56 protein-coding genes, 6 tRNA genes and 1 pseudogene (2 of these 63 only partly in view) are annotated in these 54,818 nt (G+C 63.4%); 49 read left to right on the forward strand and 14 right to left on the reverse strand.

Annotated features, from left to right (window positions below):
• On the forward strand, positions 1–810 hold the 3' end of the coding sequence (locus KCG88_RS28435) for a methyl-accepting chemotaxis protein (RefSeq protein ID WP_210713603.1). 1,161 nt of this gene lie to the left of the window's left edge; the window shows 810 of its 1,971 coding nt (coding positions 1,162–1,971); its start codon lies beyond the left edge, outside the window; its stop codon occupies positions 808–810.
• Positions 811–873: 63 nt separating this feature from the next.
• Here KCG88_RS28435 and KCG88_RS28440 read toward each other — a convergent pair whose 3' ends face one another.
• Positions 874–1,632, reverse strand: a complete 759-nt coding sequence (locus tag KCG88_RS28440; RefSeq protein WP_047284672.1) for a hypothetical protein — start codon at positions 1,630–1,632, stop codon at positions 874–876.
• 379 nt (positions 1,633–2,011) lie between these two features.
• Here KCG88_RS28440 and KCG88_RS28445 point away from each other — a divergent pair.
• The 6 genes from KCG88_RS28445 (at position 2,012) to KCG88_RS28470 (ending at position 2,684) form a co-directional block, all read left to right on the forward strand.
• Positions 2,012–2,087 (forward strand) — tRNA-Glu (locus KCG88_RS28445).
• Positions 2,088–2,089: 2 nt separating this feature from the next.
• Positions 2,090–2,165 (forward strand) — tRNA-Gly (locus KCG88_RS28450).
• A 105-nt stretch (positions 2,166–2,270) separates the two neighbouring features.
• A tRNA-Glu gene (locus KCG88_RS28455) sits at positions 2,271–2,346 on the forward strand.
• A gap of 3 nt (positions 2,347–2,349) precedes the next feature.
• Positions 2,350–2,425: transfer RNA gene (locus KCG88_RS28460), tRNA-Gly, on the forward strand.
• Positions 2,426–2,529: 104 nt separating this feature from the next.
• Positions 2,530–2,605 (forward strand) — tRNA-Glu (locus tag KCG88_RS28465).
• Between the two features lie 3 nt (positions 2,606–2,608).
• Positions 2,609–2,684, forward strand: a tRNA-Gly gene (locus KCG88_RS28470).
• 121 nt (positions 2,685–2,805) lie between these two features.
• Here the strand turns inward: KCG88_RS28470 and KCG88_RS28475 are convergent.
• A complete protein-coding gene (locus tag KCG88_RS28475) occupies positions 2,806–3,438 on the reverse strand; it encodes a LysE family transporter (RefSeq protein ID WP_047284684.1) in 633 nt (210 codons plus the stop codon).
• Positions 3,439–3,479: 41 nt separating this feature from the next.
• Positions 3,480–4,106, reverse strand: a complete 627-nt coding sequence (locus KCG88_RS28480) for an alanyl-tRNA editing protein (RefSeq protein WP_210713604.1) — start codon at positions 4,104–4,106, stop codon at positions 3,480–3,482.
• 88 nt (positions 4,107–4,194) lie between these two features.
• Between KCG88_RS28480 and KCG88_RS28485 the strand changes: the two genes are divergently transcribed.
• Positions 4,195–5,148, forward strand: coding sequence for a LysR family transcriptional regulator (locus KCG88_RS28485; RefSeq protein WP_210713605.1), 954 nt, complete (start codon positions 4,195–4,197; stop codon positions 5,146–5,148).
• 106 nt (positions 5,149–5,254) lie between these two features.
• On the opposite strand, the gene KCG88_RS28490 is transcribed toward KCG88_RS28485, so the two are convergent.
• Positions 5,255–5,662 (reverse strand): PA2817 family protein, encoded by a 408-nt coding sequence (locus KCG88_RS28490; RefSeq protein ID WP_011060092.1) that lies wholly within the window; start codon positions 5,660–5,662, stop codon positions 5,255–5,257.
• Between the two features lie 86 nt (positions 5,663–5,748).
• On the reverse strand, positions 5,749–8,196 hold the full coding sequence (locus KCG88_RS28495; protein ID WP_210713606.1) for an acyl-CoA dehydrogenase: 2,448 nt from the start codon (positions 8,194–8,196) through the stop codon (positions 5,749–5,751).
• A gap of 214 nt (positions 8,197–8,410) precedes the next feature.
• Between KCG88_RS28495 and KCG88_RS28500 the strand changes: the two genes are divergently transcribed.
• The 4 genes from KCG88_RS28500 (at position 8,411) to KCG88_RS28515 (ending at position 11,577) form a co-directional block, all read left to right on the forward strand.
• Positions 8,411–9,070 carry a transglutaminase family protein gene (locus tag KCG88_RS28500; protein WP_047284693.1) on the forward strand — a complete coding sequence of 220 codons (660 nt, stop codon included), beginning with the start codon at positions 8,411–8,413 and terminating at the stop codon, positions 9,068–9,070.
• A gap of 42 nt (positions 9,071–9,112) precedes the next feature.
• Positions 9,113–9,736 carry a glutathione S-transferase gene (locus KCG88_RS28505; RefSeq protein ID WP_011060095.1) on the forward strand — a complete coding sequence of 208 codons (624 nt, stop codon included), beginning with the start codon at positions 9,113–9,115 and terminating at the stop codon, positions 9,734–9,736.
• A 132-nt stretch (positions 9,737–9,868) separates the two neighbouring features.
• Positions 9,869–10,801 carry an ABC transporter ATP-binding protein gene (locus tag KCG88_RS28510; RefSeq protein ID WP_011060096.1) on the forward strand — a complete coding sequence of 311 codons (933 nt, stop codon included), beginning with the start codon at positions 9,869–9,871 and terminating at the stop codon, positions 10,799–10,801.
• Positions 10,798–11,577, forward strand: a complete 780-nt coding sequence (locus KCG88_RS28515) for an ABC transporter permease (protein WP_011060097.1) — start codon at positions 10,798–10,800, stop codon at positions 11,575–11,577. The genes KCG88_RS28510 and KCG88_RS28515 overlap by 4 nt, the downstream gene beginning before the upstream one ends.
• Positions 11,578–11,630: 53 nt before the next feature.
• On the opposite strand, the gene KCG88_RS28520 is transcribed toward KCG88_RS28515, so the two are convergent.
• Complete coding sequence (locus KCG88_RS28520) at positions 11,631–12,146, reverse strand: DUF2062 domain-containing protein (protein ID WP_015634695.1); 516 nt, start codon at positions 12,144–12,146, stop codon at positions 11,631–11,633.
• 139 nt (positions 12,147–12,285) lie between these two features.
• On the opposite strand from KCG88_RS28520, the gene KCG88_RS28525 reads away from it, so the two are divergent.
• The 10 genes from KCG88_RS28525 to KCG88_RS28570 all read left to right on the forward strand — a co-directional run bounded on the left by KCG88_RS28525 (position 12,286) and on the right by KCG88_RS28570 (position 22,166).
• Complete coding sequence (locus tag KCG88_RS28525) at positions 12,286–14,517, forward strand: DNA internalization-related competence protein ComEC/Rec2 (protein WP_210713607.1); 2,232 nt, start codon at positions 12,286–12,288, stop codon at positions 14,515–14,517.
• A gap of 102 nt (positions 14,518–14,619) precedes the next feature.
• Complete coding sequence (locus KCG88_RS28530) at positions 14,620–15,255, forward strand: MotA/TolQ/ExbB proton channel family protein (RefSeq protein WP_011060100.1); 636 nt, start codon at positions 14,620–14,622, stop codon at positions 15,253–15,255.
• Positions 15,252–15,680, forward strand: coding sequence for a biopolymer transporter ExbD (locus KCG88_RS28535; RefSeq protein ID WP_210713608.1), 429 nt, complete (start codon positions 15,252–15,254; stop codon positions 15,678–15,680). The genes KCG88_RS28530 and KCG88_RS28535 overlap by 4 nt, the downstream gene beginning before the upstream one ends.
• Positions 15,680–16,690, forward strand: coding sequence for a tetraacyldisaccharide 4'-kinase (gene lpxK / locus KCG88_RS28540; protein WP_210713609.1), 1,011 nt, complete (start codon positions 15,680–15,682; stop codon positions 16,688–16,690). Before KCG88_RS28535 ends, lpxK begins: the two co-directional genes overlap by 1 nt.
• Before the next feature lie 24 nt (positions 16,691–16,714).
• Positions 16,715–16,900: a Trm112 family protein gene (locus KCG88_RS28545; protein ID WP_011060103.1), complete on the forward strand. Its 186-nt coding sequence runs from the start codon at positions 16,715–16,717 to the stop codon at positions 16,898–16,900.
• Positions 16,897–17,661, forward strand: coding sequence for a 3-deoxy-manno-octulosonate cytidylyltransferase (kdsB, locus tag KCG88_RS28550; RefSeq protein ID WP_011060104.1), 765 nt, complete (start codon positions 16,897–16,899; stop codon positions 17,659–17,661). Before KCG88_RS28545 ends, kdsB begins: the two co-directional genes overlap by 4 nt.
• The gene (locus tag KCG88_RS28555) at positions 17,661–18,125 is read left to right on the forward strand and encodes a low molecular weight protein-tyrosine-phosphatase (protein ID WP_047284707.1); all 465 of its coding nucleotides are present in this window, start codon (positions 17,661–17,663) and stop codon (positions 18,123–18,125) included. The genes kdsB and KCG88_RS28555 overlap by 1 nt, the downstream gene beginning before the upstream one ends.
• The gene (gene murB, locus KCG88_RS28560; protein WP_210713610.1) at positions 18,122–19,141 is read left to right on the forward strand and encodes a UDP-N-acetylmuramate dehydrogenase; all 1,020 of its coding nucleotides are present in this window, start codon (positions 18,122–18,124) and stop codon (positions 19,139–19,141) included. The genes KCG88_RS28555 and murB overlap by 4 nt, the downstream gene beginning before the upstream one ends.
• A 242-nt stretch (positions 19,142–19,383) precedes the next feature.
• Positions 19,384–19,854: a (2Fe-2S)-binding protein gene (locus tag KCG88_RS28565; protein ID WP_011060107.1), complete on the forward strand. Its 471-nt coding sequence runs from the start codon at positions 19,384–19,386 to the stop codon at positions 19,852–19,854.
• Positions 19,851–22,166, forward strand: a complete 2,316-nt coding sequence (locus KCG88_RS28570) for a xanthine dehydrogenase family protein molybdopterin-binding subunit (RefSeq protein WP_210713611.1) — start codon at positions 19,851–19,853, stop codon at positions 22,164–22,166. The genes KCG88_RS28565 and KCG88_RS28570 overlap by 4 nt, the downstream gene beginning before the upstream one ends.
• A 92-nt stretch (positions 22,167–22,258) precedes the next feature.
• On the opposite strand, the pseudogene KCG88_RS31215 reads toward KCG88_RS28570, so the two are convergent.
• Positions 22,259–22,477 (reverse strand): annotated as a pseudogene (locus KCG88_RS31215) (XdhC family protein); the annotation flags it as partial.
• A gap of 102 nt (positions 22,478–22,579) precedes the next feature.
• Here KCG88_RS31215 and KCG88_RS31220 point away from each other — a divergent pair.
• Together KCG88_RS31220 and KCG88_RS28585 are read left to right on the forward strand one after the other, a co-directional pair.
• Entirely contained in the window at positions 22,580–23,161 is a 582-nt protein-coding gene (locus KCG88_RS31220; protein WP_348984542.1) for an XdhC family protein, read from the forward strand.
• Positions 23,158–23,769 (forward strand): nucleotidyltransferase family protein, encoded by a 612-nt coding sequence (locus tag KCG88_RS28585; RefSeq protein WP_210713613.1) that lies wholly within the window; start codon positions 23,158–23,160, stop codon positions 23,767–23,769. Before KCG88_RS31220 ends, KCG88_RS28585 begins: the two co-directional genes overlap by 4 nt.
• A 50-nt stretch (positions 23,770–23,819) precedes the next feature.
• Here KCG88_RS28585 and rne read toward each other — a convergent pair whose 3' ends face one another.
• Positions 23,820–27,038, reverse strand: coding sequence for a ribonuclease E (gene rne / locus KCG88_RS28590; RefSeq protein ID WP_210713614.1), 3,219 nt, complete (start codon positions 27,036–27,038; stop codon positions 23,820–23,822).
• 714 nt (positions 27,039–27,752) lie between these two features.
• On the opposite strand from rne, the gene rluC reads away from it, so the two are divergent.
• From rluC to sppA, 3 genes are read left to right on the forward strand one after another with little or no spacing between them, the layout of a single operon-like run.
• Entirely contained in the window at positions 27,753–28,709 is a 957-nt protein-coding gene (gene rluC / locus KCG88_RS28595) for a 23S rRNA pseudouridine(955/2504/2580) synthase RluC (protein ID WP_210713615.1), read from the forward strand.
• Complete coding sequence (locus KCG88_RS28600) at positions 28,699–29,361, forward strand: HAD-IA family hydrolase (RefSeq protein WP_210713616.1); 663 nt, start codon at positions 28,699–28,701, stop codon at positions 29,359–29,361. Before rluC ends, KCG88_RS28600 begins: the two co-directional genes overlap by 11 nt.
• Positions 29,362–29,382: 21 nt before the next feature.
• Entirely contained in the window at positions 29,383–30,372 is a 990-nt protein-coding gene (gene sppA / locus KCG88_RS28605) for a signal peptide peptidase SppA (RefSeq protein WP_011060113.1), read from the forward strand.
• Between the two features lie 53 nt (positions 30,373–30,425).
• Here the strand turns inward: sppA and KCG88_RS28610 are convergent, their stop codons facing one another.
• Positions 30,426–31,004 (reverse strand): nucleoside triphosphate pyrophosphatase, encoded by a 579-nt coding sequence (locus KCG88_RS28610; protein ID WP_210713617.1) that lies wholly within the window; start codon positions 31,002–31,004, stop codon positions 30,426–30,428.
• A 105-nt stretch (positions 31,005–31,109) separates the two neighbouring features.
• Between KCG88_RS28610 and KCG88_RS28615 the strand changes: the two genes are divergently transcribed.
• From KCG88_RS28615 to KCG88_RS28710, 20 genes are all read left to right on the forward strand, one after another.
• The gene (locus KCG88_RS28615; protein WP_011060115.1) at positions 31,110–31,637 is read left to right on the forward strand and encodes a YceD family protein; all 528 of its coding nucleotides are present in this window, start codon (positions 31,110–31,112) and stop codon (positions 31,635–31,637) included.
• 13 nt (positions 31,638–31,650) lie between these two features.
• Complete coding sequence (rpmF, locus tag KCG88_RS28620) at positions 31,651–31,833, forward strand: 50S ribosomal protein L32 (protein ID WP_003179396.1); 183 nt, start codon at positions 31,651–31,653, stop codon at positions 31,831–31,833.
• Between the two features lie 24 nt (positions 31,834–31,857).
• Positions 31,858–32,847, forward strand: coding sequence for a phosphate acyltransferase PlsX (gene plsX, locus KCG88_RS28625; protein WP_348984543.1), 990 nt, complete (start codon positions 31,858–31,860; stop codon positions 32,845–32,847).
• Between the two features lie 126 nt (positions 32,848–32,973).
• On the forward strand, positions 32,974–33,912 hold the full coding sequence (gene fabD, locus KCG88_RS28630) for an ACP S-malonyltransferase (RefSeq protein WP_210713619.1): 939 nt from the start codon (positions 32,974–32,976) through the stop codon (positions 33,910–33,912).
• A gap of 16 nt (positions 33,913–33,928) precedes the next feature.
• A complete protein-coding gene (gene fabG, locus KCG88_RS28635; RefSeq protein ID WP_047284730.1) occupies positions 33,929–34,669 on the forward strand; it encodes a 3-oxoacyl-ACP reductase FabG in 741 nt (246 codons plus the stop codon).
• A gap of 196 nt (positions 34,670–34,865) precedes the next feature.
• Positions 34,866–35,102, forward strand: a complete 237-nt coding sequence (gene acpP / locus KCG88_RS28640; protein WP_003175607.1) for an acyl carrier protein — start codon at positions 34,866–34,868, stop codon at positions 35,100–35,102.
• Between the two features lie 110 nt (positions 35,103–35,212).
• Positions 35,213–36,457, forward strand: coding sequence for a beta-ketoacyl-ACP synthase II (gene fabF / locus KCG88_RS28645; protein WP_011060119.1), 1,245 nt, complete (start codon positions 35,213–35,215; stop codon positions 36,455–36,457).
• Positions 36,457–37,272 (forward strand): aminodeoxychorismate lyase, encoded by an 816-nt coding sequence (gene pabC / locus KCG88_RS28650; RefSeq protein WP_210713620.1) that lies wholly within the window; start codon positions 36,457–36,459, stop codon positions 37,270–37,272. Before fabF ends, pabC begins: the two co-directional genes overlap by 1 nt.
• 3 nt (positions 37,273–37,275) lie before the next feature.
• Positions 37,276–38,475, forward strand: coding sequence for an endolytic transglycosylase MltG (gene mltG, locus KCG88_RS28655; protein WP_047284751.1), 1,200 nt, complete (start codon positions 37,276–37,278; stop codon positions 38,473–38,475).
• Positions 38,476–38,494: 19 nt separating this feature from the next.
• Positions 38,495–39,127: a dTMP kinase gene (gene tmk, locus KCG88_RS28660; RefSeq protein ID WP_011060122.1), complete on the forward strand. Its 633-nt coding sequence runs from the start codon at positions 38,495–38,497 to the stop codon at positions 39,125–39,127.
• Positions 39,120–40,106, forward strand: a complete 987-nt coding sequence (locus KCG88_RS28665; protein ID WP_047284752.1) for a DNA polymerase III subunit delta' — start codon at positions 39,120–39,122, stop codon at positions 40,104–40,106. Before tmk ends, KCG88_RS28665 begins: the two co-directional genes overlap by 8 nt.
• 84 nt (positions 40,107–40,190) lie before the next feature.
• Positions 40,191–40,976 carry a TatD family hydrolase gene (locus KCG88_RS28670; RefSeq protein ID WP_210713621.1) on the forward strand — a complete coding sequence of 262 codons (786 nt, stop codon included), beginning with the start codon at positions 40,191–40,193 and terminating at the stop codon, positions 40,974–40,976.
• 809 nt (positions 40,977–41,785) lie between these two features.
• Positions 41,786–42,424 (forward strand): TetR/AcrR family transcriptional regulator, encoded by a 639-nt coding sequence (locus KCG88_RS28675; protein WP_011060125.1) that lies wholly within the window; start codon positions 41,786–41,788, stop codon positions 42,422–42,424.
• A 139-nt stretch (positions 42,425–42,563) separates the two neighbouring features.
• Positions 42,564–43,532 carry a radical SAM protein gene (locus tag KCG88_RS28680; protein WP_210713622.1) on the forward strand — a complete coding sequence of 323 codons (969 nt, stop codon included), beginning with the start codon at positions 42,564–42,566 and terminating at the stop codon, positions 43,530–43,532.
• A gap of 100 nt (positions 43,533–43,632) precedes the next feature.
• Positions 43,633–44,235 carry a DUF4823 domain-containing protein gene (locus tag KCG88_RS28685; RefSeq protein ID WP_047284756.1) on the forward strand — a complete coding sequence of 201 codons (603 nt, stop codon included), beginning with the start codon at positions 43,633–43,635 and terminating at the stop codon, positions 44,233–44,235.
• A 22-nt stretch (positions 44,236–44,257) separates the two neighbouring features.
• Entirely contained in the window at positions 44,258–44,821 is a 564-nt protein-coding gene (locus KCG88_RS28690) for a DUF1285 domain-containing protein (RefSeq protein ID WP_047284758.1), read from the forward strand.
• A 70-nt stretch (positions 44,822–44,891) separates the two neighbouring features.
• On the forward strand, positions 44,892–45,605 hold the full coding sequence (locus KCG88_RS28695) for a GntR family transcriptional regulator (protein ID WP_011060129.1): 714 nt from the start codon (positions 44,892–44,894) through the stop codon (positions 45,603–45,605).
• Entirely contained in the window at positions 45,602–46,600 is a 999-nt protein-coding gene (locus tag KCG88_RS28700) for an ADP-ribosylglycohydrolase family protein (RefSeq protein ID WP_210713623.1), read from the forward strand. Before KCG88_RS28695 ends, KCG88_RS28700 begins: the two co-directional genes overlap by 4 nt.
• Before the next feature lie 139 nt (positions 46,601–46,739).
• Positions 46,740–48,206 carry a cytosine permease gene (locus tag KCG88_RS28705; protein WP_047336105.1) on the forward strand — a complete coding sequence of 489 codons (1,467 nt, stop codon included), beginning with the start codon at positions 46,740–46,742 and terminating at the stop codon, positions 48,204–48,206.
• On the forward strand, positions 48,199–49,119 hold the full coding sequence (locus tag KCG88_RS28710; RefSeq protein ID WP_047284764.1) for a PfkB family carbohydrate kinase: 921 nt from the start codon (positions 48,199–48,201) through the stop codon (positions 49,117–49,119). Before KCG88_RS28705 ends, KCG88_RS28710 begins: the two co-directional genes overlap by 8 nt.
• Positions 49,120–49,145: 26 nt before the next feature.
• Here the strand turns inward: KCG88_RS28710 and KCG88_RS28715 are convergent, their stop codons facing one another.
• The 3 genes from KCG88_RS28715 to KCG88_RS28725 form a co-directional block, all read right to left on the reverse strand.
• Positions 49,146–49,526, reverse strand: coding sequence for a Rho termination factor N-terminal domain-containing protein (locus KCG88_RS28715; protein WP_047284766.1), 381 nt, complete (start codon positions 49,524–49,526; stop codon positions 49,146–49,148).
• A gap of 53 nt (positions 49,527–49,579) precedes the next feature.
• Positions 49,580–49,906: a hypothetical protein gene (locus KCG88_RS28720; RefSeq protein WP_011060134.1), complete on the reverse strand. Its 327-nt coding sequence runs from the start codon at positions 49,904–49,906 to the stop codon at positions 49,580–49,582.
• An 84-nt stretch (positions 49,907–49,990) separates the two neighbouring features.
• The gene (locus KCG88_RS28725; RefSeq protein ID WP_210713624.1) at positions 49,991–51,208 is read right to left on the reverse strand and encodes an MFS transporter; all 1,218 of its coding nucleotides are present in this window, start codon (positions 51,206–51,208) and stop codon (positions 49,991–49,993) included.
• 212 nt (positions 51,209–51,420) lie between these two features.
• Between KCG88_RS28725 and KCG88_RS28730 the strand changes: the two genes are divergently transcribed.
• Positions 51,421–51,900 (forward strand): GNAT family N-acetyltransferase, encoded by a 480-nt coding sequence (locus KCG88_RS28730; protein ID WP_011060136.1) that lies wholly within the window; start codon positions 51,421–51,423, stop codon positions 51,898–51,900.
• A gap of 92 nt (positions 51,901–51,992) precedes the next feature.
• On the opposite strand, the gene KCG88_RS28735 is transcribed toward KCG88_RS28730, so the two are convergent.
• A complete protein-coding gene (locus KCG88_RS28735; RefSeq protein WP_047284771.1) occupies positions 51,993–53,045 on the reverse strand; it encodes an NAD(P)-dependent alcohol dehydrogenase in 1,053 nt (350 codons plus the stop codon).
• 180 nt (positions 53,046–53,225) lie between these two features.
• Between KCG88_RS28735 and KCG88_RS28740 the strand changes: the two genes are divergently transcribed.
• The gene (locus tag KCG88_RS28740) at positions 53,226–54,116 is read left to right on the forward strand and encodes an AraC family transcriptional regulator (protein ID WP_210713625.1); all 891 of its coding nucleotides are present in this window, start codon (positions 53,226–53,228) and stop codon (positions 54,114–54,116) included.
• Positions 54,117–54,285: 169 nt separating this feature from the next.
• On the opposite strand, the gene KCG88_RS28745 is transcribed toward KCG88_RS28740, so the two are convergent.
• Positions 54,286–54,818, reverse strand: partial view of an electron transfer flavoprotein-ubiquinone oxidoreductase gene (locus KCG88_RS28745; protein WP_210713626.1) — the final stretch only. It continues 1,132 nt past the right edge of the window; the window shows 533 of its 1,665 coding nt (coding positions 1,133–1,665); its start codon lies beyond the right edge, outside the window — the gene reads right to left on this strand; the stop codon is at positions 54,286–54,288.

Here is a 54,818-nt window from a genome sequence, read left to right on the forward strand (position 1 = left end):
CTGGCCAGTTCGGCTCAGTCGCTGTCCACGGTGACCGAGCAGACCAACCTGGAAGTCAGCACCCAGAAGGAAGAAACCGAGCAAGTGGCCACGGCCATGAATCAGATGACCGCCACGGTGCACGATGTGGCGCGCAATGCCGAGGAGGCCGCCCAAGCCGCCCAGGCGGCGGACGACAAGGTCGAAAGTGGCCAGCAAGTGGTGCGCCAGAGCATGCAGCGCATCGAGCAACTGGCGGATTCCGCCAGCCGTGCCAGCAGTGGTATCGAGAGCCTGAGTGCGGAAATCGACAACATCGGTAGCGTGCTGGATGTGATCAAGAGCGTGGCCGAGCAGACCAACCTGCTGGCCCTCAACGCCGCCATCGAAGCCGCCAGGGCCGGGGAGCAGGGCCGGGGGTTTGCGGTGGTGGCCGATGAAGTGCGGGCCCTGGCGAAACGCACGCAGCAGTCCACCGAAGAGATCGCCCGGTTGGTGACGGCTCTGCACGCAGCGGCCGACTCCTCGGTGCAGCAGATCCAGAGCAGTGGCGAGCTGGTGAAGCTGGCGGTCAGCGATGCCCTGCAGACCGAAAGCGCCCTGGGCAGCATTGCCGCGGCGGTGTCATTGATCCAGCAGATGAACCAGCAGATCGCCGCTGCGGCCGAGCAGCAGAGTTCGGTGGCCGAAGAAATCAACCGCAGTGTCACCAGCATTCGCGCCAGTGCCGACCAGTCCTCCCTGGCGATGCAGGGCAACGCCGCGTCGAGCATCGAGCTGGCGCAGTTGGGCGTGGAACTGAAGGGGATGGTGGGGCATTTCCGCTTGTAGCGGCGGGGAGGGCGCAGCGCTTTAAAACCCTTGCCCGGGTGTTCCGGGCAAGGGTTTTTTCTGTCAGTCGTAGATGGCTTTCTTTTTCCAGTCGGCGTCTGCTTCCACGGTCTTGAGGCCCTGGGTCAGCTGGTTGTCTTCGTCCGGGGCAGGTTCCAGGGTCGACAGCACCAGGGCATTGGCCCGGGCCAGGAGTTTGTCCAGGTATTCCAGCTGCTCCTTGTAGACCGCCGGGTCCGGCTGCTTGCGCAGGTACTGCACGCCACGCTCGAAGGCCAGTCGGGCCTGGCCCGGCTGGTTCTGCTGCAGGGCGTACTGGCCCAGGTTGTTGAAGAACTCGATATGCAGCAGCACCAGGATGTGGCGGATCTCCTTGATCCAGCGCTTGGCTTCGTTGGGCTGCAGGAAACCGTCGTGGGCGGCGCGAGTGACCTGGCCGTGCATGGCCTCCAGCAGGAAGCGCACGTCCTTGGCCTTGGCTTCGGTCTGGATCGGTGCCGGCGGGTTGTTCACCGGGATCGACTCGCCCTGGCCTACCAGGGTATTGAGCTCAGCCAGGCGTGCCTTGAGGGCGCTGTCGGTCTTATCGAGGTTGAGCATGCGCTGAACGACGTTCAGCTCCAGTCGCGTCAGCAGCAGCTTGAGGGCTGGTGACATGAACTGGCCGGGGAAGGTTTCGGTGATCTCGCCGCAACGACGCAGGCGATCATTGAGTTCGACCTTGGTGCGGGCTTTTTCCAGTTTGTTGTTTTCCACCACATGGTTCATGTAGCCAATGGCGATCAATAGTGCGATCCCGGCTATTACCAGCAGGGTGATCATGAGTGGTGTCACCGTTAAAACCTCGTTATGGGATTCGCGTGCGAGTGTAGTGGCTTGGCATTTAGACGCATAGCGCCGCTCGACGAGCCGGGCATGGATTGTGCTGCTTATAGAGGGGGCATTTGCCTTGGGGGATCCCAGGGTTCAAATTGCCATCACCGGCTGTGGAGGACTATAACGCCTTGTCGAGTGCCAGAATATAGGCGTCAAAGCGCGGACGGCAGAAAACCCTGGAGCGGGCCTAAAACAGCTCCGAAGTCATTGATTTAAATAAAATTATATATGGGGGTTGACGGCCTCCAAAAGCATCCATAGAATGCGCGCCACTTTCAACGGAAAGCAAATAGCAAAACGTTGAAGGAAGTGAATGCTGTAGCGTGTCCCCTTCGTCTAGTGGCCTAGGACACCGCCCTTTCACGGCGGTAACAGGGGTTCGAGTCCCCTAGGGGACGCCATTGCGGGAATAGCTCAGTTGGTAGAGCACGACCTTGCCAAGGTCGGGGTCGCGAGTTCGAGTCTCGTTTCCCGCTCCAATTTTAAACAGTCTGGCTTTCGGGCGAGGCTGAGTGAAACCAGAAACCGAATCTTCGGATGCGGTTCTGGACACCGAAACACACACCATGTGTTCCGGGTAGCGTGTCCCCTTCGTCTAGTGGCCTAGGACACCGCCCTTTCACGGCGGTAACAGGGGTTCGAGTCCCCTAGGGGACGCCATTTGCGGGAATAGCTCAGTTGGTAGAGCACGACCTTGCCAAGGTCGGGGTCGCGAGTTCGAGTCTCGTTTCCCGCTCCAATTTAAGCAGCACTGCCTTCGGGCGGGGCTGAGTGAAACCAGAACCCAAGTCTTCGGATGCGGCTCTGGGCGCCGAAACACACACCATGTGTTGCGGTTAGCGTGTCCCCTTCGTCTAGTGGCCTAGGACACCGCCCTTTCACGGCGGTAACAGGGGTTCGAGTCCCCTAGGGGACGCCATTTGCGGGAATAGCTCAGTTGGTAGAGCACGACCTTGCCAAGGTCGGGGTCGCGAGTTCGAGTCTCGTTTCCCGCTCCAAATTCACAAGAACGCCGCTCATTGAGCGGCGTTTTTGTTTGCCTGCGATTCAACACTGCAGCCAGTGCCCAGAAAAAAGGCCCGCCAGTACACCTGCGCGGGCCTTTGTCGTTTGCCTTGCCTACAGCGACAGCAGCAACCGCCCGGCGAACAGCAGCAGGATCAGCCCCATGCAGCGCTCGAACCAGTGCCCCAGGCGCATGAACAGCAAGCGCACCCGAGAGCTGGAGAAGAACAGCGCGACGATCACGAACCACAGCGCATTCACCAGGCACATCCAGGCGCCATATAGTGCCTGGATGCTCAGTGGAGTGGTGGCGCTGACCAGGGTGGTGAAGATCGCCAGGAAAAACAGAGTCGCCTTGGGGTTGGTGGCATTGGTCAGAAACCCCGTGGTAAAGGCTCGCAGCAAGGTCTGTTGGGGCTCATCGGCGGGTGCCTCGCCGGGAAGGCTGGTCTTGGCCTTGCTGCGCAGCAGGCTGATTCCCAAGTACAGAATGTAGGCGCCGCCCAGCAGTTTGGCCGCACTCAGCAGCCAGGGCGTGGTGTGCATCAGGGCGCCCACCCCCAGCAGGGTGTAGAGCACGTGCACCGAGATGCCGGCGCCGATGCCCAGGGCGGTACAGACCCCGGTCATGCGGCCAAAGCGCACGCTCTGGCGGATGGTCACGGCAAAATCCGGCCCGGGAGCGACCACTGCGAGAAAGTGAACCAGGGCCAGGGCGAGGAACTCGCCAAGATAGTTGGACAGCATGCGGACTCCGCAAAGCAGGGTGATTGAGTGGCAGGCGGTTTTCAGTCGAGGCTGTAGCTGACCGAAAGGGTGCCTTTCTTGAGTGAGACCGCGGTGATGAGCACCGTGCCCAACTGCTGCAGGTGGCTGACGTGGGTGCCGCCGCAACCATAGGCCGGCAGTTGGCCAAAGCTGATCTGGCGCGAACCGTCCGCCGTTGTGCTGTGTCGTTCCAGGTCGGCCTCTATCCACTGCGCAATCGCGTCCTGCACGCTGGCGCTGTCGATCTCCCGGGGCTGCTCTGCCGGTTTGAACGACACCCGGCCTTCACCTGGCCAGTGATGGGCCTTGATCGGTATCCAGCCCTGGCTTTGCACGAAGTGGCCGATCAGGTGCCCGGCGGAGTGCATGCGGCTGTTGAACTGGCGCACGGCCTCATCGACCCGGGCCTCGAAAATGCCCGGCTCCAGCGGCTGGTCCAGGTAATGCACGATCTGCTCGCCTTCCTGGGCCACCCGCAGAACGGTGGCCTGGCCGATCCAGCCGGTATCGCTGGGCTGGCCGCCACCCTGGGGGTGGAAGGGCGTGGCGTTGAGGGTGACCGCGAATTGCTGTTCGTGGGGGATGCAGCTCAGGACCTCGACGGAGGTCAGTAACTGGTCATTGTCGTAATACAGGCGCCGCGTCATTTCTCTAACCCTGGAATTCAGTGTTTTTTATTATGCGGCCTGGGCAATTGCGTGATAATCCGTTCGAAACTCAATGGACTATTGCGTCATGAGCATAAATCTACCCCTGCCTTTGCTGGCAGAAATGGCCATTTTCGTCAGGGTCGTGGAGACCGGCAGCTTCTCCGAAGCGGCACGCCAGCTGGGCTCCTCGCCTTCGGCGGTCAGCCGCAGCATCTCGCGCCTGGAAAAGGCCCTGGCCACCCGGTTGTTGCAGCGCACCACACGCAAGTTGCGCTTGAGCGACGGTGGCGAAGAGGTGTTCAAGCGTTGCAGTGAAATGGTCAGTGCGGCCCGTTCGGTGATGGAAGTCAGCGGCCAGTTCACCCACGAAGCCGAGGGTGTGGTGCGGGTCAGCGTGCCCAAGGCGGTGGGGCGTTTCGTGGTGCACCCGCACATGCCGGAGTTTCTGCGGCGCTATCCCCAGGTCGATGTGGAACTGCTGCATGAGGACCGCGATGTCGACCTGATCGACGACAACGTCGACCTGGCGATCCGCATCACCGACCGCCCGCCGCCCGGGTTGATCGGCCGCCAGCTGTTGCGCATCGATCACCTGCTCTGCGCCACCCCGCAGTACCTGGCCGAGCACGGCACGCCGGCCCATCCTCAGGACCTGCGCCAGCACAGCTGTATCTACCTGGGCGAGACCCCCAGCGATGCGCGCTGGAAATTTACCCAGGGCAGCAAGGCGGTCACGGTGGGGGTGCGCGGGCGCTATGCGGCCAACCACACCGGGGTGCGCCTGGATGCGCTGCTGCAACACCTGGGGATCGGCAGCCTGCCGTACTTCACCGCGCGCCATGCCCTGGAGCAGGGGCAGATCGTCCAGGTGTTGCCGGAGTGGACCTTCCTGGCCTCCTACCACGGCGGTGCCTGGCTGCTGCATTCACCGACCCGTTACCTGCCGCCCAAGTTGCGGGTTTTCATCGATTACCTGGTGGAATGCCTGGCCAAGGAGCCGACCCTCCACCGCCCGGGCAAAGCGGAACGCCTGCTGTAAGCGCTGGCTTGCCAGCGAATTCTCTGACAAGCCGTCGCTAAAAGGCACCCATGAAAAAGGCCCGCCGGGCGAACCGTGCGGGCCTTGGCTGCGCCGGGCGCAGTGATCAGTGCTTGCTGTCCTGGGCAGAAAGCGCCAGCAGCTGCTTTTCCTGGTTCCAGTCGAAGGGCTCGTCGTTCTGCTCGGCTTCGAAACGGCGCTCTTCCAGGGCCTGGTACAGGTCGATTTCTTCATCGGGCATGTAGTGCAGGCAGTCACCGGCGAAGAACCACAGCAGGTCACGAGGCACCAGGTGGGCGATCTGCGGGTAGCGCTGCATGATCTGGCACAGCAGGTCCTGGCCCAGGTACTGGCTTTCGATCGGGTCGATCGGCAGCGAGGCGCGCAGTTCGTCGAAGCGCTCCAGGAACAGCGCGTGGCTTTCCTCGGGCACCTGTTCGGCTTCACCTACGGCGACCAGGATGCTGCGCAGGTGGTCCAGCAGGACGAGATGATCGGCGACGATGTTGGACATGACAGGGTCCTCAAGAGCAAAACGGGCGCGGGAGTATATAGCTCCCGCGCCCGGTTTCATAATCGACCTGCCCCGAGGGCGGTCGTCTAGCGGGTCTTGCCTTCGCTCAGGGTCAGCTCCTCCTTGGCAAAGTCATCCACATCGATGACCTTGCGCCGCGCCGCTTCGGCCTCGCGCAGGCTCTGGGCCTCGGCGGCCTGCAGCACGCCGGCTTCCAGCGCCGCGTCGATGGCCGATTCGCCGGCAGCCGGTTTGACCTGGCCGCTTTTCAGCGCTTCGTGGAGCTTCTTGTGCAACGGGTGCGCAGCGCTCAGCAGGTTGCTGGCATGTTGCAGGGCGCCCACCGGGTCGTCCTTGGATTGCGGGCGGTAGCAACCGGCGAGCACCGCTTCCAGGGCCGGATCGCCCTGGGCGCGACCGATGATCGCCGCCACTTCGGCATCCAACTGGTCCGATGGCCCGGTATGGCGACGGCCGAAGGGGAACACCAGCACCCGCAGCAGGCAACCGAACACCCGGTTGGGGAAGTTGCTGAGCAACTCGTCCAGGGCCCGCTCGGAATGCCCGAGGCTTTCTTCCATGGCCCAGGCCAGCAGGGGGCGCAGGTATTCCGGGGAGTCCAGGTCGTGGTAGCGCTTGAGCGCTGCCGACGCCAGGTACAGGTGGCTGAGCACATCCCCCAGGCGGGCGGAAAGGCGCTCGCGGCGTTTGAGTTCGCCCCCCAGCAGCATCATCGAGAAGTCCGCCAGCAGAGCGAAGGCCGCGGCCTGGCGGTTCAGGGCACGGAAATAGCCCTGGCTGACCTTGTCTCCCGGAACGTGTTCGAAGTGGCCCAGGCCGAGGTTCAGCACCAGGGTGCTGGCGGCGTTGCTCACGGCGAAACCTATGTGCTTGAGCAGCAGGGCGTCGAACTCCTGCAGCGCCTGGTCGTGGTCTTCGCGACCGGCCAGGGCCATTTCCTTGAGCACGAACGGATGGCAGCGGATTGCCCCCTGGCCGAAGATCATCAGGTTGCGCGACAGGATGTTGGCGCCTTCCACGGTGATGAAGATCGGCGCTCCTTGCCAGCTGCGGCCCAGGTAGTTGTTGGGGCCCATGATGATGCCCTTGCCGCCGTGCACGTCCATGGCGTGGCTGATGCACTCGCGGCCGCGCTCGGTGAGGTGGTACTTGAGGATCGCCGACAGCACCGAGGGTTTTTCCCCCAGGTCCACGGCGTTGGCAGTGAGCATGCGCGCACTGTCCATCAGCCAGGCATTGCCGCCGAGACGGGCCAGAGCCTCCTGGATGCCTTCGAAGGCGGCCAGGGGCACGTTGAACTGCTCCCGCACCTGGGCGTACTGGCCGGTCACCAGGCTGGTGAATTTGGCGGCGCCGGTGCCCACCGCGGGCAGGGAGATCGAACGGCCCACGGACAGGCAGTTCATCAGCATCATCCAGCCCTTGCCGAGCATTTCCTGGCCGCCGATGAGGAAGTCCAGGGGGATGAACACGTCCTTGCCGGAGTTCGGGCCGTTCATGAAGGCCGCGCCCAGGGGCAGGTGGCGGCGGCCGATGTCCACCCCGGGGGTGTCGGTGGGGATCAGCGCCAGGCTGATGCCCAGGTCTTCCTGGTCGCCCAGCAGGTGGTCCGGGTCATGGGCCTTGAAGGCCAGGCCGAGCAGGGTGGCCACCGGGCCCAGGGTGATGTAGCGCTTTTCCCAGTTCAGGCGCAGGCCCAGGGTTTCTTCACCTTGCCATTGGCCTTTGCAGATGATCCCGGTGTCGGGCATGGACCCGGCATCGGAGCCGGCCAGGGGGCCGGTGAGGGCGAAGCAGGGAATGTCGTCGCCCCGGGCCAGCCGCGGCAGGTAGTGATTGCGCTGTTCGTCGGTGCCGTAGTGCAGCAGCAGTTCGGCCGGGCCCAGGGAGTTGGGCACCATCACGGTGGAGGCCAGGTCGCCGCTGCGGGTGGCCAGCTTCATGGCCACCTGGGAGTGGGCGTAGGCCGAGAAGCCCTTGCCGCCGAACTCCTTGGGAATGATCAGGGCAAAGAAACCGTGCTCCTTGATGTGGGCCCAGGCTTCGGGCGGCAGGTCCATGTGCTGGCCGATCTGCCAGTCGCTGACCATGGCGCACAGCTCCTCGGTCGGGCCGTCGATGAACGCCTGCTCTTCTTCGGTCAGCTGGGCCTTGGGGTAGGCCAGCAAGGTATTCCAGTCGGGGCGGCCACTGAACAGCTCGCCGTCCCACCAGACGGTGCCGGCATCGATGGCATCGCGCTCGGTCTGGGACATCGGCGGCAGGACTCTCTGGAACCAACTGAACAGCGGCGCACTGAAATACTTGCGCCGCAGATCGGGCAGCAGCAGAGGGGCGGCGACCGCTGCCAGCAGCACCCAGAAAATCAGCAGCAGCCAGCCGGGGGCACGGCTAAAGGCGCCCATGGCCAAGAGGTAGACGGCGACCACGCCCAGGGCGGGCAGGGGGGCGGTACGGCGGTGGGCCAGGTAGGCCACTGCGAGCACCAGAACCAGTATCCACAACAACAGCATATTCAATCCTCCGTGAAACCAGGGGTGAAATCACCCTCAGAGCGTAGTCGGCCTTCGACAGCGCGGGTGAGCAGGGCAGTGCGGGTGCAGCGCAAGTCTGTATCTTGCGGGCCAGGCCCGGTTGTTCGTGGGGGCCATGATCTTTGGCCGATACGTCGTTATCACTGGGGCGGACGCCTCGATAGACTCAGGCTTCCTCTCGGAGGTCATGCCCATGCACGAGTACCTGCGTCCCAGCCGCTTCATCGATAGTGACCACCCGGCGGTGGTGGAGTTCGCCGAAACTCATCGCGGTGCCAGCCGCGATCCCCGACAGCAAGCCGTCAGCCTCTATTACGCGGTGCGCGAGGCCGTACGCTATAACTTCTACAGTTTCAGTCGTGATCCCCAGACTTTGCGCGGCAGCCATGCCCTGGCCACCGGCGAGAGCTATTGCGTGCCCAAGGCCACCTTGCTCGCCGGTTGTGCCCGGCATTGCGGGATACCGGCGCGCATCGGCCTGGCCGATGTGCGCAATCACCTGTCCACACCCAAGCTGCTGGAGCTGCTGCGCAGCGACGTGTTCGCCATGCACGGCTACACCGAGTTCTATCTGCAGGGCCGCTGGGTCAAGGCCACGCCGGCGTTCAACCGGCAATTGTGTGAGATGTTCGATGTGGCGCCGCTGGACTTCGACGGCCTGGAGGACAGCGTTTTCCAGCCTTTCAATCGCCAGGGCGAACAGTCGATGGAGTACCTGGTGGACCACGGGCAGTTTGCCGACGTGCCGCAGGAGCTGTTTTTCGGCCACCTGGAAAAATGCTACCCGCACCTGTTCGACGCGCAGCAGCCGCAAGTGCTGGCAGACCTGCGCGGCGATTTGAGTCGCGGCTGATCAGGCGTAGACTGCCCCGGCATTCATTACTGAGGGATGGTCATGCTGAAGATCTGGGGTCGCAAGAACTCGTCGAATGTCAGGAAGGCACTCTGGTGCGCGCAGGAACTGGGGCTCGCCTATGAGTCCCTGGACGCCGGCGGCGCCTTTGGGGTGGTGGACACCCCGGCGTACCGGGCGCTGAACCCCAATGGCCGGATTCCACTGATTGAAGACGGCGACTTCGTGCTCTGGGAGTCCAATACCATCGTGCGCTACCTGGCTGCGCGCTACGCCGCCGATAGCCACTGGTACCCGGCCGACGTGCAACTGCGGGCCAGCGCCGAGAAGTGGATGGACTGGACCACCTCGACCTTCGCCGAACCCTTCCGGCATCTGTTCTGGGGCGTATTGCGCACCCCGGCCGAGCAGCAGGACTGGGCGCAGATCAACGCCGCCAAGGCCACGTGTGCCGAGCTGCTGGCGCGGGTCGATCAGGCCCTGGGCGAGCAGCCTTACCTGTCCGGGCAGGAGATCGGCGTGGGCGACATTCCCCTCGGCAGTTTCATCTACGCTTGGTTCGAGATGCCCATCGAGCGTCCTTCCATGCCCCATCTGCAAGCCTGGTATGAGCGCTTGAAACAGCGCCCGGCCTATCGCCAGGCCGTGATGACCGCGTTGACTTAATACCCACTATCGATACGGGTGACTGTACTTGCACGACGCAGGCACGCAACATGGCGGGCGTCCGGCGTCGTTGCAATCGGCTCGGGCCGCCCTTACTTATAAAATTCCCCCTTCTTGGTGCATGAATCCGATATGAGTTCCGCTCTGTCCATCCGGCAGCTAACCAAAACCTACGGCAACGGTTTCCAGGCCCTGAGTGGTATCGATCTGGATGTCGCCGAAGGTGACTTTTTCGCCCTGCTCGGCCCTAACGGGGCCGGCAAATCCACCACCATCGGCATTCTCTCGACCCTGGTGAACAAGACCAGCGGTACGGTGAGCGTCTTCGGCCACGACCTGGATCGTGAGCCGGCGGCGCTCAAGCGTTGCATCGGCGTGGTGCCGCAGGAATTCAACTTCAACCAGTTCGAGAAAACCTTCGACATCGTCGTGACCCAGGCCGGCTACTACGGCATTCCGGCGAAGATCGCCAAGCAGCGCGCCGAGCAGTACCTAACCCAGCTCGGCCTGTGGGACAAGCGCGATGTGCCTTCGCGTTCCCTGTCCGGTGGCATGAAGCGGCGCCTGATGATCGCCCGCGCGCTGGTGCATGAACCGCGCCTGTTGATCCTTGACGAACCTACCGCCGGGGTCGATATCGAGCTGCGCCGTTCCATGTGGAGCTTTCTTACCGAGCTCAACCAGAAAGGCATCACCATCATCCTCACCACCCACTACCTGGAAGAGGCTGAGCAGCTGTGCCGCAACATCGGCATCATCGACCACGGCACCATCGTCGAGAACACCAGCATGCGCCAGTTGCTCAGCCAGCTGCATGTGGAGACTTTCCTCCTCGACCTGAAGAACGACCTGAGCGTGGCGCCGCAACTGGCCGGCTATCCGACCCGGCTGGTGGACAGCCATACCCTGGAGGTCCAGGTGGACAAGGCCGTGGGCATCACCGCGCTGTTCGGCCAACTGGCCCTGCAGAACATCGAGGTGCTGAGTCTGCGTAACAAAACCAACCGTCTTGAGGAGTTGTTCGTGTCCCTGGTGGAGAAGAATCTGTCGAAGGTGGCGGTATGAGTTCGGAGTTCAAACCCAACCTGGTGGCGCTCAACACCATTGTCTATCGCGAAGTCCGGCGCTTCACCCGGATCTGGCCGCAGACCCTGCTGCCCCCGGCCATCACCATGGTCCTGTACTTCGTCATCTTCGGTAACCTGATCGGCCGGCAGATCGGCGACATGGGTGGTTTCACCTACATGGAGTACATCGTCCCGGGGCTGATCATGATGTCGGTGATCACCAACTCCTACGGCAACGTGGTATCGAGCTTCTTCGGCAGCAAGTTCCAGCGCTCCATCGAGGAGTTGATGGTCTCGCCGTTGTCGCCCCATACCATTCTCATCGGCTACACCTTGGGCGGGGTGCTGCGGGGGCTGATGGTGGGGGTCATCGTGACGCTGCTGTCGCTGTTCTTCACCACGCTGCAGGTGCACCACCTGGGCATCACGGTGCTGGTGGTAGTGCTGACCGCGACCATCTTCTCGCTGCTGGGCTTCATCAACGCAGTCTTTGCACGCAACTTCGACGATATCTCGATCATCCCGACCTTCGTGCTGACGCCCCTGACCTACCTGGGCGGGGTGTTCTACTCGATCAACCTGCTGCCGCCGTTCTGGCAGACGGTGTCCCTGGCCAACCCGGTGCTGCACATGGTCAACGCCTTCCGTTTCGGCATCCTCGGGGTGTCGGACATCAAGATCAGCATCGCCATTACCTTCATGCTGGTGGCCACCCTGGTGCTGTATATCGGTTGCGCACGGCTGCTGGTGAGCGGGCGCGGCATGCGTCAGTAAATGCCTTTAGTGCGTCATGCAAACGGCCTCCCTCGGGAGGCCGTTTTCGTTGGTCACTGCCGTTGCTGCTTGCGCCTGGACCATTGGCGCGCGACCCACCAGCGCCAATAGAGCATGGTCAGGCAATAGGCAGTGGCCCCCAGCACCAGCCCGGCCACCACCGAGCCGAGGAGGAAGGGTTGCCACAGGGTTGCCAGCTGGCTGCTGATCCACTCCCAGGTCAGCTCGTCGGGCAGGGTGCGCGGCGGCACGTTCATCAGCCAGGCCCCCAGTTGGTAGGTGCAGAAGAACACCGGCGGCATGGTGATGGGGTTGGTCAACCAGACCAGGCTGACACTGATGGGCATATTGCCGCGCAGCCAGATGGCCAGTACCGCAGCCAGCAACATCTGCATCGGAATGGGAATAAAGGCGGCGAACAGGCCCACGGCCATCGCCCGGGCCACCGAGTGTCGATTGAGGTGCCAGAGGTTGGCGTCATGCAGCAGGGTGCCAAGAAAGCGTAAGGACTTGTGTTCCCGGATGCTGGTCGGATCTGGCATGTAACGTTTGAATAAGCGCCGGGGCATAAGGCTTCTCGGTCGGGTCAAGCGACGATTATGACCGGATTCTAGTCGGCGAAAATTCAGACATTGTGACAAATGATAAAGCCGCGCAGCCCATCCTCGACTAAGCCAAGAGTATGAACTCCCAAGGAGGGGCGGGCGAATGCGTAGCGCAATGCTGGCGCTGGCTGCGGGGCTGCTGGCGCTGGGTTTCATGCCGGCCTTGCCCCCAGGCTGGCTGCTGCTGTGTATGGCGATACTGGCCTTGATGCTGTTGCCGTTTCGTACACATCCGGTGGCATTTTTCCTGTTCGGTTTCACCTGGGCCTGTGTGTCCGCGCAGTCGGCCCTGGATGATCGCCTGGCGCTGCGCCTGGAGGCACAGACCCGCTGGCTGGAAGGGCGAGTGAGCGGCCTGCCGGAGCAGGCGGGCGGCGTGGTGCGTTTCGAGCTGGAGGATGCCCAGGCCCGCCGTGAGCGGCTGCCCCGGCGCATGCGCCTGGCCTGGCGTGAGGGCCCGGCGCTCAAGAGTGGCGAGCGCTGGCGGCTGGCGGTCAAGCTTCGCCGGCCGGTGGGTTTGTTGAATCCCCAGGGCTTCGATTACCAGGCCTGGTTGCTGGCGCGTCGTATCGGCGCCACCGGCACGGTCAAGGCCGGGCAACTGCTGGTCCCGGCCCCGCAGGCCTGGCGGCAAGGATTGCGCCAGCGCTTGCTAGAGGTCGAGGCACAGGGGCGCGGCGCGGGTCTGGCGGCGCTGGTGATGGGTGACGGTTCCGGCCTGACGCGGCAAGACTGGCAGTTGTTGCAGGACACCGGCACCGTCCACTTGATGGTGATTTCCGGGCAGCACATCAGCCTGCTGGCGGGGGTGATCTATTTCGCGGTGGCCGGGCTGGCCCGCCATGGCCTCTGGCCCGAGCGCTTGCCTTGGTTGCCCTGGGCCTGTGCCCTGGCCTGGCTCGGCGCCTTGGGCTACGGCCTGCTGGCGGGGTTCGATGTGCCAGTGCAACGCGCCTGCGTGATGGTCGCCCTGGTACTGCTCTGGCGCATGCGCTTTCGCCATCTGCGGGCCGGCTGGCCCCTGCTGCTGGCGTTGAATGCAGTGTTGCTGGCCGAGCCGCTGGCCAGCTTGCAGGCGGGGTTCTGGCTGTCCTTTGCCGCGGTGGCAGTCCTGACCTTGACCTTTGCCGGACGCCTGGGAGCGTGGCGCTGGTGGCAGGGCTGGACCCGGGCCCAATGGTTGATCGCCATTGGCCTGCTGCCGCCATTGCTGGCTCTGGGGCTGCCCATCAGCCTCAGCGGGCCGCTGGCCAATTTGCTGGCGGTGCCCTGGATCAGCTTTCTGGTGTTGCCGCCGGCTTTGCTCGGCAGCCTGCTGCTGCCGGTGCCTTATGTGGGTGAGGGCCTGTTGTGGCTGGCCGGAGGATTGCTGGACGGGTTGTTCCGCTTGCTCGGAGTGATTGCCGGTGGGTGGCCGGCCTGGATGCCGCCGCAGATCCCTCTGTGGCTATGGGGCATGAATGCTCTGGGCTGCCTGTTGCTGCTGTTGCCCAGGGGCGTGCCCATGCGGGTTCTGGGCTGGCCGCTGTTGCTCCTGGCGGTCTGGCCACCCCTGGCGCGCGTGCCCGAAGGTGAGGTGGAGGTCTGGCAGCTGGATGTGGGGCAGGGCCTGTCATTCCTCCTGCGTACCCGTGATCACGCCCTGCTGTATGACACGGGGGCGCGGATCGCCGAGTTCGACCTGGGAGAGCGAGTGGTAGTGCCGACCCTGCACAGGCTCGGCATCCGGCGGCTGGACCTGATGCTGCTCAGCCATGCCGACAACGACCATGCCGGTGGCGCCCAGGCGGTGCAGCGCGCAATGCCCGTGGGCGAGGTCCGCGGTGGCCAGCCCGACGCCTTGCCCGCGGGCCTGCAGGCAAGGCCTTGCGACAGTGGGCTGAGCTGGGTGTGGAATGGCGTGCGCTTTCGCCAGTGGCAATGGGCGGCGGCGACCGACGGCAATCAGGCCTCGTGCGTGCTCCAGGTCGAGGCTGCCGGCGAGCGCCTGCTGCTCACCGGGGACATCGACGCCCGTGCCGAACGAGCCTTGCTCGACAGCCCGCTGGCGGTGCGGACCCACTGGCTGCAGGCACCCCATCACGGCAGCCGTACCTCTTCATCCATGGCCTTGCTGCAGCGGCTGGCCCCCGATGCGGTGCTGATTTCCCGTGGTCGGGGCAATACCTTCGGTCACCCCCATCCTCAAGTGCTGGCACGCTATCGGCGCCTGGACATGGCAATTTATGACAGTGCCGAACAGGGTGCCCTGAGACTGCAACTGGGGGCCTTCGGGGCGGCGCATGGCCTTCGCGAGCAGCGGCGATTCTGGCGTGAGCCGCCCGCAATGCCTTAAATAACCGTGGGTTATTAAAGCCTGTGAGCATGCGACATCACGGTCTTCGGTGCGTCCGGCCCCTATGTTAGAGTGGCGCACTTTTTCGAGGGGGCTGTCACTGTGTGGGAATTGGTCAAATCCGGCGGCTGGATGATGTTGCCGATCATTCTGAGTTCCATTGCTGCCGTGGGCATCATTGCCGAGCGTCTGTGGACCCTGCGTGCCAGCCGTGTCACCCCGCCCCACCTGCTGGGGCAGGTCTGGCGCTGGATCAAGGACAAGCAGCTGAACAAGGAAAAGCTCAAGGAACTGCGCGCCGATTCGCCCCTGGGCGAGATTCTGGCGGCGGGCCTGGCCAACTCCAAGCATGGCCGCGAAATCATGAAGGAATGCATCGAAGAGGCTGCCGCCCGGGTCATCCATGAGCTGGAGCGCTACCTCAACGCCCTCGGCACCATTGCCGCCATGGCACCGCTGCTGGGCCTGCTGGGCACGGTGTTGGGCATGATCGATATCTTCAGTTCGTTCATGGGCTCGGGCATGACCACCAACGCGCACATCCTCGCAGGCGGTATTTCCAAAGCCCTGATCACCACCGCCGCCGGCCTGATGGTGGGCATTCCCTCGGTGTTCTTCCACCGCTTCCTGCAGCGCCGGGTCGATGAACTGGTGGTGGGCATGGAGCAGGAGGCGATCAAGCTGGTGGAAGTGATCCAGGGCGACCGCGATGTCGATCTGGCCGAGGGCAAAGCGTGAAATTCCGTCGCAAGCCCCGGGAAACCGTGGACATCAACCTGGCGTCGTTGATCGACGTGGTGTTCATCCTGCTGCTGTTCTTTGTTGTCACCACCACCTTCACCCGGGAAACCGAGCTGCGGGTCGATCTGCCGGAAGCGGTCAGCGGCTCGCCGGCCGAAGACCAGCAGGTCAAGCAACTGGATATCGCCATCAGCGCCGACGGCGTGTTTTCGGTGAACAACCAGCTCCTGCCCAAAAATGACCTGGAGACCTTGATCGAGGCCTTGCAGAAGGAGTCGGCGGGCGACACCAACCTGCCGCTGTCCATCAGCGCCGACGGCAAGACCCAGCATCAAGCGGTGATCACTGCCATGGATGCAGCCGGCAAGCTCGGTTTCAGCCACCTGCGCATGACCACCGTCGAGGCGGACCCGGCACCCTGATGGCACTTTCCGATCGCCTGCTCAATGCCTGGTACAACGGCCACCCCGCGCTGAAACTGCTGCGCCCCCTGGAATGCCTGTATCGCCGAGTGGTGACGGGCAAGCGCCAGCGCTTTCTTGCCGGTGAGGGGGCGATCTATCAACCACCTGTGCCGCTGATCGTGGTGGGCAACATCACCGTGGGCGGCACCGGCAAGACGCCGTTGATCCTGTGGCTGGTGGAGCACTGCCAGCGCCTCGGGTTGCGGGTCGGGGTGGTCAGTCGTGGCTACGGGGCCAAGCCGGCGCAATTGCCATGGCGCGTCAGCGCCGAAGATTGCGCCGCGGTGGCCGGTGATGAGCCGCTGCTGATCGTCCAGCGCTGCGGCGTGCCGCTGATGATCGACCCCGATCGCGGCCGCGCGGTACAGGCCCTGCTGGCCGCCGAGCCGCTGGACCTGATCCTCTCCGACGACGGCCTGCAGCACTACCGCCTGGCCCGTGACCTGGAGCTGGTGCTGATCGATGCCGCCCGCGGCCTGGGCAACCGCCGCTGCCTGCCGGCCGGGCCGCTGCGCGAGCCGGCGGAGCGTTTGCAGAGCGTCGACGCGGTGCTCTACAACGGCGCCGTTGATGACCGTGACGAGGGGTTCGCCTTTCATCTCAAGCCCTCGGTGCTGGTCAACCTGCGCAGTGGCGAGCGCCGTGCGCTGGAGCATTTCGCCCCCGGCCAGGCGCTGCATGCGGTGGCGGGCATCGGCAATCCCCAGCGTTTCTTCAACACCCTTGAAACGCTACACTGGCGGCCTGTTCCCCATGCATTTGCCGATCACGCTCAATACAGTGCGCAGGCCTTGACCTTCACCCCGTCATTGCCGCTGGTCATGACCGAGAAAGATGCGGTCAAGTGCCGGGCTTTCGCGGCAGACGACTGGTGGTACCTGGCGGTCGATGCCCAGCCTTCGCCGGCCTTCGTCGCCTGGTTCGACACCCAGTTGATGCGCCTGATGCCTGATCGTCTGCTGCCTTAATTTGCTTTTATCCAGGGAATCCTCATGGACACCAAACTGCTCGACATCCTCGCCTGCCCGATCTGCAAAGGCCCCCTCAAACTCAGCGCCGACAAGACCGAGCTGATCAGCAAGGGCGCGGGCCTGGCCTATCCGATTCGCGATGGCATCCCGGTGATGCTGGAAAGCGAAGCGCGCACCCTGACCACCGAAGAGCGCCTGGACAAATGAGCAGCGCCTTTACCGTTGTCATCCCGGCGCGCTACGCCTCCACTCGCCTGCCAGGCAAGCCGCTGCAACTGATCGCCGGCAAGCCGATGATCCAGTGGGTCTGGGAACAGGCGCGCAAGAGCAGCGCCGAGCGGGTCGTGGTGGCCACCGATGATCAGCGCATCGTCGAGGCCTGCCAGGGCTTTGGCGCCGAGGCGCTGCTGACCCGGGAAGATCACAACTCCGGCACCGACCGGCTGGCGGAAGTCGCCGCCCAGCTGGGCCTGGCCGCGGATGCGATCGTGGTCAACGTACAAGGCGACGAACCGTTGATCCCGCCGTCGGTGATCGATCAGGTAGCGGCCAACCTGGCAGCCCACACCGAAGCGCGCATGGCCACCCTGGCCGAGCCGATCGAGGACGTGCAGACCCTGTTCAACCCCAATGTGGTCAAGGTGGTCAGCGACCTCAACGGCCTGGCCCTGACCTTCAGCCGCGCCACCTTGCCCTGGGCCCGGGATGCCTTTGCCCAGAGTCGTGAGCAACTGCCCGAAGGCGTGCCTTATCGCCGTCACATCGGCATCTATGCCTACCGCGCCGGCTTTCTTCACGACTTCGTCAGTTGGGGCCCGTGCTGGCTGGAAAACACCGAATCCCTGGAGCAACTGCGTGCCCTGTGGCATGGCGTGCGGATCCACGTGGCCGACGCCCTGGAAGCACCGCCTACCGGCGTCGATACCGCCGAAGACCTTGAGCGCGTTCGGCGCCTGCTGGAGGCCTGATGCGGGTTCTGTTCGTCTGCCTGGGCAATATCTGCCGCTCGCCCACCGCCGAAGGCGTGCTGCGCCGCAAGTTGCACGAGGCCGGCCTGGGTGACCAGGTGCAAGTCGCCTCTGCCGGCACCAGCGACTGGCACATCGGCAAGGCCCCGGACAAGCGCAGCCAGCAGGCTGCCTTGCGGCGCGGCTACGACCTGTCGGCGCAACGGGCGCAGCAGGTCAGCAGCGCCGATTTCGCTGCCTATGACCTGATCTTCGCCATGGACCAGAGCAACCTGCGCAACCTCAAGGCCCTGCAACCGGCCCGGGGCAAGGCCGAGCTGGACCTGTTCCTGCGTCGCTACGAGGCGGCGCTGGATGAAGTGCCGGATCCGTACTACGACGGCGAGCAGGGTTTCGAGCAGGTGCTGGACCTGATCGAGGATGCCTGCGACCGGCTGGTGGTCGAATTGAAGGGGCGGCTATGAACCTGGACATTCAGGCCGATGTGTCCCTCAAGCCGTTCAACAGCTTCGGGGTCGAGGTCAAGGCCAAGTGGTTTGCCCAGGCCCACAGCGACGACGAGGTACGCGAGGCGCTGGCCTATTGCGCTACCCACCAGTTGCCGCTGCTGGTGATCGGCGGCGGCAGCAACCTGCTGCTGACGGCGGATATCCAGGCCCTGGTGCTGCGCATGGCCACTCGTGGCATTCGCCTGCTCAGCGATGACGGGCAGCGGGTGGTGGTCGAGGCCGAGGCCGGGGAAACCTGGCATCCCTTTGTCCAGTGGACCCTGGAGCAAGGCCTGTCCGGGCTGGAGAACCTGAGCCTGATTCCCGGCACCGTCGGCGCCGCACCGATGCAGAACATCGGCGCCTATGGGGTGGAGATCAAGGACGTGTTCGCCGGCCTGACCGCCCTCGATCGGCAGACCGGCGAGCTGCGGGAATTCGACCTGGCGCAGTGCCAGTTCGCGTACCGCGACAGCCTGTTCAAGCATCAGGCCGGTCGCTGGTTGATCCTGCGGGTGCGCTTTGCCCTGAACCGTGTCGATCACCTGCACCTGGAATACGGCCCGGTGCGCCAGCGCCTGAGCGAGCAGGGCATCGAACAGCCGACGGCCAGCGATGTCAGCCGGGCGATCTGCAGCATCCGCAGCGAAAAGCTCCCGGACCCTGCGGTGCTGGGCAATGCCGGCAGCTTTTTCAAGAATCCGGTGGTGCCGGCGGCACTGGCCGCGCAGATCAAGCAGTCGCATCCGGGGCTGGTGGGGTACCCCCAGGCCGATGGGCAGGTCAAGCTGGCGGCCGGTTGGCTGATCGAACAGGCGGGCTGGAAGGGCTTTCGCGAGGCGGATGCCGGGGTCCATCGCTTGCAATCGCTGGTGCTGGTCAACTATGGCGGCGCCAGCGGCCTGCAGTTGCTGGAACTGGCGCGGCGGATCCAGCGCGATATCGCCGAGCGTTTCAGTGTCGAGCTGGAGATGGAGCCCAACCTCTATTAGCGAGAGCTGGCGTGCGGTGGATAGCAAAAAGCCTTGCCCGGCTGACGTTCGGGCAGGGCTTTTTTGTTAATTGCGGCTTAACTTAGCAGGCTAAGAATCAGCTTTTTGCTGTTCCCAAAGGCCCGGTGAAGCCTGTCTTCACAAGAGAGCCCGATTAGCCTGAGCCGATCTGCGTGCACCGCAGCCGCGGTACTGCACGGCGGATGACTCGACCCCATCACTCAGAAAATGCGGGCGTGCCCATGATTACCCTGAAGCTCAACGGTCAAGATCATCAACTGGACGTCACCGAGGACATGCCGCTGTTGTGGGCTATCCGCGACGTGGCGGGCTACAACGGTACCAAGTTCGGCTGCGGCATGGGCCTGTGCGGCGCCTGTACGATTCATATCGACGGCGACCCGGCGCGCAGTTGCATCACACCGATAGGCTCGGTGCAAGGCAAGAACGTCAGCACCATCGACAACCTGCATACCGACCCGGTCGGGCAGGTGGTGCAGCAGGCCTGGCTGGATACGGCGGTGGCCCAATGCGGTTACTGCCAGGGCGGGCAGATCATGTCGGCCACTGCCTTGCTCAAGGTTCACCCCAACCCCAGTGACGAGCAGATCGAAGAGGCGATGCTCGGCAACATCTGCCGCTGCGGCACCTACAACCGGATCAAGACCGCGATCCGCCAGGCTTCCAGCCATCTGCAGGAGGCCAAGGCATGAACCGTCTACCGCAGGATTTTGCCCTGAGCAACCTCAGCCGCCGGGGCTTTCTCAAAGGTGTGGGGGCCACCGGGGCCCTGGTGCTGGCTGCGAGCTGGGGCTGGCAGGAGGCCTTTGCCGAGGACAAGAAATTCGGTGCCGACGGCATGCCCCACGGCTGGGTCGATGACCCCAAGGTCTACGTGAGCATTGCCAGCGACGGCAGTGTCACGGTGATCTGCAATCGCTCGGAGATGGGCCAGGGCGTGCGCACCAGCCTGAGCATGGTGGTGGCCGACGAACTGGACGCCGACTGGGCGCAGGTCAAGGTGCGCCAGGCACCGGGCGACGAGGCACGTTTCGGCAACCAGGACACCGACGGTTCGCGCAGCATGCGCCATTGGTACGAGCCCATGCGCCGCTGTGGAGCGGCTGCGCGGACCATGCTGGAACAGGCCGCCGCTGCGCAGTGGCAGGTGCCATTGGCCCAGTGTCGGGCGCAGTTGCACAAGGTGGTTCACCAGCCCACCGGGCGTGAGCTGGGCTATGGCGCCCTGGCCGCTGCGGCGGGCGCCCTGGCGGTGCCCGCCCGGGATAGCCTGCGCCTGAAGCAGCCCGGGGAGTTCCGCTACATCGGCAAGGAGGCCACCCGGGCCATCGACGGCCAGGACATCGTCAACGGCCGTGCGGTGTACGGCGCCGATGTGCATTTCGACGGCATGCTGTTCGCGGCGGTGGCGCGGCCCCGGGTGTATGGCGGCAAGGTCAAGTCGGTGGATGACAGCGCAGCCTTGAAGGTGCCGGGGGTGATCAAGGTCATGCCCATCGACAGCCGCCCCTTGCCTTCGGAGTTCCAGCCCCTGGGCGGCGTGGCTGTGGTGGCGAGCAACACCTGGGCGGCGATCAAGGGCCGCGATGCCTTGAGGATCGAGTGGGAGGATGGCGCCAACGCTGGCTACGACTCCATCCAATACCGCAAGCAACTGGAGGCGGCGGCGCGGCAACCGGGCAAGGTGGTGCGCAGCACCGGCAACCTGGATGAGGCCCTCAAGGGTGCCGAGAGCAGCCTGGAAGCCAGCTATTACCTGCCGCACCTGGCCCAGGCGCCGATGGAGCCGATGGTGGCCGTGGCGCGTTTCCAGGACGGTCGCTGCGAGGCATGGGCACCTAGCCAGGCGCCACAGGTGACCCGCGAGCGAATCGCCGAACGCCTGGGGATCGGCTTCGACCAGGTCACGGTGAACGTCACGCTGCTGGGCGGCGGCTTCGGGCGCAAGTCCAAGCCCGACTTCATCCTGGAGGCGGCGATCCTGGCCAAGGCCTTTCCCGGCAAGGCGGTGCGGGTGCAGTGGACCCGCGAGGACGATATCCACAACTCCTACTTCCATACCGTGTCGGCGGAATACCTCAAGGCCGGGCTGAACAAGGACGGCCTGCCGGCGGCCTGGCTGCACCGCACCGTGGCGCCCAGCATCACCGCGCTGTTTGCGCCGGGGATGAATCACGAAGGCGCCTTCGAGCTGGGCATGGGCTTTACCAACATGGCCTACGCGATTCCCAACGTGCGCCTGGAAAACCCCGAGGCCGCGGCCCATACCCGGGTCGGCTGGTACCGTTCGGTGTCGAACATTCCCCATGGCTTCGCGATCCAGAGTTTTGTCGATGAACTGGCCCACAAGGCCGGCCAGGATCCGCTGCAGTACCAGCTCAAGCTGCTGGGGCCGGATCGTCAGATCGACCCCCGAACCCTGAGCGAAGAGTGGAACTACGGCGAATCCCCCGAGCGTTACCCCATTGATACCGGGCGCTTGCGCACGGTGCTGGAAACCGCGGCCAAGGCGGCAGGCTGGGGGCGCTCGCTGCCCAAGGGGCGCGGTCTGGGGCTGGCCGTGCACTACAGCTTCGTGACCTATGTGGCGGCGGTGATCGAGGTGGAGGTGAAGGACGATGGCACGCTGATCGTGCATCAGGCCGATATCGCTGTGGATTGCGGCCCGCAGATCAACCCCGAGCGCATCCGCTCGCAATTCGAAGGGGCCTGCGTCATGGGCCTGGGCAATGCGGTGCTGGGGGAGATCAGCTTCAAGGAGGGCAAGGTCCAGCAGGACAATTTCCATATGTACGAAGTGGCGCGCATGTCCCTGGCGCCGAAACAGGTGCAGGTGCACTTGGTGACGCCGCCGGGGGACGTGCCCCTGGGCGGGGTGGGAGAGCCCGGTGTGCCGCCGATTGCGCCGGCCCTGTGCAACGCGATCTTCGCCGCCACCGGCAAGCGCATACGCAACCTGCCGGTGCGCTACCAGTTGCAGGGCTGGCAGCAGGCGAGCGCCTGATGGACAGCGTCGACCTGAATGTCCTGCGCAGTGTCCTGGAATGGCGGCGCGCCGGGCGCGGCGTGCTGCTGTACAGCGTGGTGCAGACCTGGGCGCAAGGTGCCGCCACAGGGCAGGCCGAATCGCGCCGCTTCCTCCAGGGTCACGCCGTAGGTCACCAGTTGTACCGGCGGCCCGTGGCGAGACAGGCGCCCATCGCCCTGGCGGCTGATCAGGTCATCCTCGATACAGCCTCCGGACACCGAGCCGATTACCACCCCGTCGTCGCGCAAGGCCAGCATGGCGCCGGGTGGCCGCGGCGCGCTGCCCCAGCCGAAGAGCGGGTTGGCGACCCGGCCTGGGTCGCCGAATTGCTCCAGCGCTGCGAGGCCCACCAGATTGTGGCCCGGGAGCTGAACCTGGGCACCGGCCAGGTGCTGCTCAAGGCTGCGAACCGTGGCGATGAATTGGCGTTTGACGGGGTCACCCTGCGGGCGATCTACGGACCGCGCTGGCGCTTGCTGCTGATCGGCGCCGGGCAGTTATCGCGCTATGTGGCGCAGATGGCCCGCTTGCTGGATTTCGAGGTGCTGATCTGCGATCCGCGCCAGGAGTTCGTGCATGGCTGGGAGGGGCAGGATGGACGTTTTGTCGCCGGGATGCCCGACGATGCGGTGCTGAGCATCAAGCCCGACGAGCGCACGGCGGTGGTGGCCCTGACCCATGATCCGCGCCTGGATGACATGGCGCTGCTGACGGCGCTCGACTCCCGGGCATTTTACGTTGGCGCCCTGGGTTCCCGGGCCAACAGCCAGAAACGCCGGGACAATCTGGCGCTGCTGGGGCTTTCGGCGCAGGCCATCGAGCGCTTGCACGGGCCGGTCGGATTGCCCATCGGCAGCCATACGCCGGCGGAGATTGCCTTGTCGTTGCTGGCGGAAATCGTCGCGCTGAAAAATGGTGTCGAACCGCTGCAGAAGAAGCTGGCGGTGCGAGTGGTGGAGACGGTGAGGTGAGCCGCAGGCCTTGCGCGATCATCCTGGCGGCGGGGCAGGGCAGGCGTTTTCGCCAGGTGGCCGGGGCCGGGCAGGACAAGCTGCTGGCGCCCTGCCGCGGGCGTGACGGGGTGCAGCGGCCGGTGCTGGAGCAGGTGCTGGTGAACCTGCCGGTGGACGTTGCCCGGCGAGTGCTGGTGACCACGGCGGATCGACCCCAGGTGGTGGAGCTGGCGCGTGCCTACGGTTGTCAGGTACTGGTGCTGGAGTCCGTGGGCATGGGGCACAGCCTGGCCGCAGCGGTGGCTGCCTGCGCCGATGCCCATGGCTGGATGGTCTGGCTGGGGGACATGCCCTTTATCCTGCCCGCCACCGCCAGTCGGGTGATGGAGGCCATGACCGAGGAGGGCATCAGCGTGCCGCGGCTAGGTGGGGAGTTGGGTCATCCGGTGGGCTTTGGCCGGTCTTATGGCGCAGCGTTGCAGGGCCTGACCGGTGATCGGGGCGCCCGGCCGCTGTTCGCTTCGGGGCGGGTGGTGGAAGTGCCGGTGACGGATCCGGGGGTGACCTGGGATGTGGACGTTCCGCAGGCGTTGCTGTTTCCGGATCGTCAGGTGCTACAGGTATAAAAAAGCCCCGCCCGGTTACCCGGGCGGGGCTTTTTCATGGGCTGCTGGAATCAGACGAGAGGTTTAGGCTCGTGCTGTTCTTCCTCGGCATGCGCAGCGTGCTCGACAGCGCGCGGTGCTTGCTCGACCACAGGGGCCGATTCTTCCACCACAGGTTCGGCCACTGGCGCCGGTGCAGTCTCTTCGGCTGGCGCCGGGTCGGCCTCGACCACCACTGGCGCTTCTACCGGAGCAGGCTCGGCGGCCACCACGGCTTCAGCCGGAGCAGCAGCGGCAGCCAGCTCGGCTTCCTTCTGCAGGCGCTCGGCTTCACGCTTGCGGCGACGCACTTCGCGTGGGTCGTTCGGTGCACGGCCATTGCTGGTCAGGGTGCTGACCGGCGCGGCTTCGGCTTCGACAGCGGGTGCGGGCGTTTCGGCCACCACCGGTGCTGCAACCGGAGCCGGCTCTTCAACCTGGGCAGGCTGCTGGGCCGCTACAGGCTCTTCAACCACCACTGCTGGCTCGGCAATCGGGGCTGGCGCAGGGGCCTGCTGAACCGGCTCGACGGCCTTTTCTTCAACCACTGGCGCCTGGGCTACAGGTTCTGCTGCCGGTTGTTCGGCAACCACGGGCTGGGCTTCGACAACCACGGCCGGTTCGGCAGCCACTTCAACCTGAGCCTGCTCTTCAGCCACTGGAGCCACTTCCACTGCAGGAACCACTGGGGCTTCTACCGGCGTGGTGGCTTCAACCACTGGGGCTTCCGGAGCCTTGTCTTCTACAGCGGCAGTCGCACGTTCGGCTTGCTGGTGAGCTTCGGCTTCAGCGTTGGCGCTGATGGCGGTGCTGGCAACCGCGGCAGTTACCGCAAGGCCGGCAGCCAGATCGGCGCTGCTTGGCTCTTCGGCGTTTTCTTCCGAGCCTTCGATCACATTGCCGTTGGCATCACGTTGACGCTCGCGACGGTTGCTGCGACGGCGCTGGCCGCGGGAGCGACGACGTGGACGTTCGCCTTCGGCGTTGTCCTGGCCGTCTTCCTGCAGTTGCTCTTCGTTCGGCAGCGCTTCTTCTTCGCTGGCGGCAGCGGCTTGAGCCTGCTCGGCACGTGGTTGGCGCTCTTCACGTGGCGCACGTGGCTGGCGCTCTTCGCGAGGCTGGCGCGCCGGACGTTCTTCGGCAACAACGGCGGCGGTAGCAGCGGCTGTAGCTGGAGCGGCGTCCAGTGGCTCGCGCAGTTCACGCACGCGTTCTTCACGCTCGCCACGTGGCTTGCGCTCTTCACGCGGGGCGCGTGGCTGGCGTTCTTCGCGCGGTGCACGGGGTGCGCGTTCTTCGCGGGCTACCGCTTGAACTTCTTCACGGGCTTCGCGAACTTCGCGTGGCTGACGCTCTTCCCGTGGTGCGCGTTCTTCACGCGGAGCACGTTCTTCGCGCGGCTTGCGCTCTTCATCGCGGCGACCGTTACGGTTGCGGCTCTGCTGGCGGCCATTGCGACGCTGTTCTTCGTTGCTGCGAGCAGGGCGCTCGGTCACTGGCTTCTCGACCACGACCGGAGCGGCTGGCTCTTCCTTGGTAGCGAACAGGCTGACCAGGGACTTCACCAGGCCTTTGAACAGGCTTGGTTCGGCCGCTGGAGCCGGTGCAGCCACAGGGGCAGCGACGACTTCGGTCGGAACCGGAGCGTTGGCGCGGGCCGGGGCAGTCTTCACTGCCGCTTCCTGGCGAACCAGGGTGCGGGTGGCAGCGGTTGGCTGGACTTCTTCGGCTTCGGCGGCGGCCGCTGCGATTTCGTAGCTGGACTGGTTGGTGTTGGCTTCCGGGCTGTCATCACGCAGGCGCTGAACTTCGAAGTGTGGCGTTTCGAGGTGATCGTTCGGCAGGATGACGATGCGGGCACGGGTGCGCAGTTCGATCTTGGTGATCGAGTTGCGTTTTTCGTTGAGCAGGAAAGCGGCGACCGGAATCGGCACTTGGGCGCGAACTTCGGCGGTGCGGTCTTTCAGGGCTTCTTCTTCGATCAGGCGCAGGATCGCCAGGGACAGCGACTCGACGTCACGGATGATGCCGGTGCCGTTGCAGCGCGGGCAGACGATACCGCTGCTTTCGCCCAGGGATGGACGCAGGCGCTGACGGGACATTTCCAGCAGGCCGAAGCGCGAGATGCGGCCGATCTGCACGCGGGCGCGGTCGGCTTCCAGGCATTCGCGGACTTTTTCTTCCACGGCGCGCTGGTTCTTGGCCGGGGTCATGTCGATGAAGTCGATGACGATCAGGCCGCCGATGTCACGCAGGCGCAGTTGGCGAGCGATTTCTTCCGCTGCTTCCAGGTTGGTCTGCAGGGCGGTTTCTTCGATGTCGCTGCCTTTGGTGGCGCGGGCCGAGTTGATGTCGATGGACACCAGGGCTTCGGTCGGATCGATGACGATGGAGCCGCCGGAAGGCAGTTCGACCACGCGCTGGAAGGCGGTCTCGATCTGGCTTTCGATCTGGAAGCGGTTGAACAGCGGCACGCTGTCTTCGTACAGCTTGATCTTGCTGGCGTACTGCGGCATCACCTGGCGGATGAAGGTCAGGGCTTCGTCCTGGGCTTCAACGCTGTCGATCAGCACTTCGCCGATGTCCTGGCGCAGGTAGTCGCGGATCGCGCGGATGATCACGTTGCTTTCCTGGTAGATCAGGAATGGCGCGGAACGATCCAGGGACGCTTCCTTGATGGCGGTCCACAGTTGCAGCAGGTAGTCGAGGTCCCACTGCATCTCTTCGCTGCTGCGGCCCAGGCCGGCAGTGCGCACGATCAGGCCCATGTCGGCGGGTGCCACCAGGCCGTTCAGCGCTTCACGCAGTTCGTTGCGCTCTTCGCCTTCGATGCGGCGGGAGATACCGCCGGCACGCGGGTTGTTCGGCATCAGTACCAGGTAACGGCCGGCGAGGCTGATGAAGGTGGTCAGGGCGGCGCCCTTGTTGCCACGCTCTTCTTTCTCGACCTGGACGATGACTTCCTGGCCTTCGCTCAGCACGTCCTTGATGTTGACGCGGCCTTCGGGGGCTTTCTTGAAGTATTCGCGGGAGATTTCTTTGAGGGGCAGGAAGCCGTGGCGCTCAGAGCCGAAATCGACAAAGGCAGCCTCGAGGCTTGGTTCGATGCGAGTGATGCGGCCTTTATAGATGTTGGCCTTTTTCTGCTCGCGGGCTCCGGACTCGATGTCCAGGTCGTAGAGGCGCTGGCCGTCTACCAGAGCAACACGCAACTCTTCGGGTTGAGTTGCGTTAATCAGCATTCTTTTCATGTAGTACCGTCGGTTTCCGGGCTGCCGGAAACGGCGTTCGGCACACACGACTTCTCACGGTCGGTGTCAGGTGCGTCAGGAGTGGTTGACCACTCGAGTGTCTAGCGAGGTTCGTCCGGGTAACTAAGAACGAAGTCGCGACTTACGCGTCCTGCTTGCTGTGGTGACTAAGGCACCGCTTAAGCAAAAGTCTGTCAGGAGGAGGAATCAACCGGCGACTGTGGACGAGATGAAGCGTCTTGATAAAGCCTAATGCTACACAGTCCGACGGTTGTGCATCTCCACCCTACACGTATCCCTGATAATTCGGGTGCTGCCGCGCGCAGAATCCGCAGCGGGTTGGCATTTACCGTGAACTCCGAAAGGGGAGGTCACGCATCATGGCTAAAGGCGTTGTTTCCGCAACTTTCGCTCGGGATCGTTTGTCGCTGACTGCACTTTGTGAACTGGCCGTTAATCGCTGCGTAAAAGGCGAGTAGTCACTCTGCTTTCTACGGGTTTCAGGCCTCATGTCACCTGCGCTTGTTACAACGCCGAACTCTTCCGTTAGATAGTGAAAACTGCGTAGGACGGCCTTGCGTCCTTATGAATTGCGTTGGTCAGGGCCGGCTGTTTGCCGCTGTTCCTCTGCCCAGCCGCTTTTGGCGGCGTTCGCGACTATAGCAGCAATCATTAAGTGCTTCAAATCCATAAAAAATTGTTATCATTCGCGCCATGACGACTACTGCCCCCTCGACTCCAGGCGTTCAATTGCTTGAGGTCTCGCCGGAATATGCCGGCCAACGTATTGATAACTTCCTTCTCGCCCGGCTCAAAGGCGTGCCCAAGACCTTGATTTACCGCATTTTGCGTAAAGGCGAAGTGCGAGTGAACAAGGGGCGGATCAAGCCCGAGTACAAACTGCAGGCAGGTGATGTGGTGCGCGTGCCTCCCGTGCGGGTGCCCGAACGCGACGAGCCGGTGCCGGTGGCTCAAGGGTTGCTGCAGCGCCTGGAAGCCTCGATCGTCTTCGAAGACAAGGCCCTGATTGTGATCAACAAGCCTGCCGGGATTGCCGTGCATGGCGGCAGCGGCTTGAATTTCGGGGTGATCGAAGCCTTTCGTCAGTTGCGCCCGGACGCCAAGGAACTGGAGCTGGTGCATCGCCTCGATCGGGACACTTCCGGCCTGCTGATGATCGCGAAAAAACGCAGCATGCTGCGTCATCTGCATGCCGCGCTGCGGGGCGATGGCGTGGACAAGCGCTACATGGCGCTGGTCCGTGGCCATTGGGCCACGGCGGTGAAGCAGGTGCGTGCGCCGCTGCTCAAGAGCAACCTGCGCTCCGGCGAGCGCATGGTGGAGGTCAACGAAGAGGGCAAGGAGGCCTTGACCGTGTTCAAGGTGCTGCGCCGCTTCGGTGATTTCGCCACCATGGTCGAGGCCAAGCCGGTGACCGGGCGTACTCACCAGATTCGTGTGCACACCCTGCATGCCGGGCACTGCATTGCCGGTGACAGCAAGTACGGCGATGATGATTTCACTCGCGAGATCCGTGAGCTGGGCGGCAAGCGCCTGTTTCTCCATGCCTATATGTTGACGGTGCCGCTGCCCGATGGCGGCGAGCTGAAATTGCAGGCCCCGGTGGATGAGATGTGGGCCAAGACCGTGGAGCGCCTGAGTGCACCCTGATTACAAGCTGCTGATCTTCGACTGGGATGGCACTCTGGCCGATTCCATTGGTCGGATTGTCGAGTCGATGCACGCATCTGCTGATCGTTCCGGCTTTCCTCGCCGCGATGACTACGCCGTCAAGGGCATTATCGGTCTGGGATTGCCAGAGGCGATTCGCACACTGTATCCGGAAATAGATGATGGGCAGTTGGTAGCCTTTCGTCAGCATTATGCGGATCACTACATTGCCCTCGAGGCTGAGCCTTCGCCTCTGTTTGCTGGTGTGGTGCAGTCTCTCGACGCCTTTCGGGATGAGGGGTATCAGTTGGCTGTCGCCACCGGCAAGGCCCGGCGAGGGCTGGATCGAGTGTTGAAGGTCCATGGCTGGGAAGGGTATTTCGATATCACTCGGGCGGCCGACGAAACTGCCAGCAAGCCTCACCCTTTGATGCTGGAGGAAATCCTTGCTCATTGCGGGGTTGGGCCGCGGCAGGCTTTGATGGTTGGCGATTCGTCCTTTGATCTGTTGATGGCGCGCAATGCCGGAATGGATTCGGTGGCCGTGAGCTATGGTGCTCAGTCCATCGAGGCCTTGCAGGCATTCGAACCGCGCTTGTCCATCGACCGTTTTCCTCAATTGCACGCCTGGCTGAGCCAGGGTGCCGATTAAGTTTTTGCTGGGGTAGCAGGCATGACCGACGAATGGAAGGCGCCGAGCAAGGCGGGCGCTGAAGGTGGTGATGATAAAAGCTGGAAACTGCTGGAGAAGACGCTGCTGGCCAGTGTCCAGGAGCAGCGTCGTTCGCGGCGTTGGGGCATTTTCTTCAAGCTGTTGACCTTTGTTTACCTGTTTGCGGCGCTGGCGTTGTTCACGCCGCTGATGACCATGGAGAAGAATGCCACTCGTGGCGGTAGCTACACCGCGGTGATCGATGTCACGGGGGTGATTGCCGACAAGGAATCGGCCAGTGCTGACAATATTGTCGGCAGCCTGCGTACTGCGTTCGATGATCCCAAGGTCAAGGGCATTGTGCTGCGTATCAACAGCCCTGGCGGCAGCCCGGTGCAGTCCGGCTACGTCTATGACGAGATTCGTCGTCTGCGGGCTTTGCACAAGGACACCAAGGTCTACGCGGTGATCTCGGATCTCGGGGCGTCGGGTGCTTACTACATCGCCAGCGCTGCCGACGAAATCTATGCCGATAAGGCGAGCCTGGTAGGTTCCATTGGTGTGACGGCGGCCGGCTACGGCTTTGTCGGCACCATGGAGAAGCTGGGGGTTGAGCGTCGCACCTATACCTCGGGCGAGCACAAGTCGTTCCTGGATCCGTTCCAGCCGCAAAAGCCTGAAGAGACCCAGTTCTGGCAGGGCGTGCTGGACACCACTCATCGCCAGTTCATCGCCAGCGTCAAGCAGGGTCGTGGCGATCGCCTGAAGGACAAGGAGCATCCGGAGCTGTTCTCCGGCCTGGTGTGGTCGGGCGAGCAGGCGCTGCAATTGGGGTTGATCGATGGCCTGGGCAATACCAGCTCGGTGGCGCGGGATGTGATTGGCGAGAAAGAGGTGGTGGACTTTACTGTCCAGGAATCGCCGTTTGATCGCTTCTCGAAGAAGCTCGGTGCCAGCGTGGCGGAGCAGATCGCCATGTGGATGGGCTTTCAGGGCCCAACCTTGCGCTGATCGGGTGTTGCTCAATAAAAAGCCGGCTTGAGTGCCGGCGTTTTTATGGCGGCTCAGGGTGTCTCTACGCCCTCGGCCAGCAGCATGTCCACGAGGCGGATCAGTGGCAGGCCTATAAGGCTGGTGGCGTCGCTGCCGGCGGTGCTCTGGAACAGGCTGACCCCCAGGCCTTCGGCCTTGAAGCTGCCGGCGCAGTCATAGGGCTGTTCGGCGTGCAGGTAGCGTTCGATGCGGGTGCTGTCCAGGGTGCGCATGTTGACCGTGAACGGGACGCAGTCGACCTGGCAGTGGCCGGTCTGGCTGTTGAGCAGGGCCAGGCCGGTGAGGAAGGTCACGCTGGCGCCGCTGGCGTCCAGCAGTTGCTGGCGGGCCTTGTCGAAGGTATGGGGTTTGCCGATGATGCGCTCGCCGAGCACCGCGACCTGGTCGGAGCCGATGATCAGGTGTGCTGGATGGCTGCTTGCCAGGGCGCGGGCCTTTTCCTCGGCCAGGCGTTTCACCAGGGCCGTGGCAGACTCTCCGGGGCGATGGCTTTCGTCGATGTCAGGAGAGCTGCAGGTGAAGGGCAGGCGTAGGCGGGACAGTAATTCCCGGCGGTAGGCCGAGCTTGAGGCGAGTAATAAAGGCAGCATGTGCGTCTCCTGAGGCAGGCCGGGAATTCTAGCGAGGCTTGCAAGTGACGGACAGGGCTGAATTTCCTTTGACATGGCCTGGGGCATCCCTATAATGCTGCGCCTATGTTGAATGACCCGATTCCACCTCACGTTGACCCGCGCAAATTGGCTGACCGTGGCACCACCCTTCAAGGTGAACTGCTGCTGGCCGATTTGGAGAGACTCTGCGACCCGCTTTCCGACAATGTCGGTACGGTGCAGGCTAAATTCGTTTTCGAGCGTGACGAACGTAAAGCTGTAGTTATCCACAGCTCCATCGACGTCGAAGTCAAAATGGTTTGCCAGCGTTGTCTTGAGCTGGTCACCCTGCCGATCCACAGTGAGTGCAGTTACGCTGTGGTGAAGGAGGGTGCGAATACCCAGTCGTTGCCGAAAGGTTATGACGTGCTGGAACTGGGCGAAGATCCTTTGGATCTGCAGGCGTTGGTCGAGGAGGAGCTTTTGCTTGCCTTGCCAATCGTGCCTGCTCATCATCCGGAAGAATGCCAGCAGCCGGCGGGGCTCGATGAGCCCGAACCGAGCGAGGACGAGGTAACGCGGTCCAACCCGTTCAGTGTATTGGCGCAGTTAAAGCGTGACCCAAACGTTTAGGAGTTAATCAATTATGGCTGTTCAGCAGAACAAAAAATCCCGCTCTGCCCGTGACATGCGTCGTTCCCACGATGCTCTCGAGGCTAGCACCCTGTCCGTAGAAAAGACCACCGGTGAAGTTCACCTGCGTCACCACGTATCGCCAGAAGGCGTATATCGTGGTCGTAAAGTGATCGACAAGGGCGCTGACGAGTAATCCTTGTCCGCTCAAGTCATCGCGATTGACGCAATGGGCGGGGACTTCGGTCCCCGCAGCATTGTTCAGGCCAGTATTGCTTGTCTGTCTGCTACCCCCTCGCTGCACCTGACCCTGGTGGGTCAACCCTCCCTTCTTGAAGAACTGATTTCCGGTCAAACGGCTGTGGATCGCGCGCGCCTGACGATTACCCCTGCAAGCGAGGTAGTCACCATGGACGAAAAGCCTTCCCAGGCCCTGCGGGGCAAGCCGGACTCTTCGATGCGGGTGGCCCTTGAGCTGTTGCGCGATGAGAAGGTCCAGGCTTGCGTCAGTGCCGGTAATACCGGGGCGCTGATGGCGCTGTCGCGTTATGTGCTCAAAACCCTGCCCGGAATCGATCGTCCGGCGATGGTGGCTGCCATTCCGACTCAGCGTGGCTATTGCCAATTGCTGGATCTGGGAGCCAACGTCGATTGCAGTGCCGAGCACCTGTTGCAGTTCGCCGTCATGGGCTCGGTTGCGGCGGAAACCCTGGGCATCGTGCGGCCCCGGGTGGCCTTGCTGAATATCGGCACCGAGGACATCAAGGGCAACCAGCAGGTCAAGCTGGCGGCGAGCTTGCTGCAGCAGGCCCGCGGTCTCAACTACATCGGTTTCGTCGAGGGCGATGGGTTGTATCGGGGCGAGGCGGATGTGGTGGTGTGCGATGGTTTTGTCGGCAACATCCTGCTCAAGTCCAGCGAGGGGCTGGCGACCATGATCGCCGCGCGTATAGAAGCCTTGTTCAGGCAGAATCTGCTGTCCCGGGCTGTTGGGGCGCTGGCCTTGCCACTGATGAGCAGGCTGCAGGCGGATCTGGCGCCGGCGCGGCACAATGGTGCGAGTTTCCTCGGCTTGCAGGGGATCGTGGTGAAAAGCCATGGTTCTGCAGGCGTTCAAGGTTTCCAGAGTGCCATTCAGCGGGCGTTGATCGAGATCCAGGAAGACCTGCCGCGCCGCTTGCATGGGCGTCTTGAAGACTTGTTGCTTTAGGCGTTTTCCCTGTGGAGTGCTTAAATGTGACCGCTCAGTTCAATTGGCCATCCAACTGTCAGTTTCTTGCGTCCACCACGGTGTGACGTCAATTCTCCGACGACAAGATCATTAGGGGCTTGTTACATGTCTGCATCCCTCGCATTCGTCTTTCCAGGACAGGGCTCGCAGTCCCTCGGCATGTTGGCCGAGCTGGGCGCGCAGTACCCGCTGATCCTCGATACGTTCAAAGAAGCCTCCGATGCTCTGGGCTACGACCTCTGGGCGCTGACCCAGGAAGGTCCTGCAGAGCTGCTCAATCAAACCGACAAGACCCAGCCGGCCATCCTCATCGCGTCCATCGCCCTGTGGCGTGTATGGCTGGCCGAAGGTGGCGCGCGCCCGGCTTTCGTCGCCGGTCACAGCCTGGGTGAATACAGCGCCCTGGTCGCCGCTGGCAGCCTGACCCTGGGTGAAGCGGTCAAGCTGGTCGAGCGTCGTGGCCAGTTGATGCAGGAAGCCGTGCCGGCAGGGCAGGGCGGCATGGCTGCAATTCTCGGCCTGGAAGATGCCGATGTGGTCGCCGCCTGTGCTGAAGCCGCGCAGGGCGAGGTGGTCAGCGCCGTGAACTACAACTCCCCTGGCCAGGTGGTGATCGCCGGCGCCAAGGCGGCTGTGGATCGCGCCATCGAGGGCTGCAAGGCGCGGGGCGCCAAGCGCGCCATGCCGCTGCCGGTCAGCGTGCCTTCCCACTGTGAGCTGATGCGCCCGGCCGCCGAGCGCTTTGCCGAGTCGATCGCTGCGATCAACTGGCAGGCACCGCAGATTCCATTGGTACAGAACGTGAGCGCCGCTGTGGCCGCCGACCTGGACACCCTCAAGCGCGACCTTCTGGAACAGTTGTACAAGCCGGTGCGTTGGGTTGAGTCGGTCCAGACTCTGGCAGCCAATGGCGCCACCGAGCTGGTCGAGTGCGGCCCGGGCAAGGTCCTGGCCGGCCTCAACAAGCGCTGCGCCGAAGGCGTGTCGACCTCTAACCTGAACACCCCAGATGCTTTCGCTGCCGCCCGTGCAGCGTTGGCCTGAACTAGGAGAAGCTTGCATGAGTCTGCAAGGTAAAGTTGCACTGGTGACCGGCGCCAGCCGTGGTATCGGCCAGGCCATCGCGCTTGAGCTGGGGCGTATGGGCGCCATCGTGGTGGGGACCGCCACGTCTGCTTCGGGTGCCGAGCGCATTGCTGCCACCCTCAAGGAAAATGGCATCCAGGGCACCGGCCTTGAGCTGAACGTTACCAGTGACGAGTCCGTGGCTGCAGTCCTGGCCAGCATCACCGAGCAGTTCGGTGCGCCGGCGATCCTGGTGAACAACGCCGGCATCACTCGCGACAACCTGATGATGCGCATGAAAGATGACGAGTGGTACGACGTGGTCGATACCAACCTGAACAGCCTGTATCGCCTGTCCAAGGGCGTTCTGCGTGGCATGACCAAGGCTCGTTGGGGTCGAATTATCAGTATTGGCTCGGTTGTGGGTGCCATGGGCAACGCAGGCCAAGTAAACTACGCGGCCGCCAAGGCCGGTCTCGAAGGTTTCAGCCGTGCCCTGGCCCGTGAAGTGGGTTCGCGGTCGATCACGGTGAACTCGGTTGCTCCAGGTTTTATCGACACCGATATGACCCGCGAACTGCCGGAAGCGCAGCGTGAAGCGCTGCTGACGCAAATTCCGCTGGGTCGTCTGGGCCAGGCTCAAGAGATCGCGCAAGTGGTCGCTTTTCTGGCATCCGACGGTGCGGCATACGTTACTGGGGCTACAATCCCGGTCAACGGCGGGATGTATATGTGAGTCAAATGTGACGGATTGCTTCAAAAAAATGTCATACGAGCTGTCTAAAATCCGTTATAAAGCTGCAATCAATTTATAGGCAGATGGCCAAAGGGTTTGAGGGACAAAGCTTTCAGTTGAAAAGCTGAAAAGCCTTTCTATACACTTACCCACTGGCCAGCTGCCTGAATTTGTCCATTAGGAGTGAAAACAAGGTATGAGCACCATCGAAGAGCGCGTCAAGAAAATCGTTGCTGAGCAACTGGGCGTTAAAGAAGAAGAAGTTGTTAACACCGCTTCCTTCGTTGAAGACCTGGGTGCCGACTCCCTTGACACCGTTGAGCTGGTGATGGCTCTGGAAGAGGAATTCGAGACCGAAATCCCTGACGAAGAAGCTGAAAAGATCACTACCGTTCAAGCAGCTATCGACTACGTTACCAGCCACCAGGCTTAATCGTTTGTAGTCGTCTTTTGCTGTCATGGAAAAACCGCACTGCCGTTACGGCGTGCGGTTTTTTCTTTAGGCCTGATACAAAGTGTCGTCATTAGAAAAAGGAGAGTGCTGTGTCGCGTAGACGCGTCGTAGTCACCGGTATGGGTATGTTGTCGCCACTGGGTACGGATGTGCCAAGCAGCTGGCAGGGCATTCTGGCTGGCCAAAGTGGCATCGGTCTGATCGAACACACCGACCTTTCTGCCTATTCCACCCGTTTTGGCGGCTCGGTAAAGGGCTTCAATGTCGAGGAATACCTGTCGGTCAAAGAGGCCCGCAAACTCGACCTGTTCATTCAATACGGCCTGGCAGCCGGTTTCCAGGCGGTACGCAACGCCGGTCTGGAAGTCACCGATGCCAACCGTGAACGCATCGGCGTGGCCATGGGCTCGGGTATTGGCGGTTTGACCAATATCGAGGAAACCAGCCGCATCCTGCACGATTCCGGCCCACGACGGATTTCTCCGTTCTTCGTGCCTGGTTCGATCATCAATATGATTTCCGGTTTCCTGTCCATCCACTTGGGTGCCCAGGGGCCCAACTACGCCATATCCACTGCGTGCACCACCGGTACCCACTGCATCGGCATGGCTGCGCGCAACATTGCCTACGGCGAAGCCGACGTGATGATCGCCGGCGGTGCCGAAATGGCTGCCTGTGGCCTGGGCATGGGCGGCTTCGGCGCGTCCCGTGCACTGTCGACCCGCAACGACGAGCCGACCCGCGCCAGCCGTCCCTGGGACAAGGGGCGTGATGGCTTCGTCCTGTCCGACGGCGCCGGTGCCCTGGTTCTGGAAGAACTGGAGCACGCCAAGGCTCGTGGGGCCACCATCTATGCCGAGCTGATCGGCTTCGGCATGAGCGGTGACGCCTATCACATGACGTCGCCTCCCGCCGATGGTGCCGGTGCTGCGCGCTGCATCGCCAATGCCCTGCGCGACGCCAAGCTCAACGTGGACCAGGTGCAGTACATCAACGCCCATGGCACTTCGACCCCGGCCGGCGACCTGGCCGAGGCCGAAGCGATCAAGAGCGTGTTCGGCGATCACGCCTACAAGCTGGCGGTCAGTTCCACCAAGTCCATGACGGGTCACCTGCTGGGTGCCGCAGGGGCGATCGAGGCGATCTTCAGTGTGCTGGCCATCAACAGCCAGGCCGCGCCGCCCACCATCAACCTGGATGAGCCGGATGAAGGCTGCGACCTTGATTTCGTGCCGCACACCGCGCGTAGCATGGACATCGACGTAGTGCTGTCCAACTCCTTCGGTTTTGGTGGCACCAACGGCTCCCTGGTGTTCCGCCGGTTCTCCGAGTGATGCACAGCTGGGTCGACGGTCAGCCGGCTGACGCACTGTCGCTCAAGGACCGCGGCCTGGCTTACGGTGATGGTCTGTTCGAGACCATTGCCGTCAAATCCGGGCGCCCGCAGTTGCTGGAGCGGCATCTGCAGCGTCTGGCCGAAGGATGTCGGCGCCTGGCGCTGACGGCGGATCAGGCCCTGATCCGCAGTGAGCTGCAGGCTTATGCGGCGGCTTTGGGGGAGGGTGTGCTCAAGCTGATCCTGACCCGGGGCGACAGCCAGCGCGGCTATGCCGCCGATCCTGCAACCGCTGCACGGCGTATTCTCCAAGGCTCCCCATTGCCGGTGTATCCCCTGGCCCATGCCGAGCAAGGCATTCGTCTGTTTCCCTGTACCACACGCTTGGCCGAGCAGCCGCTGCTGGCCGGCCTCAAGCACCTCAATCGTCTGGAGCAGGTTCTGGCTCGTGCCGAATGGCGTGATGCCGAGCATGCCGAAGGCTTGATGCGAGATACCTCTGGGCGAGTGATCGAAGGCGTGTTCAGCAACCTGTTCCTGGTCAGCCAGGGGCGGCTGCTGACGGCTGACCTGAGTCGCTGCGGCGTGGCCGGGGTGATGCGCGCTGAAATATTGTTTCAGGCCGAGTCATTGGGTATCCCCGCGCAAGTCGCGGATATCAGTCTCGAGCAACTGCAACAGGCTGATGAAGTCTTTGTCTGCAACAGTGTCTATGGCGTCTGGCCAGTGCTTGGCTGTGCCGGGATGAGCTGGTCGGCGGGTGCGCTCACCCGTAAACTGCAGGGCATTACCCGCGCACTACTGGATGCTTGATTCGTGAGACGTAAATTACTGCTCCTGCTGGAAACCGGACTGGTCCTGGCAGGACTGCTGTTGGGTGCGAGTGCCTGGAAACTGCACTCGGCCCTGGAACAACCGCTGAACCTGAGCCAGGAACAGTTGCTCGATGTTCCCGCCGGCTCGACGCCCACCGGCACCTTCAATCGTCTGCAAGCCGAGGGTGTGCTCGATGATGCCTTCTGGCTGCGCCTTTACTGGCGCTTCAATATGGCGGGCCAGCCTCTGCACAGCGGCGAGTACCGCATGACCCCGGGCATGACCGCCGAAGGCCTGATCGGCCTCTGGCAGCGCGGTGAGGTGGTGCAGTACAGCCTGACCCTGGTGGAAGGCTGGAACTTCCGCCAGGTACGCAGCGCCCTGGCCAAGAGCGAAAAACTGCAGCAGACCCTGACGGGGCTCAGCGACAGCCAGGTGATGGAAAAGCTCGGGCATCCCGGGGTTTTCCCTGAAGGGCGTTTCTTCCCTGATACCTATCGTTTCGTTCGGGGCATGACCGACGCCGAGCTCCTGGAAAAAGCCTACGACCGCCTGGACGATGTACTGGCCAAGGAGTGGAGCAAGCGTGCCGACGATGCGCCTTACAGCGATCCCTATCAGGCGCTGATCATGGCCTCGCTGGTGGAGAAGGAAACCGGCGTACCCCAGGAGCGCGGGCAGATCGCAGGCGTGTTCGTGCGTCGCATGCAGATTGGCATGCTGCTGCAGACCGATCCTACGGTGATCTACGGCCTCGGTGAGCGTTACACCGGCAAGTTGACCCGGGCTCATCTCAAGGAAGCCACGCCTTATAACACCTACGTGATTGCCGGCCTGCCGCCGACGCCGATCGCCATGGTCGGACGCGAGGCGATCCACGCCGCCCTCAACCCGGTGCCCGGCAAGAGCCTGTATTTTGTCGCGCGGGGCGACGGCAGCCATGTGTTCTCCGATGACCTGGATGCCCATAACAGTGCGGTGCGCGAGTTTCAGCTCAAGCGTCGCGCCGACTACCGTTCCAGCCCGGCCCCAGCCGCCACGCCAGCGGTTCCCGAAGCTGCAGCTCCGGCACCGGCGACGCCTGCAGCCCCTGACCCGCAGACGGCTCCGGCAAGCACCCCGCAAGCTGCGCCCGAGCCGGCTGCGACTCCGGCTCCTGCCGAGCCTGTGCCCGAGCCCGCGGCGAAAAGCCCGCAATGACATTGATTAAGGACTGCCCGTGACTGGCTTGTTTATTACCCTGGAAGGCCCGGAAGGCGCGGGCAAAAGCACCAATCGCGAGTACCTCGCCGAGCGCCTGCGCGCTGCGGGGATCGAGGTGCTGTTGACCCGTGAACCCGGCGGCACACCGCTGGCCGAGCGGATTCGCGATGTGCTGCTGACCCCGGTGGAAGAGGTCATGAATGCCGATACCGAGCTGTTGCTGGTGTTCGCCGCGCGTGCCCAGCACCTGGCAACGGTGATTCGTCCGGCCCTGGAGCGCGGTGCGGTGGTGCTGTGCGACCGCTTCACCGACTCCACTTACGCCTACCAGGGCGCGGGCCGCGGCCTGAGCCTTGCGCGCATTGCTGCGCTGGAGGATTTCGTCCAGGGCGAGTTGCGCCCCGACCTGACCCTGGTCTTCGACCTGCCGGTGGATGTGGGTCTGGCGCGAGCCAGTGCCCGTGGCCGGCTGGATCGCTTCGAGCAGGAAGGCCAGGCCTTCTTCCAGAAGGTTCGCGAAGCCTTCCTGGCCCGCGCCGCAGCGGCGCCGCAGCGTTATGTGCTGGTGGATGCGGCGCAGCCCCTGGCCCAGGTCCAGCAGTCCCTGGACAGCTTGTTGCCGCAGTTGCTGGAGCGCGCCCGTGGCTGAAGTCTTCCCCTGGCAGGACAGCCTCTGGCAGCAATTGGCGGGGCGTACCCAGCATGCCCATGCCTACCTGTTGCATGGCCCGGCGGGAATCGGCAAGCGGGCCCTGGCCGAGCGGCTGATGGCGCGCTTGCTGTGCCTGCGCCCGGAAGGCCTGGACGCCTGTGGTCAATGCAAGTCCTGCCTGTTGCTGCTGGCCGGTAGCCACCCGGACAACTACGTGCTGGAGCCGGAGGAAGCGGACAAGGCGATCAAGGTCGACCAGGTCCGCGAACTGGTGAGCTTCGTGGTCCAGACCGCCCAGTTGGGGGGGCGCAAGGTGGTGCTGATCGAGCCAGTGGAGTCGATGAATATCAACGCCGCCAACGCCCTGCTCAAGAGTCTTGAGGAGCCTTCCGGCAACACTGTGCTGTTGCTGGTAAGTCACCAGCCCAGCCGGTTGTTGCCCACTATCAAGAGCCGTTGCGTGCAGCAGGCCTGCCCGTTGCCCAGCGAGGCCATGAGCCTTGAGTGGCTGGCCCAGGCCCTGCCTGATTGCTCCGAGGAGGAGCGGGTGGAGCTCTTGACCCTGGCTGCCGGTTCGCCGCTGGCAGCGGTCAGCCTGCAGGCCCAGGGTGTTCGCGAGCAGCGGGCGCAAGTGGTGGAAGGGGTGAAGAAGCTGCTGAAACAGCAGCAGTCGCCCACGCAACTGGCCGAATCCTGGAGTGCCATTCCCTTGTTGCTGCTGTTCGACTGGTTCTGCGACTGGTCGAACCTGGTCCTGCGCTATCAACTGACCCAGGATGAGCAGGGACTGGGCCTGCAAGACATGCGCAAGGTGCTGCAATACCTGGCGCAGAAGTCCGCCCAGGCCAAGGTGCTGAACATCCAGGACTGGATCCTGGCCCAGCGTCAGAAGGTCCTGAGCAAGGCCAACCTCAACCGCGTACTGTTGCTGGAAGCCTTGCTGGTGCAGTGGGCGGCCCTGCCTACCCAGAATTGACCCGCAGCGCCTAGACTCAGCGTTGTTTCCGCCCGGGCGCCATAACCCGGGCCTTTCATTGATCGGATGTAGTTGTAGCCTCCTATGCTCGTAGATTCCCATTGCCACCTTGACCGCCTCGATCTCGCCGCTCATGACGGCTCCCTGGATGCCGCGCTGGCTGCTGCCCGCCAGCGGGGGGTAGGGCACTTTCTGTGCATCGGTGTCAGTGCCGACAACGCGGCGGACGTCAAGGCCCTGGCCGATCGCTATGACGATGTCGACTGCTCGGTGGGCGTGCATCCGCTGGATGTGCAGCCCGGCGCAGCGCCGGCCCTGGACTGGCTGCTGGATGAACTGAATCACCCCCGGGTAGTGGCCATTGGCGAGACTGGCCTGGACTATCACTACGAGCCGGAAGCCGCCGAGCTGCAGCAGGAATCCTTCCGCCTGCACCTGCAGGCCGCCCAGCAGACCGGCAAGCCGGTGGTGGTGCACACCCGCGGCGCCCGCGCCGACACCCTGGCACTGCTGCGCGAGGCGGCATTGCCCAATGCCGGTGTGCTGCATTGCTTCACCGAAGACTGGGAAATGGCCAAGGCGGCCCTGGACCTGGGTTTCTATATTTCCCTCTCGGGGATTGTCACCTTCCGCAATGCCGATGCCCTGCGGGACGTGGCCCGACAGGTACCGGCCGACCGGCTGCTGGTGGAGACCGATTCGCCTTACCTGGCGCCGATCCCCTATCGCGGCAAGCCCAACCTGCCGCAGTACGTGCGCGAGGTGGCGGAGTTTCTGGCGATGCTGCGGGGCGACAGTTATGAAGCCTTTGCCCAGCAGACCACGGCCAACTTCAAGCGCCTGTTCCCCTTGGCGCGGGTCAAGGGCTGAGTCTGGGGCGCACGGTGCACTGGTGCTGAATGGCGGGCAAAAAAAACCCGGGTTCTGGGGGGTGAATCCGGGTTAAGACCATTAGGAGTAAAACTAAGGCACGCGGTCCTTCGGTACCTTGATCGGCGTTTCACTTGGGGGAGATGTCCCGCCGACAGTTGAAGTATTGATCACTATTGCATTCAGTCCAGTTGCCCCTGCTCGTTTTTTAAACAAATTTGGAATACGCGCGCTTCGCTTGAGTTCTCATTTGGGTTGCCTGCATCGCAGTTTTCGACGTGATCGCTGAATATCAGCTGATTTCTAGCCGATAAGTCTAGAAAATGCCGCGTTTTCCTGAAAATTGCCTACATAATCTGTTGCAGTTTGCTGTACCAACCAGGCTGGCAGTTATCAATGCCATCGATACGTTCGGATTATTCTTGCGCTCTTATAGGGCTTCTCTGATGTTGTAGGCCGGCAATTGCCTAGGCTTGCGGAGCGACGAATCAGACGGGTAATGATGGAATTGCGACTTATCGAGGTCTTCGCGTCGCGCGCAGGGCGTGGGGCGATCCAGGGTGCTGGTTGCAGGAAAAACCAGACTTTGCGGTCTGATCCGGAGCTTGGCGGCTGTGGAAGTTTGTTATTTGAACCCCGGCCCGGCCCCGTATTCACGGGATTTTCCTGGCTTTTGGCGCCTGTCCGGAAGGTTTTGTCGGGGCGGCTTTTGCGTCAGAAACACCAGCAACGATGGATGATCCGTGCATTTTGGCGCAAGTTAGGCATAATACGCGGCTTCGATTTTGACCCCGAACAGACCTTTTCTTATGCAGAAAGAACCTCGTAAGGTCCGTGAGTTTCGTCGCCGCGAGCAAGAAATTCTCGATACCGCGCTCAAGCTGTTCCTCGAACAAGGTGAAGACAGTGTCACCGTCGAGATGATTGCGGATGCCGTGGGTATCGGCAAAGGGACCATCTATAAGCATTTCAAGTCCAAGGCGGAGATCTACCTGCGCCTGATGCTCGACTACGAGCGCGACCTGAACGAGCTGCTGCACTCGGCCGACGTCGACAAGGACAAGGAAGCCCTGTCCCGGGCCTACTTCGAATTCCGCATGCGTGACCCGCAGCGCTATCGGTTGTTCGACCGCCTGGAAGAGAAGGTGGTCAAGGGCAACCAGGTGCCGGAGATGGTCGAGGAGCTGCACAAGATCCGCGCGTCCAACTTCGAGCGCCTGACCCTGCTGATCAAGGGTCGTATCAGTGAAGGCAAGCTCGAAGACGTGCCGCCGTACTTCCACTACTGTGCCTCGTGGGCGCTGGTGCATGGTGCGGTGGCGCTGTACCACTCGCCGTTCTGGAGCAATGTGCTGGAAGATCAGGAGGGCTTCTTCCAGTTCCTGATGGACATCGGTGTGCGCATGGGCAACAAGCGCAAGCGCGACCCCGACACCTCGAACAGCTAAGGCATTCAGCCGCTGTATTGCGCCATCGACCATCTGTATGGCGCAGTGTCCGAGGAATATACTCAGGCATGGGACTTGCCAAAACCTGATTTTTGGGTCAGGTTTTGCCCGGTTCTCCCTTCCTACGCCGGAGTCATCCATGATCGTTGATCGTCAAGGCAGGCGCTTTCGCAACTTGCGGATCAGTCTGACGTCTGCCTGCAACTACGCCTGTACCTACTGCGTGCCCAACGGCAAGCGGCTGGTGGCTGCCCAGGACGAGTTGTCGGCCGAGGCAATGGCTCGCGGCGTGGCGTACCTGATGGAAGCGGCGGGCATCGAGCGCTTGCGCATCACCGGTGGCGAACCCCTGGTCAGTCCCAAGCTGGAAGCCTTCATGGGTGCGGTGGGGCGCATGGGGCTGGATGACATCAGCCTGACCACTAATGGCCAATTGCTTGCGCGCAAGCTGCCGTTGCTGGTGGAGGCCGGGATCCGCCGGATCAACGTTTCCCTCGATACCCTGGATGCGACGGCTTTTCGCAGCATTGCCCGTGGTGGCGACCTGGCCACGGTGCTCGATGGCATGCAGCAAGCCCGCAGTGCCGGTTTGAAGATCAAGGTCAACATGGTGCCGTTGCGCGGGCAGAACCTGGACCAGGTGATGCCGTTGCTGGATTACTGCCTGGAGCGGGGTTACGAGCTGCGCTTCATCGAGCTGATGCGCATGGGCCACCTGGCCAATGATGGCAACGCTTTCCTGCAGCAGTTTGTCAGCCTGCAGCAGTTGCTGGACCTGATCGGCCAGCGCTACGAATACCTTCAGGCCGATGCGCCGGTGGATGCCACTGCGGTGCGCTACGCCATTCCCGGGTACGGTCATTTCGGCGTGATCGCCAACGAAAGCGTGCCGTTCTGTCGCACCTGCTCGCGTTTGCGGCTTTCCTCCACGGGATGGCTGCACGGCTGCCTTTCTTCGAGCAATCGTCACTATGTCGGCGACCTGCTGGACAAGCCGCGCCATCAGGCTCTGCCGGCCTTGCAGCGGCTGCTGGTCAAGGCCTTGGGGGACAAGCAGGAACTGGCCTTTTCCGGTGGTGCCACGGTGATGAAGATCATTGGTGGCTGAGGCGCTTTGCCGACGAACTCCCTTGCGTGGCGGAGCTGGCGCGGAAGCTGCATCCCGTGGCCATTCGCCGGTTTTCCGTCACCGGATTTTGGAGGGTAGGATGCGTAGCCTGGTTTTGCTGCTGGCCTTTTTGGCACTCGGCGGCTGCATGAATGTCAGTGATATGGGCGAAGGGGTGCGCTATCACCTGAGTGATGCGGGGATGCTCGATCACAGTGATACACGCCGCACCAGTTCGTTCCGCATTCAGCCGGATTCGTTCATTTTCATTGCCCAGGGGCATTTCGTACCGCCGGGTGGCGCTTATCCGCGGCCCAACGTGGTAGCCGAGGAAGCCTTCAATGGTTTTGTCGAGTATTTCCCCATGGTGCGTCGGGCCAAGGCGCCCGAGGGCCTGAATGAAGCCATGGCCGAAGCCCGGGAAGCGGGGGCGCACTATCTGCTTTACGCCCGTTTCGCCAAGGCCGATGACCGTATCGGCAACTCTGACGAGTGGCTGGATCAGGAAGCCGTGGACCGCCTGGGGGTGGATACCAGTACCATCCAGATCATGTTGATCGAAACCAGTACCCAGTACCTGATCGATTCCGCGCGCATTCGCAGCCGTGGCGGTTTACTGACGTTCCACGACAACAAGCCACAGGACCTGCTTGGTCCGCCGTTGCAGCAATACGCGCGCGGCCTGCTGGGCCTGAGCGACTGATTGATTGAGGAAGGAGAGCGGTATGAGTGGTCCAGGCAAGGCCAACGACCTGTTGGCGCAGATTCCCAAGGCTGAAAAAGGCCTGCCGCCGGTCCACCTGTGGAACCCCGACTTCTGCGGCGATATCGACATGCGCATCGCCCGTGACGGCACCTGGTATTACCTGGGTACGCCGATCGGCCGCAAACCCATGGTCAAGCTGTTCTCCACCATCATCCGTCGCGATGGCGATGACTATTTCCTCATCACTCCGGTGGAGAAGGTCGGCATCAAGGTCGACGACGCACCCTTCGTCGCCGTGACCCTGGAGGTCGAAGGGCAGGGCGAGGCTCAGGTACTGCGCTTTTCTACCAACGTCGAGGAGCAGGTGGTCGCCAATGACGAGCACCCGCTGCGGGTGGTGATCGACCCGCTGACCCAGGAACCGGCGCCTTACCTCCTGGTTCGACACAATCTTGAAGCGCTGATCCATCGCAACGTCTTCTACCAGCTGGTGGAGCTGGCGCAGACCCGCCAGATCGACGGCCAGAATTGGCTGGGGGTGTGGAGTTGCGGGGTGTTCTTTCCCATTGGTCTTGAACCCTGACGGGCGTTTCAGACGGCTGTAAGAAGATATTTCTTGCTCTGGCTCGGGCCTTTCATGTATCAAGCCGGACATGATCAAACATGTCCGATTCGATAAGAAAACAAGGGTGGTCGACGAGTTGATCCGGCGTATTGAAAGCGGCCTGTTGGAGGACGGCTTTCAGCTGCCGGGCGAGCATCAGTTGGCCGAAGAATTCGGTGTCAGCCGTGGCACCTTGCGCGAGGCCCTGGCCGAGCTCAAGCGGCGCAACTACATCGCCACGCAAAGCGGCGTAGGCTCCATCGTCACCTTCGACGGCGTTGCCCTGGATCAGCATCATGGCTGGGCCCAGGCCCTGGCCGACAGCGGTGCGCTGGTCAACACCGAGGTGCTGCGCCTGGAGGCGATCCAGCGCCCGGACCTCAAGCATCGCCTGGGCACCGACCAGTTCATCGCCCTCGATCGCCGGCGCCGCAGCACCGATGGCCGGGTGCTGTCCCTGGAGCGCTCGCTGATCCCGGCCTCCGGCGAGCTGGAAGGCCTGCCTCGGGTCGGCCTGATCGATGATTCCCTGACCATTACCCTGGCCGCCTACGGCTATATCGGTGAGCGCGGCGATCAGTGGATCGGCGCCGAGCCCCTGAATGCTGAAGATGCCCAATTGCTCGGACGTGCGCCGGGCGAAGTCTTCCTCAAGGCCCTGCGTACCACCTACGACCGCCAGGGGCGCTTTATGGAGCAGGTCGAAAGCCTGCTGGACCCTCAGCATTTTCGCATGCACCTGCAGTTCGGAGAGCCGCGGTGAATGCATTGCAGCGCGCCCTGGGCGCCTTCTACGGGCTGGCCCTGGGCGATGCGCTGGGCATGCCGACCCAATCCTTGAGCCGGGAACAGATCCAGCAGCGCTTCGGCGTCATCCGCACCCTGGAGGACGCCGGCCCGGACCAGCCGATTGCCGCGAACATGCCCCGGGGCTCCATTACCGACGATACCGAGCAGGCGATCCTGGTGGCTCGCCTGTTGGTCCGGGGGCAGGGCCGGATCGCTCCCGCGGCCCTGGCCCAGAGCCTGATCGAGTGGGAGGCGCAGATGCAGGCCAAGGGTTCCCAGGATCTGCTGGGGCCTTCCACCAAACGCGCCATTGAAATGATTCTCGCCGGGGAGTCTGTGGAAGAGGCGGGCCGCTATGGCACCACCAATGGCGCCGCCATGCGCATCACGCCGGTGGGCATCGCCGCCGATGTGGCCCGGCTCGAGACGTTTCTGCAGGCGGTGGTCGAGGCCTGCCAGGTGACGCACAACACTAGCCTGGGCATTTCCAGTGCGGCGGCGGTGGCGGCGGTGGTGTCCGCCGGAATCAACGGCCTGCCTCTGGCCGAAGCCTTGGCGCTCGGTGTGCAGGTCGCCTGGCAAGCCCAGGCCCAGGGGCACTGGGTAGCGGGTGCCACCATCGGTGCTCGCTTGGAATGGACCAGTACCCTGCGTGTGGACGGCGACCGAGAGGGCTTTGCGCGAATGCTCTACGAGCTGATCGGCACCTCGGTGGCTTCCCAGGAGTCGGTGGTGGTGAGTTTCGCCCTGGCCAGACAAGTGGCCCTGGGGCAATTGCCGGCCTTCGAGGCGCTGTGCATGGCCGCGGGCCTGGGGGGCGACACCGACACTATCGCGGCGATTCTCGGCGCCATGCTCGGCGCTTGCCTGGGGATGGAAATCTGGCCTGGCGAACTGATCGGGCAGGTGCGAAAGGTCAATGAGCTGGACCTGCAACCTCTGGTGGAACAACTGCTGGCGCTGCGCTGAGACGCCTTTAAGGGACAGGCCGCCATGTGCGGCCATGTTGCCGATCGCTATGGAAGCTATGACACGGCCAGGAATGCCGGGATGTTCTGTGACTTCCGAAATTGCCCAATACCCTAACAACGGCAACAGGAGTTTTATCATGAGTTCATCCACGGCAGGATCAGGTGCCGGGCAACTGGAAACCCGCGGTATCGAACCGGTTCCCGAGGCAGAGTGCGACGGGCACCCGCTGCAGCTGTTCTGGGTCTGGTTCGCCGCCAACATCAGTATTCTCGGCCTGCCCCTGGGGGCGACTCTGGTGGCGTTTCGCGGTTTGTCTATCTGGCAGGTGCTGCTGGTGGCCATCCTGGGGTCGGTGGGGTCGTTCGCCGTGGTCGGCCTGATCTCGGTAGCCGGCCGGCGCGGGCGGGCGCCGAGCCTGACCCTGTCCCGGGCAATCTTCGGGGTGCGGGGCAATATCGGCCCGACCCTGGTGTCGATGCTTTCGCGGGTTGGCTGGGAGACGGTCAATACCACCACGGCGGCCTTTGTCCTGCTGTCTCTGAGCTCGATCCTGTTCCAGACCCCGGCCTCGGCCAAGGATGCGCCGCTGTTGACCCTGCTGTTCATCGGCATCTTCGTGCTGATGACCCTGAGTGTCTCCGGCCTGGGCCACGCCACCTTGCTGGTCATCCAGAAGTGGGCCACCTACGGCTTTGGTGCCCTGAACGTGCTGGTGGGCGGTTTCCTCTGCGCCACCATCGACTGGGCGGCGGTCTTCAATGCCGCGCCGGCCCCCATGAGCGCAATGATCATCGGCGTCGGCACCATGGCCGCCGGTACCGGGATTGGCTGGGCCAGTTCCGGGGCCGATATGTCGCGTTATCAGCACCGTTCGGTAACGGCCGGGCGCCTGGTGGCTTCGGCGGCGTTTGGCGCCGGCATTCCGCTGGTGTTGCTGATTACCCTGGGCGGGTTGCTGTCGGTGGGCAACGACCACCTGGCCTCGGCGGTGGACCCGATCATCGCGATCCGCGACATGCTGCCGACCTGGATGGCGGTGCCCTACCTGGTCGCGGCCTTTGGCGGCCTGCTGCTGTCCAACAACCTCTCTGTGTATTCCGCCGGCCTCACCGCGCTGACCCTGGGCCTCAAGGTCAAGCGGGTCTATGCAGTGCTGGTGGATATCGTGGCGATCTTCCTAGGCTCGATCTATTTCATGCTGATTGCCGACAGCTTCTACGGCCCTTTCATCAGCTTCATCTCCCTGCTGGCGGTGCCGATCACCGCCTGGGTGGGGATCTTCGTGGTGGACCTGATCCATCGTCATCACTACAGCGCCGATGATCTGCTCAACGTCGGCCCGAGCAGCGCCTACTGGTACAGGGGCGGCATCGAATGGCGAGCCTTTGGCGCCTGGGTGCTGGCGATCGTGCTGGGCTTCTGTTTCACCACCATCGGCACCACCGCCGAAGACGTCTGGTTCACCGGGCCCCTGGCAGACTCCTGGCTGGGGCATAACGGCCTGGGCTGGATCGTCACCTTCCTGGTGGCCGGCGGCGGTTACGCTCTACTGGGCGGCGCTCGGGATCGGCGTGCGGCTTTTATCGAGAACGCCAATGCCTAGGTTGCTGCACACCGGCCAGGTGATAGTCGACCTGGTGATGGCGGTAGAGCGCCTGCCGGCCTCCGGAGGCGATGTGCTTGCGCAATCTGCGGGCTTTGAGGCCGGTGGAGGCTTCAACGTGATGGCCGCAGCGGCGCGCAACGGGTTGCCGGTGGTCTACCTAGGGCGCCACGGACAGGGGCGCTTTGGCGACCTGGTGCGGGCGGCGATGCAGGGCGAAGGCATACAGATGAGCCTGGAGCCCGGCAGGGGGGCTGATACTGGCCTGTGTGTGGCCCTGACCGAAGCCTCTGCTGAACGCACCTTCATTTCCCATATCGGCGCCGAGGGTGAATTGTCGGCCGAGGACCTGGCCCGGGTCCGGGTGGAGGCGGGGGATTACCTCTATGTCAGCGGCTACAGCCTGTTGCAGGAGTGCAAGGCACGGGCCCTGCTGGACTGGTTGCTGGCGCTGCCTCGTTCGATCCCATTGATGTTCGACCCGGGGCCGTTGGCCGGTTCGGCAGATTCACCCTTGATGGCGGCGCTGTTGCCGCGGATCGACATCTGGAGCAGCAACCGCGCCGAAGCATTGCAATTGACCGGTACTTCGCAGATTGCCCAGGCGCTGGCGCAGCTCGAAAGCTGGTTGTCACCTGCGGCGTTGCTGGTGCTGCGTGATGGCCCCCGCGGCTGTTGGGTCAGCCGCCAGGGGCAGGCGGTGCAGGTGCCGGGGTTCGAGGTGGAGGCGCTGGACAGCAACGGTGCCGGTGATGCCCACGCCGGGGTCTTGGTCGCCGGGCTCGCAGCGGGCCTTGAGCCGCTGACGGCGGCTCGTCGGGCCAACGCCGCGGCGGCGATTGCCGTCACCCGGCGTGGCCCGGCCACCGCTCCGGGCAGTGCCGAAGTGGATGCCTTGCTGGAGCGGGGCTGAGTCAGGGGCGACCTGCTGGTCGCCGGTCAGCCGGCCCTGCTCAAGGCTTCGATCAGCTCTTGCTTGCGCATGCGCGAGCGTCCCGGAATGTTCTTCGCCCGAGCTTCGCGCATCAGGCTGTCCTTGCTCTGGGTGCCCAGGGACGCCGCGCTGTTGCGGGCATGCCCGTGGCGCGTGGCCACCGCGCGCCGGGCGGACTCGCTGCGGGCCCGGGCCTTGTCTGCCGGGCTTTTGTCCCGACCGGAGCCCCCCGCCCGTTCACCGCCGCCAGACTGCTTGTTCACCGTGGCCCAGGCCCGTGCTTCGGCCTGCTCCGGCGAGAGCCCGCGTTCTTCGTAGCTGGCTTCGATGGCCGCGGCCTTGCGGCGCTGGGCCAGGGTGTATTTGGCTTTGCTTCCTCGAGTCATGACATCTCTCCTCAAGGCCCTGGTGCACTGGGCCTGCTGGATTGAACCGGCGGTTACTGGCTGCTGCCTTCAGAACCTGAGCCGCCGGTGGTGGTTTTCGAGCCGGTACCGGTCTTGCCACTGTCGGGTGTGCTGGAATCCATGGTGCCGACACCGCCCTGGCGGCCGTTGTCGTTGCCCTGAATGCGTGGGTCGGTCCCGGTCGCCGGTGGCAATGAGCCTTCGTCCATGGCCGGTGGGTTGATGTTGATCTTCGGCGTGCCCTGGGTGGCCGGGGATTTCGGGCCTTCCACCGGGTTGGTCGGGCCGGTGGCGCCGGCCAGGGCGGCAGTGGATAGCAGCCCGGCCAGGGCCAGGGCGCAGAGTTGGACCTTGATCATGGTGTCGCCTCCATTCGTTAGAGTCGTTACCTGATATTGGTCCGCTGCCGGGGCCGGTTGGTGCCTGATGATCGACGAACGGTGTTATGCGCCGGCTGCCATACGCCAGTGGCCCAGACGCCGCCAGCCCAGGCGGCCAAGGCTGATCAGCCAGTTCAGCAAGGCCACGCCGAGCACCGTGAACAGCAGCGCCTGGATGCCGGCTTCGACGATGATCCGCCCGGCCAGCCAGGGAAAGCCGAAGACCCCGATGAAATACGACAGGCTGAACAGCAGCAACGCCTGGGAAGTGCAGCCCGCTGGCGCTTCGTTGGCCGCCAGGCCATTGATCACCGAGTAGGTCAGGCCATAGCCCACCCCCAGGGTCACGGCAGCCAGCAAGTAGCTGGTGCTGCTGTCGACAGCAAATAAAAAGAGCAGGATCGACACCAGCATCAGCCCCGAGAGCAGGCAGGCGGCACGATAGGGATCGCGCTTGACCACGATCCCGGCGATCAGCAGGCGGCTGGCGATGGCGGCGCTCATGAAACCGAGGAAGAACAGCGAGTAGTCGACGCCGCGGGAGGGGCCGTAGCTGGTCTGGAAACTCGACAGGCCGCCGAATACGCAACCTCCCAGGCCCACCATGAGAATCGGCCAGGCGGCGCGGGAGGACAGCACCTGCGCGGTGCCAGTCCAGGTGATGCTAGCCGCCGCGGTGCCCAGGTGGTTGGCCTGCTGGCGCAGCCGGCCGCCCAGCCGCCAGAAGATCAGCACACCCAACAGGCTGGCACCGGCGGCGATCAGAAAGGCGCTGGTCAGTGGGTAGCCCAGGGCACTGGCCAGGCGCCCCAGCAAGGGGCCGGAGCCGATGCCGGTCATCATGCTGCCCGACAGCAGGGCGAAATAGCGGGCCCGTTGCGCGGGCTCCACCAGCATCGCCACGATGATCGGCCCCAGGGTATAGAACACCCCCCAGCCCAGGCCCAGGGTCAGGCCGAAGAACAGCAGGCCGGGGCCGACCCCTGGGGTCAGGGCAAAGCCCAGGCTGGCCACCGCCAGCAGGCAGCCGAACACTGCCACCGAGCGCGCGGCGCCGAGGCGGTCCGAGAGGTGCCCGGAGCCGATCACCGCAACAAAGGTGCTGAGCATGGCTGTGGAAATCACCGTGCCGGCATCGTGTTCATTGCCGCCACGGCTGCCGATCAGCAGCGACAGGAGAAAGGTCGAGCCGTAGGACAGCGATAGCAGGTAGCTGCCCAGGCAGAACAGGCCGAATAACGGGGCCGAGACCCGGGACTGCTGCGGGGTGCACGCCGACATGAAAGTGCCTCTTTATGCTTGAAGTTATGCCGGGCTTTCTAACATGGCGCCTCCCGGTGTTTGTTGTGTTCCTGCAGGCCTCAGGGTTAGTCGGCAGCGGAGTAAGTGCCGTGCGCAAGAAACTGGGCCGGGGGGGATTGGCATAAATGGTCGTGCATGTATTTCTGCTGCCGTTCTAATATGGCCGCCTGATTCCAACAAGAGAGCCGTCGATGACCGTAGAAATCCGTCCTGCACTGCCCAGCGATGCCCCGCAGATTCTTGCGTTCATCACCGAACTTGCCGATTACGAGCGGGCCCGCCATGAAGTGATCGCCAGCGTCGCCGATATCGAACGCAGCCTGTTCAGCGAGGGGGCCACGGCCCATGGCCTGATCTGCCTGCGCGAAGGCGTGCCGATCGGCTTTGCCGTGTTCTTCTTCAGTTATTCCACTTGGCTGGGCAGCAATTGCCTGTACCTGGAGGACCTTTACATCACTCCGGAACAACGGGGAGGCGGGGCGGGCAAGCAACTGCTGCGGCATCTGGCGCAGATCGCTTGTGACAATGATTGCGGGCGCTTCGAATGGAGCGTGCTGGAGTGGAACGAGCCGGCGATCCAGTTCTACAAGTCCCTGGGCGCCCAGCCTCAGGAGGAATGGGTCAAGTACCGCATGGATGGCGAAGTGCTGCGCGCCTTTGCTCGCGGCTGACGCCGGCTTGTTCGTGGAGGAGCCGGCGTGTCGGCGAATGCGCACGCCATCGGCGCCCCCGGCGACAAGCCATGCTTTGACGGTGTCGAGAATCAGCCTTTCAAGGTCGCCATGTCGATCACGAAGCGGTACTTCACATCACCCTTGATCATGCGCTCGTAGGCTTGATTGATCTGGCGGATGTCGAGCATTTCGATATCGCAGGTGATGCCGTGCTCGGCGCAGAAGTCCAGTACTTCCTGGGTCTCGGCAATGCCGCCGATCAGCGAACCGGCCAGCACCCGGCGGCTCATCACCAGCTTGCCGGCATGCAGCGCCGGGTCCACCGGTTCGATCAGGCCCACCAGGATATGCACGCCATCGAAGCGCAGGGTGTCGAGGTAGGGGTTGAGGTCGTGGGGCACCGGGATGGTGTCCAGGAGAAAGTCGAAGTGCCCGGCCGCCGACTGCATCTGCGCCGCGTCGGTGGATACGATCACATGGTCCGCACCCTGGCGGCGGGCTTCTTCGGCCTTGCTCGCGGAGCGGGTGAACAGGGTCACTTCGGCGCCCAGGGCCTTGGCGAACTTGATGCCCATGTGGCCCAGGCCGCCCATGCCGAGAATCCCCACCTTGTCACCGGGCTTGACCCCGTAATGCTTGAGTGGCGAGTAGGTGGTGATGCCGGCGCAGAGGATTGGCGCGGCGCTGGCCAAGTCGAGTTTCTCGGGGATGCGCACCACAAAGTGCTCGCTGACCACGATGCTGTCGGAGTAGCCGCCCATGGTGTTGCTGCCATCGACCCGGTCCGGGGTGGCGTAGGTCATGGTCGGGCCTTGCAGGCAGTATTGCTCCAGGTCGGCGGCGCAAGCCTCGCAGTGGCGGCAGGAATCCACCATGCAACCGACGCCCACCAGGTCGCCGACCTTGTGCTTGCTGACGTTGGCGCCGACGGCTGTGACCTTGCCGACGATCTCGTGGCCCGGCATCAGCGGGTACACGGCGATGCCCCATTCGTTGCGGGCCTGGTGGATGTCGGAGTGGCAGACGCCGCAGTAGAGGATCTCGATGGCGACGTCGTCCGCACGTGGGCTGCGGCGCTGGAAGCTCATGGGGGCGAGGGGAGTGGTGGCCGATTGGGCGGCATAACCGATGGCGGTGTACATGGTGGACCTCGCAAAAGCATTGACGATTGAGGCGTGGCATTCTCGGAGTCGGGCCCTGGGCCAACCATGGCGATTCCTCGGCATGTCATGCCTATTCCTCCGGCATTGGCGGTTTTCACGCGGCATTGGCGTACAGACCTGCGATGATGTTTTCGTCCCTTTTTCCGTGAAGTTTTCCCCATGCTGCTGACCCGCCATCTGGACGCCAACGCCACCCTGGTCTCGCTGATCCAGCCCCTTGCCAGCCGTGACGGTTTCGTTGCCACCGCCTTGCCTGGGGTCCAGTTGCTGCGGGCCAGTTGCGACGTGGCGCGGGGCCCGCAGATCTACGAGCCGAGCCTGATGATCATTGCCCAGGGCAGCAAGCTGGCCTACCTGGGCACGCGAACCCTGGAATACGGTGCCGGGCATTACCTGATCCAGGCCCTGTCGGTGCCCTTCGAGTGCGAAACCTTCGCCTTGCCCGATGCGCCGCTGCTGGGGGTTTCCATCGCCATCGACCGGGCGGTGTTGAGCGAGCTGGTGCTGGCCATGGGCGTCACCGAAGGCCGGGCGGCTTCGGCGCAGACCCTGGAGTCGATGACTTCGGCGGTGCTCGACGACACCATGCGCGGTTGCGTGGAACGCCTGCTGCGCTGCCTGCACGATCCTCTGGAGTGCAAGGTCATGGGCCCTTCACGGGTGCGCGAGTTGCTCTTTGCCGCTTTGCGCGGGCCCCAGGCCGATGCGCTGCGGGCGCTGGTGGAGCAGCAGGGGCAGTTCGCCCGGGTTGCGGTTTCGCTCAATCACCTGCACGAGCACTACACCGAGCCGTTGAACGTCGAGACCCTGGCCCGCTGCGCCAACATGAGCACCTCGACTTTCCACGAGCATTTCAAGCGCAGCACCCTGCTGTCGCCGGTGCAGTACCTCAAGCGCCTGCGCCTGCTCAAGGCCCAGCAGTTGCTGCTGGGAGAGGGGCTGGGCGTGGCCCAGGTAGCGCATCGGGTGGGCTACCAGAGCACTTCGCAGTTCAGCCGCGAGTACAAGCGCTACTTCCAGCGTAATCCCGGGGACGAGCGCGCCGCCTGAAAACACCGCGCCCCTTGTAGGAGCAGGCTTGCCAGCGAATGCGCCCTAGGGCCGGAACAAGGCTTGGGGGGCTCTTCGCCGGCAAACCGGCCCCTACAGGGGGCGGTGTCGCCGAATCCCGGGCATGAAAAAGGCCCCCATAAAGGGGGCCTTCTTTTATTGCAGCGGCTTACATGTTCGGGTAAGTCGGGCCGCCGGCGCCTTCCGGAGTGACCCAGGTAATGTTCTGGGCCGGGTCCTTGATGTCGCAAGTCTTGCAGTGCACGCAGTTCTGCGCGTTGATCTGGAAGCGCTTCTCGCCATCTTCCTGGGTGATCACCTCATACACGCCGGCCGGGCAGTAACGCTGGGCAGGTTCGTCGTACAGCGGCAGGTTGCGGCTCAGCGGGATGCTCGGGTCGGTCAGCTTCAGGTGGCAAGGCTGTTCTTCTTCGTGGTTGGTGCCGGAGATGAACACCGAGCTCAACTTGTCGAAGCTGAGTTTGCCGTCGGGTTTCGGATAGTCGATCTTCACGCAGTCCTTGGCCAGCTTCAGGCAGGCGTAGTCCGGCTTGGTGTCGTGCAGGGTAAACGGCAGTTTGCCGCCGAAGATATTCTGGTCCATCCAGTTGAAGCCAGCGCCGATGATCGGGCCGAACTTGTGCATGGCCGGGCCGAAGTTGCGGCTGGCGAACAGCTCTTCATACAGCCAGCTGCCCTTGA

The sequence above is a fragment of the Pseudomonas sp. MWU349 genome (assembly GCF_017947325.1).
GTDB lineage: Bacteria > Pseudomonadota > Gammaproteobacteria > Pseudomonadales > Pseudomonadaceae > Aquipseudomonas > Aquipseudomonas protegens.

Excerpts from the sequence above, each read along its gene's own strand:
- murB (WP_210713610.1), top strand. The coding sequence starts at position 18,122 with ATGAACCTGGACATTCAGGCCGATGTGTCCCTCAAGCCGTTCAACAGC.
- kdsB (WP_011060104.1), top strand. The coding sequence starts at position 16,897 with ATGAGCAGCGCCTTTACCGTTGTCATCCCGGCGCGCTACGCCTCCACT.
- KCG88_RS28735 (WP_047284771.1), bottom strand. The coding sequence starts at position 53,045 with ATGTACACCGCCATCGGTTATGCCGCCCAATCGGCCACCACTCCCCTC.
- KCG88_RS28490 (WP_011060092.1), bottom strand. The coding sequence starts at position 5,662 with ATGTCCAACATCGTCGCCGATCATCTCGTCCTGCTGGACCACCTGCGC.
- KCG88_RS28570 (WP_210713611.1), top strand. The coding sequence starts at position 19,851 with ATGAACCGTCTACCGCAGGATTTTGCCCTGAGCAACCTCAGCCGCCGG.
- KCG88_RS28675 (WP_011060125.1), top strand. The coding sequence starts at position 41,786 with ATGCAGAAAGAACCTCGTAAGGTCCGTGAGTTTCGTCGCCGCGAGCAA.
- KCG88_RS28515 (WP_011060097.1), top strand. The coding sequence starts at position 10,798 with ATGAGTTCGGAGTTCAAACCCAACCTGGTGGCGCTCAACACCATTGTC.
- acpP (WP_003175607.1), top strand. The coding sequence starts at position 34,866 with ATGAGCACCATCGAAGAGCGCGTCAAGAAAATCGTTGCTGAGCAACTG.
- KCG88_RS28480 (WP_210713604.1), bottom strand. The coding sequence starts at position 4,106 with ATGACGCGGCGCCTGTATTACGACAATGACCAGTTACTGACCTCCGTC.
- pabC (WP_210713620.1), top strand. The coding sequence starts at position 36,457 with ATGCACAGCTGGGTCGACGGTCAGCCGGCTGACGCACTGTCGCTCAAG.
- KCG88_RS28500 (WP_047284693.1), top strand. The coding sequence starts at position 8,411 with ATGCACGAGTACCTGCGTCCCAGCCGCTTCATCGATAGTGACCACCCG.
- KCG88_RS28715 (WP_047284766.1), bottom strand. The coding sequence starts at position 49,526 with ATGACTCGAGGAAGCAAAGCCAAATACACCCTGGCCCAGCGCCGCAAG.
- KCG88_RS28520 (WP_015634695.1), bottom strand. The coding sequence starts at position 12,146 with ATGCCCCGGCGCTTATTCAAACGTTACATGCCAGATCCGACCAGCATC.
- KCG88_RS28670 (WP_210713621.1), top strand. The coding sequence starts at position 40,191 with ATGCTCGTAGATTCCCATTGCCACCTTGACCGCCTCGATCTCGCCGCT.
- KCG88_RS28485 (WP_210713605.1), top strand. The coding sequence starts at position 4,195 with ATGAGCATAAATCTACCCCTGCCTTTGCTGGCAGAAATGGCCATTTTC.
- KCG88_RS28525 (WP_210713607.1), top strand. The coding sequence starts at position 12,286 with ATGCGTAGCGCAATGCTGGCGCTGGCTGCGGGGCTGCTGGCGCTGGGT.
- KCG88_RS28725 (WP_210713624.1), bottom strand. The coding sequence starts at position 51,208 with ATGTCGGCGTGCACCCCGCAGCAGTCCCGGGTCTCGGCCCCGTTATTC.
- fabG (WP_047284730.1), top strand. The coding sequence starts at position 33,929 with ATGAGTCTGCAAGGTAAAGTTGCACTGGTGACCGGCGCCAGCCGTGGT.
- KCG88_RS28555 (WP_047284707.1), top strand. The coding sequence starts at position 17,661 with ATGCGGGTTCTGTTCGTCTGCCTGGGCAATATCTGCCGCTCGCCCACC.
- rluC (WP_210713615.1), top strand. The coding sequence starts at position 27,753 with ATGACGACTACTGCCCCCTCGACTCCAGGCGTTCAATTGCTTGAGGTC.
- KCG88_RS28690 (WP_047284758.1), top strand. The coding sequence starts at position 44,258 with ATGAGTGGTCCAGGCAAGGCCAACGACCTGTTGGCGCAGATTCCCAAG.
- KCG88_RS28680 (WP_210713622.1), top strand. The coding sequence starts at position 42,564 with ATGATCGTTGATCGTCAAGGCAGGCGCTTTCGCAACTTGCGGATCAGT.
- KCG88_RS28545 (WP_011060103.1), top strand. The coding sequence starts at position 16,715 with ATGGACACCAAACTGCTCGACATCCTCGCCTGCCCGATCTGCAAAGGC.
- rpmF (WP_003179396.1), top strand. The coding sequence starts at position 31,651 with ATGGCTGTTCAGCAGAACAAAAAATCCCGCTCTGCCCGTGACATGCGT.
- sppA (WP_011060113.1), top strand. The coding sequence starts at position 29,383 with ATGACCGACGAATGGAAGGCGCCGAGCAAGGCGGGCGCTGAAGGTGGT.
- KCG88_RS28710 (WP_047284764.1), top strand. The coding sequence starts at position 48,199 with ATGCCTAGGTTGCTGCACACCGGCCAGGTGATAGTCGACCTGGTGATG.
- fabD (WP_210713619.1), top strand. The coding sequence starts at position 32,974 with ATGTCTGCATCCCTCGCATTCGTCTTTCCAGGACAGGGCTCGCAGTCC.
- KCG88_RS28475 (WP_047284684.1), bottom strand. The coding sequence starts at position 3,438 with ATGCTGTCCAACTATCTTGGCGAGTTCCTCGCCCTGGCCCTGGTTCAC.
- KCG88_RS28505 (WP_011060095.1), top strand. The coding sequence starts at position 9,113 with ATGCTGAAGATCTGGGGTCGCAAGAACTCGTCGAATGTCAGGAAGGCA.
- KCG88_RS28695 (WP_011060129.1), top strand. The coding sequence starts at position 44,892 with ATGATCAAACATGTCCGATTCGATAAGAAAACAAGGGTGGTCGACGAG.
- KCG88_RS28720 (WP_011060134.1), bottom strand. The coding sequence starts at position 49,906 with ATGATCAAGGTCCAACTCTGCGCCCTGGCCCTGGCCGGGCTGCTATCC.
- KCG88_RS28685 (WP_047284756.1), top strand. The coding sequence starts at position 43,633 with ATGCGTAGCCTGGTTTTGCTGCTGGCCTTTTTGGCACTCGGCGGCTGC.
- KCG88_RS28705 (WP_047336105.1), top strand. The coding sequence starts at position 46,740 with ATGAGTTCATCCACGGCAGGATCAGGTGCCGGGCAACTGGAAACCCGC.
- KCG88_RS28495 (WP_210713606.1), bottom strand. The coding sequence starts at position 8,196 with ATGCTGTTGTTGTGGATACTGGTTCTGGTGCTCGCAGTGGCCTACCTG.
- KCG88_RS28440 (WP_047284672.1), bottom strand. The coding sequence starts at position 1,632 with ATGATCACCCTGCTGGTAATAGCCGGGATCGCACTATTGATCGCCATT.
- KCG88_RS28565 (WP_011060107.1), top strand. The coding sequence starts at position 19,384 with ATGATTACCCTGAAGCTCAACGGTCAAGATCATCAACTGGACGTCACC.
- KCG88_RS28510 (WP_011060096.1), top strand. The coding sequence starts at position 9,869 with ATGAGTTCCGCTCTGTCCATCCGGCAGCTAACCAAAACCTACGGCAAC.
- rne (WP_210713614.1), bottom strand. The coding sequence starts at position 27,038 with ATGAAAAGAATGCTGATTAACGCAACTCAACCCGAAGAGTTGCGTGTT.
- KCG88_RS28730 (WP_011060136.1), top strand. The coding sequence starts at position 51,421 with ATGACCGTAGAAATCCGTCCTGCACTGCCCAGCGATGCCCCGCAGATT.
- KCG88_RS28615 (WP_011060115.1), top strand. The coding sequence starts at position 31,110 with ATGTTGAATGACCCGATTCCACCTCACGTTGACCCGCGCAAATTGGCT.
- lpxK (WP_210713609.1), top strand. The coding sequence starts at position 15,680 with ATGGCACTTTCCGATCGCCTGCTCAATGCCTGGTACAACGGCCACCCC.
- KCG88_RS28740 (WP_210713625.1), top strand. The coding sequence starts at position 53,226 with ATGCTGCTGACCCGCCATCTGGACGCCAACGCCACCCTGGTCTCGCTG.
- KCG88_RS28610 (WP_210713617.1), bottom strand. The coding sequence starts at position 31,004 with ATGCTGCCTTTATTACTCGCCTCAAGCTCGGCCTACCGCCGGGAATTA.